This is a genomic window from Aeromonas sp. s6 (genome assembly GCF_040907815.1).
Classification (GTDB): domain Bacteria; phylum Pseudomonadota; class Gammaproteobacteria; order Enterobacterales; family Aeromonadaceae; genus Aeromonas; species Aeromonas caviae.
Genome location: NZ_JBFOCN010000083.1, coordinates 1 through 56,571, shown reverse-complemented (window position 1 = coordinate 56,571; position 56,571 = coordinate 1). Strand labels below are relative to the sequence as shown.

Annotated in this window: 50 protein-coding genes and 3 pseudogenes (1 of these 53 only partly in view); 31 read left to right on the top strand and 22 right to left on the bottom strand. The window is 63.3% G+C overall.

Going from position 1 to position 56,571, the window contains the following annotated elements:
• The 3 genes from AB5Y50_RS12765 to recN all read right to left on the bottom strand — a co-directional run.
• On the bottom strand, window positions 1–486 hold the start of the coding sequence (locus AB5Y50_RS12765; protein ID WP_223930614.1) for an efflux RND transporter periplasmic adaptor subunit. The gene continues 678 nt to the left of window position 1, outside the view; 486 of the gene's 1,164 nt are visible here — the first part of the coding sequence; it begins with the start codon at window positions 484–486; the stop codon falls past the left edge of the window.
• A gap of 194 nt (window positions 487–680) precedes the next feature.
• Window positions 681–1,121 carry a universal stress protein gene (locus AB5Y50_RS12760; RefSeq protein WP_041213254.1) on the bottom strand — a complete coding sequence of 147 codons (441 nt, stop codon included), beginning with the start codon at window positions 1,119–1,121 and terminating at the stop codon, window positions 681–683.
• A 471-nt stretch (window positions 1,122–1,592) separates the two neighbouring features.
• Window positions 1,593–3,257 carry a DNA repair protein RecN gene (recN, locus tag AB5Y50_RS12755; RefSeq protein ID WP_113978194.1) on the bottom strand — a complete coding sequence of 555 codons (1,665 nt, stop codon included), beginning with the start codon at window positions 3,255–3,257 and terminating at the stop codon, window positions 1,593–1,595.
• A gap of 306 nt (window positions 3,258–3,563) precedes the next feature.
• On the opposite strand from recN, the gene AB5Y50_RS12750 reads away from it, so the two are divergent.
• Window positions 3,564–4,721, top strand: a complete 1,158-nt coding sequence (locus tag AB5Y50_RS12750; RefSeq protein ID WP_223930615.1) for a diguanylate cyclase — start codon at window positions 3,564–3,566, stop codon at window positions 4,719–4,721.
• A gap of 24 nt (window positions 4,722–4,745) precedes the next feature.
• On the opposite strand, the gene nadK is transcribed toward AB5Y50_RS12750, so the two are convergent.
• Window positions 4,746–5,630, bottom strand: coding sequence for an NAD(+) kinase (nadK, locus tag AB5Y50_RS12745; protein ID WP_010673644.1), 885 nt, complete (start codon window positions 5,628–5,630; stop codon window positions 4,746–4,748).
• Between the two features lie 263 nt (window positions 5,631–5,893).
• On the opposite strand from nadK, the gene grpE reads away from it, so the two are divergent.
• The 8 genes from grpE (at window position 5,894) to AB5Y50_RS12705 (ending at window position 16,814) form a co-directional block, all read left to right on the top strand.
• Window positions 5,894–6,469, top strand: coding sequence for a nucleotide exchange factor GrpE (grpE, locus tag AB5Y50_RS12740; RefSeq protein WP_113978197.1), 576 nt, complete (start codon window positions 5,894–5,896; stop codon window positions 6,467–6,469).
• A 283-nt stretch (window positions 6,470–6,752) separates the two neighbouring features.
• A complete protein-coding gene (gene dnaK, locus AB5Y50_RS12735; protein WP_010673646.1) occupies window positions 6,753–8,681 on the top strand; it encodes a molecular chaperone DnaK in 1,929 nt (642 codons plus the stop codon).
• Window positions 8,682–8,950: 269 nt separating this feature from the next.
• On the top strand, window positions 8,951–10,087 hold the full coding sequence (gene dnaJ / locus AB5Y50_RS12730) for a molecular chaperone DnaJ (protein WP_113978198.1): 1,137 nt from the start codon (window positions 8,951–8,953) through the stop codon (window positions 10,085–10,087).
• Between the two features lie 264 nt (window positions 10,088–10,351).
• On the top strand, window positions 10,352–11,842 hold the full coding sequence (locus AB5Y50_RS12725) for a carbohydrate porin (RefSeq protein ID WP_113978200.1): 1,491 nt from the start codon (window positions 10,352–10,354) through the stop codon (window positions 11,840–11,842).
• Window positions 11,843–11,953: 111 nt separating this feature from the next.
• Window positions 11,954–12,913, top strand: coding sequence for an aminoimidazole riboside kinase (locus AB5Y50_RS12720; RefSeq protein WP_080767827.1), 960 nt, complete (start codon window positions 11,954–11,956; stop codon window positions 12,911–12,913).
• Window positions 12,914–12,996: 83 nt separating this feature from the next.
• Window positions 12,997–14,361 (top strand): sucrose-specific PTS transporter subunit IIBC, encoded by a 1,365-nt coding sequence (locus AB5Y50_RS12715; RefSeq protein ID WP_053288278.1) that lies wholly within the window; start codon window positions 12,997–12,999, stop codon window positions 14,359–14,361.
• Window positions 14,361–15,776: a sucrose-6-phosphate hydrolase gene (locus AB5Y50_RS12710; RefSeq protein ID WP_113978202.1), complete on the top strand. Its 1,416-nt coding sequence runs from the start codon at window positions 14,361–14,363 to the stop codon at window positions 15,774–15,776. The genes AB5Y50_RS12715 and AB5Y50_RS12710 overlap by 1 nt, the downstream gene beginning before the upstream one ends.
• 27 nt (window positions 15,777–15,803) lie before the next feature.
• Window positions 15,804–16,814 carry a substrate-binding domain-containing protein gene (locus AB5Y50_RS12705; protein WP_041213247.1) on the top strand — a complete coding sequence of 337 codons (1,011 nt, stop codon included), beginning with the start codon at window positions 15,804–15,806 and terminating at the stop codon, window positions 16,812–16,814.
• Between the two features lie 78 nt (window positions 16,815–16,892).
• Here AB5Y50_RS12705 and AB5Y50_RS12700 read toward each other — a convergent pair whose 3' ends face one another.
• The 5 genes from AB5Y50_RS12700 to AB5Y50_RS12680 form a co-directional block, all read right to left on the bottom strand.
• On the bottom strand, window positions 16,893–17,621 hold the full coding sequence (locus tag AB5Y50_RS12700; RefSeq protein ID WP_052814657.1) for an MgtC/SapB family protein: 729 nt from the start codon (window positions 17,619–17,621) through the stop codon (window positions 16,893–16,895).
• Between the two features lie 181 nt (window positions 17,622–17,802).
• Window positions 17,803–18,177 (bottom strand): hypothetical protein, encoded by a 375-nt coding sequence (locus AB5Y50_RS12695; protein ID WP_041214805.1) that lies wholly within the window; start codon window positions 18,175–18,177, stop codon window positions 17,803–17,805.
• A 371-nt stretch (window positions 18,178–18,548) separates the two neighbouring features.
• Window positions 18,549–18,854 carry a hypothetical protein gene (locus tag AB5Y50_RS12690; protein WP_232098065.1) on the bottom strand — a complete coding sequence of 102 codons (306 nt, stop codon included), beginning with the start codon at window positions 18,852–18,854 and terminating at the stop codon, window positions 18,549–18,551.
• Between the two features lie 81 nt (window positions 18,855–18,935).
• A complete protein-coding gene (locus AB5Y50_RS12685; RefSeq protein WP_234716516.1) occupies window positions 18,936–19,820 on the bottom strand; it encodes an NAD(P)/FAD-dependent oxidoreductase in 885 nt (294 codons plus the stop codon).
• 52 nt (window positions 19,821–19,872) lie between these two features.
• Window positions 19,873–20,058, bottom strand: a complete 186-nt coding sequence (locus tag AB5Y50_RS12680; protein WP_041213243.1) for a DUF2892 domain-containing protein — start codon at window positions 20,056–20,058, stop codon at window positions 19,873–19,875.
• Between the two features lie 85 nt (window positions 20,059–20,143).
• Between AB5Y50_RS12680 and AB5Y50_RS12675 the strand changes: the two genes are divergently transcribed.
• From AB5Y50_RS12675 to AB5Y50_RS12655, 5 genes are read left to right on the top strand one after another with little or no spacing between them, the layout of a single operon-like run.
• A complete protein-coding gene (locus AB5Y50_RS12675; RefSeq protein ID WP_039039225.1) occupies window positions 20,144–20,458 on the top strand; it encodes a helix-turn-helix transcriptional regulator in 315 nt (104 codons plus the stop codon).
• Window positions 20,455–20,868, top strand: a complete 414-nt coding sequence (locus AB5Y50_RS12670) for a YeeE/YedE family protein (RefSeq protein ID WP_042881673.1) — start codon at window positions 20,455–20,457, stop codon at window positions 20,866–20,868. The genes AB5Y50_RS12675 and AB5Y50_RS12670 overlap by 4 nt, the downstream gene beginning before the upstream one ends.
• A 13-nt stretch (window positions 20,869–20,881) precedes the next feature.
• Entirely contained in the window at window positions 20,882–21,328 is a 447-nt protein-coding gene (locus tag AB5Y50_RS12665) for a YeeE/YedE family protein (protein ID WP_041214809.1), read from the top strand.
• 39 nt (window positions 21,329–21,367) lie between these two features.
• On the top strand, window positions 21,368–22,387 hold the full coding sequence (locus tag AB5Y50_RS12660) for an efflux RND transporter periplasmic adaptor subunit (protein WP_053288280.1): 1,020 nt from the start codon (window positions 21,368–21,370) through the stop codon (window positions 22,385–22,387).
• Complete coding sequence (locus AB5Y50_RS12655; protein ID WP_053288281.1) at window positions 22,380–25,538, top strand: efflux RND transporter permease subunit; 3,159 nt, start codon at window positions 22,380–22,382, stop codon at window positions 25,536–25,538. The genes AB5Y50_RS12660 and AB5Y50_RS12655 overlap by 8 nt, the downstream gene beginning before the upstream one ends.
• A gap of 33 nt (window positions 25,539–25,571) precedes the next feature.
• Here AB5Y50_RS12655 and AB5Y50_RS12650 read toward each other — a convergent pair whose 3' ends face one another.
• Window positions 25,572–27,959: a diguanylate cyclase gene (locus AB5Y50_RS12650; RefSeq protein WP_368162952.1), complete on the bottom strand. Its 2,388-nt coding sequence runs from the start codon at window positions 27,957–27,959 to the stop codon at window positions 25,572–25,574.
• 468 nt (window positions 27,960–28,427) lie between these two features.
• On the opposite strand from AB5Y50_RS12650, the gene AB5Y50_RS12645 reads away from it, so the two are divergent.
• Window positions 28,428–29,441, top strand: coding sequence for a lipoate--protein ligase (locus AB5Y50_RS12645; RefSeq protein ID WP_010673661.1), 1,014 nt, complete (start codon window positions 28,428–28,430; stop codon window positions 29,439–29,441).
• 176 nt (window positions 29,442–29,617) lie between these two features.
• On the top strand, window positions 29,618–31,312 hold the full coding sequence (locus AB5Y50_RS12640) for a pyridoxal-dependent decarboxylase (protein WP_053288283.1): 1,695 nt from the start codon (window positions 29,618–29,620) through the stop codon (window positions 31,310–31,312).
• A gap of 77 nt (window positions 31,313–31,389) precedes the next feature.
• Here the strand turns inward: AB5Y50_RS12640 and AB5Y50_RS12635 are convergent, their stop codons facing one another.
• From AB5Y50_RS12635 to AB5Y50_RS12605, 7 genes are all read right to left on the bottom strand, one after another.
• Window positions 31,390–31,761: a copper-binding protein gene (locus AB5Y50_RS12635; protein WP_043759198.1), complete on the bottom strand. Its 372-nt coding sequence runs from the start codon at window positions 31,759–31,761 to the stop codon at window positions 31,390–31,392.
• Window positions 31,762–31,792: 31 nt separating this feature from the next.
• Entirely contained in the window at window positions 31,793–34,942 is a 3,150-nt protein-coding gene (locus AB5Y50_RS12630) for an efflux RND transporter permease subunit (protein ID WP_052815048.1), read from the bottom strand.
• A 73-nt stretch (window positions 34,943–35,015) separates the two neighbouring features.
• Entirely contained in the window at window positions 35,016–36,533 is a 1,518-nt protein-coding gene (locus AB5Y50_RS12625; RefSeq protein WP_052815049.1) for an efflux RND transporter periplasmic adaptor subunit, read from the bottom strand.
• 289 nt (window positions 36,534–36,822) lie between these two features.
• Window positions 36,823–37,317 carry a hypothetical protein gene (locus tag AB5Y50_RS12620; RefSeq protein ID WP_323579974.1) on the bottom strand — a complete coding sequence of 165 codons (495 nt, stop codon included), beginning with the start codon at window positions 37,315–37,317 and terminating at the stop codon, window positions 36,823–36,825.
• A gap of 183 nt (window positions 37,318–37,500) precedes the next feature.
• On the bottom strand, window positions 37,501–38,307 hold the full coding sequence (xthA, locus tag AB5Y50_RS12615) for an exodeoxyribonuclease III (RefSeq protein WP_010673667.1): 807 nt from the start codon (window positions 38,305–38,307) through the stop codon (window positions 37,501–37,503).
• Window positions 38,308–38,559: 252 nt separating this feature from the next.
• Window positions 38,560–39,522 (bottom strand): ion channel, encoded by a 963-nt coding sequence (locus AB5Y50_RS12610; RefSeq protein WP_323579973.1) that lies wholly within the window; start codon window positions 39,520–39,522, stop codon window positions 38,560–38,562.
• Window positions 39,523–39,582: 60 nt separating this feature from the next.
• Window positions 39,583–41,229: a response regulator gene (locus AB5Y50_RS12605; protein ID WP_180911109.1), complete on the bottom strand. Its 1,647-nt coding sequence runs from the start codon at window positions 41,227–41,229 to the stop codon at window positions 39,583–39,585.
• A gap of 270 nt (window positions 41,230–41,499) precedes the next feature.
• On the opposite strand from AB5Y50_RS12605, the gene AB5Y50_RS12600 reads away from it, so the two are divergent.
• Window positions 41,500–41,925 carry an Hsp20/alpha crystallin family protein gene (locus AB5Y50_RS12600; RefSeq protein ID WP_039039212.1) on the top strand — a complete coding sequence of 142 codons (426 nt, stop codon included), beginning with the start codon at window positions 41,500–41,502 and terminating at the stop codon, window positions 41,923–41,925.
• Between the two features lie 41 nt (window positions 41,926–41,966).
• Here the strand turns inward: AB5Y50_RS12600 and AB5Y50_RS12595 are convergent, their stop codons facing one another.
• Window positions 41,967–43,010 (bottom strand): FAD:protein FMN transferase, encoded by a 1,044-nt coding sequence (locus tag AB5Y50_RS12595; protein WP_244072907.1) that lies wholly within the window; start codon window positions 43,008–43,010, stop codon window positions 41,967–41,969.
• A 299-nt stretch (window positions 43,011–43,309) separates the two neighbouring features.
• Between AB5Y50_RS12595 and azu the strand changes: the two genes are divergently transcribed.
• Complete coding sequence (gene azu, locus AB5Y50_RS12590; protein WP_043155526.1) at window positions 43,310–43,750, top strand: azurin; 441 nt, start codon at window positions 43,310–43,312, stop codon at window positions 43,748–43,750.
• A 181-nt stretch (window positions 43,751–43,931) separates the two neighbouring features.
• Window positions 43,932–44,162 carry a hypothetical protein gene (locus AB5Y50_RS12585; protein WP_368162931.1) on the top strand — a complete coding sequence of 77 codons (231 nt, stop codon included), beginning with the start codon at window positions 43,932–43,934 and terminating at the stop codon, window positions 44,160–44,162.
• Here AB5Y50_RS12585 and AB5Y50_RS12580 read toward each other — a convergent pair.
• A complete protein-coding gene (locus tag AB5Y50_RS12580) occupies window positions 44,131–44,700 on the bottom strand; it encodes a HutD family protein (RefSeq protein ID WP_203764659.1) in 570 nt (189 codons plus the stop codon). The genes AB5Y50_RS12585 and AB5Y50_RS12580 overlap by 32 nt on opposite strands.
• Before the next feature lie 129 nt (window positions 44,701–44,829).
• Window positions 44,830–45,252 (bottom strand): MarR family winged helix-turn-helix transcriptional regulator, encoded by a 423-nt coding sequence (locus tag AB5Y50_RS12575; RefSeq protein ID WP_081844084.1) that lies wholly within the window; start codon window positions 45,250–45,252, stop codon window positions 44,830–44,832.
• An 81-nt stretch (window positions 45,253–45,333) separates the two neighbouring features.
• Here AB5Y50_RS12575 and AB5Y50_RS12570 point away from each other — a divergent pair, with 81 nt between their 5' ends.
• The 3 genes from AB5Y50_RS12570 to AB5Y50_RS12560 all read left to right on the top strand — a co-directional run bounded on the left by AB5Y50_RS12570 (window position 45,334) and on the right by AB5Y50_RS12560 (window position 47,161).
• A complete protein-coding gene (locus AB5Y50_RS12570; protein ID WP_042014216.1) occupies window positions 45,334–45,633 on the top strand; it encodes a DUF3861 domain-containing protein in 300 nt (99 codons plus the stop codon).
• 131 nt (window positions 45,634–45,764) lie between these two features.
• On the top strand, window positions 45,765–46,736 hold the full coding sequence (locus tag AB5Y50_RS12565; protein WP_244072906.1) for a nucleoside hydrolase: 972 nt from the start codon (window positions 45,765–45,767) through the stop codon (window positions 46,734–46,736).
• Between the two features lie 95 nt (window positions 46,737–46,831).
• Window positions 46,832–47,161 (top strand): DUF3634 family protein, encoded by a 330-nt coding sequence (locus AB5Y50_RS12560; RefSeq protein ID WP_010673678.1) that lies wholly within the window; start codon window positions 46,832–46,834, stop codon window positions 47,159–47,161.
• Window positions 47,162–47,251: 90 nt separating this feature from the next.
• Here the strand turns inward: AB5Y50_RS12560 and AB5Y50_RS12555 are convergent, their stop codons facing one another.
• The gene (locus tag AB5Y50_RS12555; RefSeq protein ID WP_039039206.1) at window positions 47,252–48,160 is read right to left on the bottom strand and encodes a LysR family transcriptional regulator; all 909 of its coding nucleotides are present in this window, start codon (window positions 48,158–48,160) and stop codon (window positions 47,252–47,254) included.
• 119 nt (window positions 48,161–48,279) lie between these two features.
• Here AB5Y50_RS12555 and AB5Y50_RS12550 point away from each other — a divergent pair, with 119 nt between their 5' ends.
• From AB5Y50_RS12550 to AB5Y50_RS12510, 9 genes and pseudogenes are all read left to right on the top strand, one after another.
• Entirely contained in the window at window positions 48,280–48,723 is a 444-nt protein-coding gene (locus tag AB5Y50_RS12550) for a carboxymuconolactone decarboxylase family protein (RefSeq protein WP_210556245.1), read from the top strand.
• Window positions 48,724–49,223: 500 nt separating this feature from the next.
• Window positions 49,224–50,312, top strand: coding sequence for a cytochrome o ubiquinol oxidase subunit II (gene cyoA, locus AB5Y50_RS12545; protein WP_080767819.1), 1,089 nt, complete (start codon window positions 49,224–49,226; stop codon window positions 50,310–50,312).
• A gap of 3 nt (window positions 50,313–50,315) precedes the next feature.
• Window positions 50,316–52,292, top strand: a complete 1,977-nt coding sequence (cyoB, locus tag AB5Y50_RS12540; RefSeq protein WP_041211612.1) for a cytochrome o ubiquinol oxidase subunit I — start codon at window positions 50,316–50,318, stop codon at window positions 52,290–52,292.
• Window positions 52,261–52,908 (top strand): annotated as a pseudogene (locus tag AB5Y50_RS12535) (cytochrome o ubiquinol oxidase subunit III); the annotation flags it as partial. The gene cyoB and the pseudogene AB5Y50_RS12535, both read left to right, overlap by 32 nt.
• Window positions 52,909–53,238: a cytochrome o ubiquinol oxidase subunit IV gene (locus AB5Y50_RS12530; protein ID WP_010673684.1), complete on the top strand. Its 330-nt coding sequence runs from the start codon at window positions 52,909–52,911 to the stop codon at window positions 53,236–53,238. It abuts the pseudogene before it with no gap.
• 8 nt (window positions 53,239–53,246) lie between these two features.
• Entirely contained in the window at window positions 53,247–54,140 is an 894-nt protein-coding gene (cyoE, locus tag AB5Y50_RS12525) for a heme o synthase (protein WP_010673685.1), read from the top strand.
• Window positions 54,141–54,153: 13 nt separating this feature from the next.
• Window positions 54,154–54,255 (top strand): annotated as a pseudogene (locus AB5Y50_RS12520) (protoheme IX farnesyltransferase); the annotation flags it as partial.
• Between the two features lie 165 nt (window positions 54,256–54,420).
• Entirely contained in the window at window positions 54,421–55,782 is a 1,362-nt protein-coding gene (locus AB5Y50_RS12515) for an MFS transporter (protein ID WP_275058658.1), read from the top strand.
• 83 nt (window positions 55,783–55,865) lie between these two features.
• Complete coding sequence (locus AB5Y50_RS12510) at window positions 55,866–56,234, top strand: DUF1428 domain-containing protein (protein ID WP_010673687.1); 369 nt, start codon at window positions 55,866–55,868, stop codon at window positions 56,232–56,234.
• Window positions 56,235–56,338: 104 nt separating this feature from the next.
• On the opposite strand, the pseudogene AB5Y50_RS12505 reads toward AB5Y50_RS12510, so the two are convergent.
• Window positions 56,339–56,571 (bottom strand): annotated as a pseudogene (locus AB5Y50_RS12505) (IS4 family transposase); the annotation flags it as partial.

Here is a 56,571-nt window from a genome sequence, read left to right as displayed (position 1 = left end):
CTGGGCGCTTTGCAGCTCGGCCCGGGTGACGGCAAGCTGGGCTTCGGCGCTCTCCAGATCCGCACGAGAGCTCGCTTCCTGCCGAAACATCTGCTGCTGGCGGCGCCAGGCAAGCTCGTTCTGTTTGAGCTGTGCCTGCTTGATCTTGAGCTGGGCGCGGCGGCTGGCCAGCTCCGCCTCGGCGGTCTTGAGGTTGTTCTGGGCGATCAGGGGATCGATCTCCGCCAGCAGCTCTCCTTGTTTGACCTGTTGACCCGCTTCCACCGCGAGATAGGTGACCTGACCCGAGACCTGAGCCCCCACATCCACCTGCTCGATGGCCTGCAGTACGCCACTGGCGAGCACCGTCTGCTCCACATCCTGTCGGGTAACCGTTGCGGTCAGTACCGGGTCCGGTGTGTTGCCCGGCCAGGCCAGCCAGGTGACGAGAGGGATCAGCACAAGGGCGAGCAGGGCGAGCTTGCCGGGTTTTCGAAGAGCTTTCATTTATCACCTGAACGAAACGAGCGAAGGCGTGCAAGGGCCATATCGTGCAGCAAATGGCCCTCAAAAAGAAGCGAGCAATGTGTAAGAAATCGTGTGGTTCTGGCGGTGACGCAGTGGAGGAGGTCAAGCTGGGGGAGGATGACGGCGGGGCGTCAGAAACAAGAAGACCCGCTCAGGGAGCGGGTCTTGTGGTGTCAACCGACGGCTTTGAGCAAGGCGGCGTGAGGCTCGTGGCAGATCTGGATATCGAGGGGCAGTTTGTAGAGGAGCAGGCGGGCCAGCGAGCCCTCCATCCAGTGATGACGGCTGCCGACCAGCAAGAGGTCGGCGGGGTGGGCGGTCAGCCAGCGCTGGAGATCCGGTACCACGTCATCCACCACCAGGCACTGGTAATCCACCGGATGAGACAGCTGGGTGATGAGTTCACTGATGATCGCCTTGGCATCCAGGGTGCCCTGGGGGCTGCGCTCCTCTTGTGACAGGGACAGACTATTGCGACGGGTCTTGCTGCTGTGGGTCAGGTGCAACAAGGTCAGGTTGGCGCCCAACCCTTGTGCCAGACGGCTCGCCTTGGCCAGTGTCTCCTGCTCGTAATCCTTGCCTTCCAGCAACAGCACAATATTGGTCGGGCTCATAAGCAGTTCTCCTTGGCAGGTGCGGGTCAGACGGCGGAAGCGCGCTCCCATCCTCCCTTCCCGCGAAATGTCAGCTCAAACGAACCCGGTGTGTTTGCATCAAGCGTCACATTCTGTCGATGGCAACTGAAGGTACCGAGTCCGTTTACATCATCATAACAGACTGAGTTGAATGGAAAATGAAGGAGTGGGGCCGTTCGATATATGAATGAGTGCAACGAAGATGAGTGGCGTCCTGACCATGGCGATGGAAACCCGACTGGGTGATGACCAGGCTGGCAGGTTCAGACTGAGCATCAAGACACGTGCCGCGGATTAGCCAGGGCAGCCCCTCGTTCTTGCTTGCGGCTCACGGCATAGGTCAACCAGGCCGGCGCCGTCGGCAAGAGGTTTCAACTGGCCAGCGCGATGATGGCACGGTCAATCTGAAGGGGCCGACATGGACGGGAGGGCATCCCTCCCGCCCCGTGGTCAGCTTGCGAGCAACTCACGGGCGTTGGCCAGGGTGTTGTCGGTGATCTGATCGCCCCCCAGCAGGCGGGCCAGTTCGTTGAGCCGGGCACCCGGGGTGAGCGCCTGCATCTGGGTTTCCGTTGTCTTGCCGTCGGTGTGTTTGCTCACCACCATGTGCTGGTGACCCTTGCCTGCCACCTGGGGCAGGTGGGTGACCACCATCACCTGGGTGGATTCGCCGAGCTGGCGCAACAGGCGGCCCACCACGGCGGCGGTCGGGCCGCTGATCCCCACATCCACTTCGTCGAAGATAAGGGTCGGGGTGGAGATCTTGCGTGCACTGATCACCACGATGGCGAGGCTGATACGCGACAGCTCGCCGCCGGAAGCCACCTTGCCAAGGGGTTGGATGGGCTGACCCGGGTTGGTGGTGACCATGAACTCCACCCGATCGATGCCAAGGGGCGAGAGGCTGCTCTGGGCATCGGGTCGCACCTCGATGGCGAAGCGGCCATCTGGCATCGCCAGTTCGTGCATGCTGGCGCTTACCTTTGCGCCCAGCTCCTCGGCATAGCGCTGGCGGCTCTGGCTCAGGGCCTCGGCGGCCTGCACGAAGGCCTGGCGGGCCGAGGCCAGCTCGTCTTCCATCCCCTCCAGGCGTTCCTCGTCGGAGTGCAGGCGGGCCAGATCGGCGGCCAGCTCCTGATGGTAGTGGGCCAGCTCCGCCGGTTTGACATGGTGCTTGCGTGCCAGGTTGATGGCCTTGGAGAGGCGGCTCTCCAGCTCGTTGAAGCGCTCTGGATCCAGTTCCAGCCGGTCGAGATAGCTGCGCAGCTCGCTGTGGCTCTCCTGTACGCCGATCAGGGCTTCGTTGAGCATGCCGAGCACGTTGCCAAGCCGGCTGTCCATGCCGACCAGGGTCTCGGCCCTGTCCACCGCCGTCTGCAGCAGACCGGCGATGGTGGTCTCTTCATTGTCATAAAGCAGATCGAGGCAATACCCGCACTCCTGCATCAGCTCGGTGCCATTGGCGAGCCGCTGATGCTCCTCTTCAATCTCTTCAAACTCTCCCGGCTGAAGGGCAAATTCGTCCAGCTCCTGCACCTGGTATTCGATGAGTTGACGGCGGGCTTCCCGCTGCTGCTGCTCGGCCTTGAGCCGGTTGAGCTCGTTTTGCAACTGGCGCCACTGCTGGTAGTGGCGGCGTACATCGTCGAGGAGCAGATGATGACCGGCGTAGCCGTCCAGCAGGGCGAGCTGGTAATCGGGTTTGAGCAGCATCTGGTGAGCGTGCTGACCGTGGACGTTGACCAGCAGTTGACCCAGGTTCCTGAGCTGGGCGAGGGGGACGGGAACCCCGTTGATATAGCTGCGAGAGCGCCCCTCGGCGGACAGTACCCGCCGGACGATGCACTCACCGTCATTTTCAAGCTCGTTGGTGGCGAGCCAGGCCCGGGCGGCAGGATTACCCTCCAGCAGGAAGCGGGCACTCACCTCGGTCTTGTCGCTGCCCGGGCGCACCATGCTGGCTTCGGCGCGCTCCCCCAAGCACAGCCCCAGAGCATCGATGGCGATGGATTTGCCCGCCCCGGTCTCCCCGGTGATGCAGGTCATCCCCGGTTGCAGATCGAGCTCGAGAAACTTGACGATGGCGAAGTTGTTGACGGTCAGCTGGGTCAGCATGGTCTCATCCTGTATGGGTCAACATTACTGTGTATGCATCCAGTATATACTGGTCTTATATACAGTAAAGTGGGCAGGGAGGATTTTTGCGAAACAGGGGGAGGGCAAGGATGTCAAGGCCGCGGCATGGGTGTGACGCCGATCAGATGGCCTGCAAAATCAACCTGCGTACCTGGCATGGGCTGAGGCGATACGAGAAGCCACCTTGAGGGGCTCTCTTGTGGTGAGTGGCTGGCTGAGACACACTCGAAACAGTCCTGGTTGAGCCTGGGCTGTGTACAGACCTCTTCGCAAGGATGCGTCACGATGATCCATACCCCGACCCTGCTGCTGATCTCCCTGGCAATCAACCTGATGTCGGGGCTGATCATGCTGTTCATCCACTCCCTGAAGCCGGGTCGAGGCAACTTTCTGTACTGGCCCCTCTCCGCTTTTCTCTTCTCCCTCTCCATCCTGCTGCTCAGTCTGGGGGTATTGGGAGGGTATCCGGCGCTGGGCATCCGGGTCGGCGGCCTGGTCTCGCTCATGAGCATCCTGCTGTTGCTCGCCGGTTTTTGTGCGCTTTACGAGCGCGCATGGCATCCCCGTGCCGTGAGGGGAGGCGTGGCGGTGTTGCTGCTGCTCTATCTGGGATTGTCCAGCCTCGCCCCCGTGCGCATTGTGCTGGCTCTGATGGAGTCGATGTTGTACCTGTGGTGCGCCTGCCTCATCGTCTCTCTCGGCCGGCAACAGAAGCGGGTGCTCCATGTGGTGGCGCTCATTTACCTGCTGCATTTCACCATCCTGCTGAGTCAGGGGGGGCTGCTCTTGCTGGGAGCCGAAGGGCGGATGGGAGACGGAGGTTGGCTCGATCTCATTTTCTTCATGCACATGGTGCTGACCATCGGCTCGGTGTTGCTGCTGCCTCTGGTGGCCTATGTGGAGACGGAGGAGGCATTGCTGGCGCTCTCGGAGCGGGATCCCCTCACCGGGGTGCTCAATCGGCGCGGTCTCTTCAGGCAGGGAGAGGGGGCTACGCCTGGCCAGACGCGCTGCGTGGTGGTCCTGGACATCGATCACTTCAAGCGGGTCAACGACCAGTTTGGTCACGGCTGCGGGGATGAGGTCATTCGCTATGTGGCCGGGGTGCTGGTGGCCGAGGTACGCAAGGATGATCTGGTGGGGCGCATCGGTGGCGAGGAGTTCGCCATCATCATGGGGGGCGTGAGCGGCCAGATGGCCCGCGACATCTGTGACCGGATCCGCCGCCAGATAGAGACGGGCTCCCGGCAGGGGGCCTGCCTGCCGTGCGAGGGGGTCACGGTGAGCATTGGGGTTGTGTGCGCCAGTGCCGAGGCTGACCTGGCACTGATGCTGACCAAAGCCGATGCTGCCATGTACCGGGTGAAGGAAGCGGGGCGAAACGGGGTGCATCTGGCATTCGAGCCGGCACTGCCTCGGCTGGTCGAAAGCAGCGAGGGGTAGACCCTCGCCACCGATGGTGCCTGGCTAGAAGAGTTTGCTGCCCCAACCGAGCTTGTTGCGCAGCACGTGGAAGTAGCTGTAATCCAGCGGATGCACCAGATGAAGCTTGTGGCTGCTCTTCTTGATGAGGATCTCGTCCCCCGGGTGGACCGCCAGGGTGACCTGGCCGTCGCAGCTCACCTGCATGGCGTCGTCCTGGTTGTCTGGCGAGACCAGCAGCCGCACTTCGCTGTCCGCATCCAGCACGATGGGGCGGCTGCTCAGGGTGTGCGGGAACATGGGCACCAGCGTGATGGCGTTGAGTTTGGGGGTGAGGATGGCGCCCCCTGCCGACAGGGAGTAGGCGGTGGAGCCGGTGGGTGTCGCCACTATGATGCCGTCCGAGCGCTGGCTGTACATGAAGCTGCCGTCGATGTAGACCTCGAATTCGATCATGTGGGCGATCTTGCCCGGGTGAAGCACCGCCTCGTTGACCGCGAGGTTGCTCGACTTGCGCTCCCCGTGGCGATAGACGGCGGCCTCCAGCAGGAAGCGATGCTCGCTCTTGAAGTGACCCGAGAGCACCTGCTCCAGGGGCAGCAGATAATCCTGGGGCGAGAGATCGGTCAGGAAGCCGAGGTTGCCCCGGTTCACCCCGATCACCGCCACATCGAACCGTGACAGCACCCGGGCGGCCCCCAGCATGTTGCCGTCACCGCCGACGACGATGGCGAGATCCGCCTGCTCGCCGAGCTGCACCAGATCCATCACGTTCTCCCCGAGCAGCCCCAGGGTATGGGCCACCCGGCTCTCCAGCAGCACACGAAAGCCGCGGCTGGTCAGGTACTGGTACAGGCCGGTCAGGGTCTGGTTGGCCCCCTCGTGATGGGGCTTGCCGATGAGGGCAACGGTTTTGAACGGAGAATCCATAGGTTATCGGGTCTGGGAGAGTCTTGGGGGGAGTATACCGCGCTTTGCCGGGGATTTGTCTGCCTCCGTGGTGGTTGGTGCAATCGGCCCCGAAAAGGGACTGCCTGGCACGCGGATGGGCGCCATTGTGCCCGATCTGCCCTTTTCCCCTTGAAAGCCGGGGCTGTGTCCCCATAATAGCGCCAACACAGGGTCTGCTGGCGCGTGTCGCTTGTCTGAACGCCAGCCACCCTCACACGCAACCCCTGAATATTGGAGATGTCATGAGCCACGAAGAACAAAAGGTTGAAGCGATGGAGCAAGTGGAAGCCCAGCCAGTCGAGCCGACCGATGTAGACAGTGAAGTGACAGCCGAGCAGGCCCGCATCGCCGAGCTGGAGGCCCAGCTGGAGGCGGCCCAGCAGGCTTCCCTGGAAGAGCGCGAGCGCGCCATTCGCGCCGTCGCCGAGATGGAGAACCTGCGTCGCCGTGCCGCTCAGGACGTGGAGAAAGCCCACAAGTTTGCACTGGAGAAGTTCGCCGCAGAGCTCTTGCCGGTGCTGGACAACCTGGAGCGCGCCATCGAGCTGGCGGACAAGGAGAACGACACCCTCAAGCCGATGATTGAAGGGGTCGAGCTGACCCTGAAATCCATGCAGAGCGGCGTGGGCAAGTTTGGCCTGGTGGCGCTGGACCCGACCAACCAGCCGTTTGACCCCAATGCCCACCAGGCCATGAGCATGGTGCCCAGTGCCGATGTGGCGCCGAACACCGTGATCGCCGTGATGCAGAAGGGCTACGAGCTCAACGGCCGCGTCATCCGTCCGGCCATGGTGATGGTCTCCAAGTCCGCTGACTGATCGCGCTGTTCTCACCAAGCCCGCCGCTTGGCGGGCTTTTTGTTGGATGTGGCGCCAGAAAACGTGTCTGGCGTCATTTGGCTGTCAGGTGGCCTGTATGCAGGTTTTTTCAGGGCCGGACTTGAAGCGCCGACTTGAGACCCCATATAGGTTGCAAGGCCACGGCGGCACAAAAAATTTGATGCCGGGAGCTTGAAAGCCACAGTGGCAGGCCCCACCTAGCCGTTAACGTATCAAGGCGAGCCCCTCGCCAGTTTATTCAAAGTATTTGGAGATTCGTCAAATGGGTAAAATCATCGGTATTGACCTGGGTACTACCAACTCCTGCGTCGCTATTCTGGATGGCGACCATGCTCGCGTGATCGAGAACGCGGAAGGCGACCGTACTACTCCGTCCATCATTGCCTATGCCGATGACGGCGAAATCCTGGTTGGTCAGCCGGCCAAGCGCCAAGCCATCACCAACCCGAAGAACACGCTGTTCGCCATCAAGCGTCTGATCGGCCGTCGTTTCGAAGATGACGAAGTACAACGTGACCTGAAAATCATGCCTTACGCCATCGCCAAGGCCGACAACGGTGACGCCTGGGTTGAAGTGAAAGGCAAGAAAATGGCACCGCCGCAGATCTCTGCCGAAGTGCTGAAAAAGATGAAGAAGACCGCCGAGGACTACCTGGGCGAGCCGGTGACCGAAGCCGTCATCACCGTACCGGCCTACTTCAACGACGCCCAGCGTCAGGCCACCAAGGATGCCGGTCGCATCGCCGGTCTGGATGTAAAACGCATCATCAACGAACCGACTGCCGCGGCTTTCGCCTACGGCGTCAACAAGGTCAAGGGTGAGCGCAAGGTTGCCGTATACGACCTGGGTGGCGGTACCTTCGATATCTCCATCATCGAGATCGACGAAGTCGAAGGGGAAACCACCTTCGAAGTGCTGGCAACCAACGGTAACACCCACCTGGGTGGTGAAGACTTCGACAACCGCGTCATCAACTACCTGGTTGACGAGTTCAAGCGCGAGCAGGGCATTGACCTGCGCAACGACCAGCTGGCCCTGCAGCGTCTGAAAGATGCCGCCGAAAAAGCCAAGATCGAGCTCTCTTCTGCCCAGCAGACCGACGTCAACCTGCCGTACATCACTGCAGATGCCACCGGTCCGAAGCACATGAACATCAAGGTGACCCGCGCCAAGCTGGAATCCCTGGTGGAAGACATGGTGAAAGACTCCCTGGAGCCGGTTCGTGTCGCCCTGAAAGACTCCGGTCTGGCGGTTGGCGAGATCGACGACGTCATCCTGGTGGGCGGTCAGACCCGTATGCCGCTGGTTCAGAAGACCGTGGCCGACTTCTTCGGCAAAGAGCCGCGCAAAGACGTCAACCCGGACGAAGCCGTGGCCATGGGGGCGGCCATCCAGGGTGCCGTACTGTCCGGTGACAAGACCGACGTACTGCTGCTGGACGTGACTCCGCTCTCCCTAGGGATCGAGACCATGGGCAGCGTGATGACCGCGCTCATCGAGAAGAACACCACCATTCCGACCAAGAAGTCCCAGGTGTTCTCCACCGCCGAAGACAACCAGTCTGCCGTGACCATTCACGTGCTGCAGGGTGAGCGCAAGCGCGCCAGCGACAACAAGTCCCTGGGCCAGTTCAACCTGGAAGGCATCCGTCCGGCACCGCGCGGTCTGCCGCAGATCGAAGTGACCTTCGACATCGACGCCAACGGCATCCTGCACGTCTCCGCGAAAGACAAGGAGACCAACAAGGAGCAGAAGATCACCATCCAGGCCTCTTCCGGTCTGTCTGATGACGAGATCGAACGCATGGTACGCGAAGCCGAAGCCAACGCGGCCGAGGACAAGAAGTTCGAAGAGCTGGTGCAGGCCCGCAACCAGGCTGACGGTCTGGTCCACTCCGTGCGCAAGCAGGTCACCGAAGCCGGTGAAGCTCTGCCTGCCGACGAGAAGACCAAGATCGAGACTGCCCTGAGCGAGCTGGAATCCGCCATCAAGGGTGACGACAAGGCTGCCATCGAAGCCAAGCAGCAAGCGCTGCTGGAAGCGTCCCAGAAGCTGATGGAAATTGCTCAGCAGCAGGCTCAGGCGCAAGGCGCCGCCGGTGCTGACGCCGGTCAGTCCTCCTCTTCTGCCAAGGCTGACGACGACGTGGTCGACGCCGAGTTCGAAGAAGTGAAAGACGACAAGAAGTAAGCCCGACCCGGATGGGCGAAGTCCGCTTCGCCCATCGGCTCAGAATCTGTTCACGGTCTATCGCGAGAGGCCGTCAGCAAGGTAAAGAGCAGCGCAAGAACCGGAGTCTATGTGAATACATGAGCACTCTTGGTTACAAACAAGCGAGCTGCACATGAGCCTTGATCACGGCTTCGTAGTAAGAGTGTGAGCAGATTCGTCAATGAATTTACGGGCGTTGGGTAACCAACGCCCGTCTGCGTAACTGCTGATATAGCAACAGGATGAGTATGTCGAAGCGCGATTTCTACGAAGTGCTCGGGGTATCGAAAGGTGCCGACGAGCGCGAGATCAAGAAGGCGTACAAGCGTCTGGCCATGAAGTATCACCCGGATCGCAACCAGGGTGATGCCGGGGCTGAAGAGAAGTTCAAAGAGGTCAAGGAAGCCTACGAGGTCCTGACCGACGAGAACCTGCGTGCCCGTTATGACCAGTACGGTCATGCCGGGGTGGATCCGAGCCAGGGTGGCGGCCACGGCGGCTTTGGCGGTGGTGCCGATTTCGGCGACATCTTCGGCGACGTGTTTGGCGACATCTTCGGTGGTCGCGGGGGCGGTCGTCGCGGCCCGGCCCGTGGCGCCGATCTGCGCTACAACATGGAGCTGACGCTGGAAGAAGCGGTGCGCGGGGTTTCCAAGGAGATCAAGATCCCGACCCAGGTCCACTGCGAAGTGTGCAACGGCTCCGGTGCCCATACCGGTAGCCAGGCCCAGACCTGCCCCACCTGCCACGGCTCCGGCCAGGTGCAGATGCGTCAGGGCTTCTTCGCGGTGCAGCAGCCTTGCCCCCACTGTCACGGTCGCGGCAAGATCATCAAGGATCCGTGCCGCAAGTGCCATGGGGAAGGGCGCTACCAGAAGACCAAGACCCTGTCGGTCAAGATCCCGGCCGGGGTCGATACCGGGGATCGCATCCGTCTCTCCGGCGAAGGGGAGGCGGGGGAAACCGGCGCATCGGCGGGGGATCTCTACGTACAGGTTCACGTGCGCGAGCACGAGATCTTCGTCCGTGACGGCAACGACCTCTACTGCGAAGTGCCCATCAGCTTCACCACGGCGGCGCTCGGCGGCGAGATCGAGGTGCCGACCCTGGATGGCCGGGTCAAGCTCAAGGTCACGGCAGAAACCCAGACCGGCAAGCTGTTCCGCCTGCGGGGCAAGGGCGTCAAGTCCGTGCGCTCCGGCCAGGTGGGGGATCTGATGTGCAAGGTGGTGATCGAGACTCCGGTCAAGCTGACCGAGACCCAGAAAGATCTGCTGCGCCAGCTGGACGACTCCTTCAGCGGCGCTGCTGCCAAGACCCACAAGCCGAAATCCGAGGGCTTCTTCGAAGGGGTGAAACGCTTCTTCGACGACCTGACCAAATAAACGCGACCCGCGTTACCCAAGCCGGCACGGATGTGCCGGCTTTTTTTTGCCCGCCATCTGGCCTGGATCCCCCCTTATTGAGTGGATCCCGATGAGGGATCCTCCTCACAACTTCCGCCAATTCCCCCTGTACAAATGTTATCCCGCTCACACTCCTGCTGAAACGGTTTAGCTGGCATATTGAGTCAGCTAAAGCGGTTTAGCTATCCTCTGCTCGTCAACAACAACAGAGCCCGGACGGGCGACAGAAGACAGGTGAGGACGATGACGATGTTCAAGAGCAAGTTGGCGCTGGCCGTGGCGCTGGGATTGGGAATGAGCAGCCCGCTGTGGGCGGCGGATGGTGGTATCGAGGCTCGTCTGGCGGCGCTGGAGGCGCGGGTGCAGGCAGCCGAGGAGCGCGCCACCGCTGCCGAAGCGCGGGCCGATGAGGCCCAGAGCAAGGCAAACGAAGCCCGCGAGACGGCCGTGGTGGCCAAGGCCCAGAGCGAGAAGGTGGACAAGCAGACCGCCGGGGCCCAGGGCTTCGAGTTCCACGGCTATGCCCGCTCGGGCCTGCTGGTGAACGGCAACGGCAATGGTGGCCGCGGCGGCCCCTACATCACCCCGGCCGGCTCGGTGGGCGGCGCCGTGGGTCGCCTTGGCAACGAGGATGACACCTACATGGAGGCCAACCTGCTGAAGACCCAGACCTTCGACGATGGCAGCTGGGCCCGCTACAAGCTGATGCTGGCGGACGGGGTGGAGACCAGCAACGACTGGACCGCCAGCGATTCCAGCCTCAATACCCGCCAGGTGTTTGCCGAAATCGGCGATCTGGCGAGCTTCAGCGGTCCTTTCCAGCACTCGGTGCTCTGGGCGGGCAAGCGCTTTGACCGGGACAACTTCGACATCCACTGGCTCGACTCGGACGTGGTCTTCCTGGCCGGTACCGGCGGCGGCGTCTACGACGTGCAGCTGGCCGACAGCTGGAAGGCGAACTTCTCCCTCTACGGGCGCGACTACGGCGACATCAGCGCGAGCGGTCTCTCCGACATCGAGAGCTACATCCTCACCATGAACAACCGCGTTGGCAACTGGCAGTGGATGCTGAACGGCCTCTCCGCCAAGGACAACGAGGCGCGCATCAATGACGGCGGCGCGGGCAGCGAAGCGGCGAACAAGGGGGCCCACACCCTGCTGGCCTACCACGCCGACAGCTTCTTCGGCATCAACCCCGGTTTCTCCAAGGCGGCGGTGCTGTATGGCCATGGTCTGGGTGCCGAGCTCAAGGGGCTGGGCTCCGACAGCGAGCTGCTGCCGGATGCCGATGCGGTGCGGGTCGCCGTGTTTGGCGCCACCGATCTTGCCCCGCGCTGGCGTGTCGCCCCGGCCCTGCTGGCCGAGCACAGCCAGGATCGTTACGTGAAGGGGGACGAGTACCGCTGGGTGACCCTCAATGGCCGCCTGGCCCAGGTACTGAGCCAGAACGTGGAGCTGGTCTACGAGGCGACCTGGCAGTACATGGATCTCGATCCCAAGGGCTACAAGGGCCGCCAGGCGGTGAGCGGCGACTTCACCAAGCTCACCTTCGCCCCCACCTTCAAGGCGCAGACCGCCGGCTTCTTCGAGCGGCCTGAGCTTCGCGTGTTCGCCACCTGGATGGACTGGTCCTCCGAGCTCGACAACTACGCCAGCTCCGATGCCATGGGCCAGAGCAACTTCACCGCCGGGGGCGAGTGGAACTTCGGCGTGCAGATGGAAACCTGGTTCTAGTTCGTTATCCCGATCACAAAAATGGCAGGCGGCCCCGGGATCTGTTGGTTAGCTAAAACGGTTTAGCTGATAATGCGGACCCAGAACCCGGGGCTGACCCCGGCAAATCCTGTGCAGCAGTGGAGTAGCAACAAGGTGACGAATCGTGTGTGGGTAATGGGGGATGCGGTAGTGGACTTGATCCCGGAAGGGGAGCAGCACTACCTCAAGTGTCCGGGTGGCGCACCGGCCAACGTGGCGGTGGGCGTTGCCCGGCTCGGCGGGGAGTCGGCCTTCATTGGCCGGGTTGGCGCGGATCCCTTCGGCCGCTTCATGGGGGAGACCCTGGCCAGGGAGGGGGTCGACATTCGCCACCTGATCCAGGATCCGGCCCATCGCACCAGCACGGTGCTGGTGGATCTCGATGAGGCGGGGGAGCGCAGTTTCACCTTCATGGTGCGCCCGAGCGCCGATCAGTTCCTGAGCCCCGCCGATCTGCCGGTCTTCCAGGCCGGGCAGTGGCTGCTGACCTGCTCCATTGCGCTCGCCAACGAGCCGGTGCGCAGCAGTTGCCTGCAAGCCATGGCGACCATCCGGGCCGTCGGGGGGCGGGTCTGCTTCGACCCCAACCTGAGGCCAGAGGTGTGGGGCAACCCTGCCGAGATGCTGCCCGTGGTGCGCGAGGCCATGGCCCTTGCAGACGTGGTCAAGCTCTCGGTGGAGGAGCTGCAACTGCTGAGCGGTCTGGACGATCTGGCGGCGGGGCTTGCCACTCTTTCAGGCCCGGCACTGGTGCTGGTGACCCGGGGGGCGGGGGGCGTGGTGGCCCGTCTGGGTGGCGAGTTGCTGGAGTGGGTGGGGCCCAAAGTGACGCCACTCGATACCACGGGGGCGGGGGACGCCTTCGTCGCCGGGCTGCTGGCGGCCTTGGCCGAACGGACCTCGCTGCCGACGCTGGCCGAGCTGCCCGCCATTCTGGCTCAGGCCCACGGCTGTGGGGCGCTCGCCACCACCGCCAAGGGGGCCATGACGGCACTGCCCACCCGCACCCGGCTGGATGAATTTTTGCGATCAGGCGCAGACGGCTGTTGATCTGCGGCTAGAAGCCCGGCTCGACAGCCCCTACTCTCATGTGACAAGGGCCCGCCAGCGTGGCGGGTCATAAGAGGAAGAATATGAATATCAGTGCGATAGCCCAGGATCTGGTGCCCCTGCTCGGGGGCAGGGAGAACATCGTCAGCGCCGCCCACTGCGCCACCCGGCTGCGGCTGGTGCTGGCGGACGACAGCAAGGTGAACAAGGCCGCCATCGACAAGCTGGAAGGGGTCAAGGGGTGCTTCAGCAACGCTGGCCAGATCCAGGTCATTTTCGGCACCGGCCTGGTCAACAAGGTCTATGCGGAGTTCGTCACCCTGACCGGGACCGGCACCGCCAGCAAGGCGGAGCTGACCGACATGGCGACGGCCAAGCTCAACGTGGCCCAGCGTCTGGCGCGGACCCTCTCCAACATCTTCGTGCCCATCATTCCGGCCATCGTCGCCTCCGGCCTGCTGATGGGGCTGCTCGGCATGGTGCGCACCTACGGCTGGGTCAACGCCGACAGCGCCCTGTTCGTCATGCTCGACATGTTCAGCTCGGCAGCCTTCATCATACTGCCGATCCTCATCGGCTTTACGGCGGCGCGGGAGTTTGGCGGCAATCCGTACCTCGGGGCGACCCTTGGCGGCATCCTCACCCACCCGGCCCTGACCAACGCCTGGGGCGTGGCCGGGGGCTTCAAGACCATGGACTTCTTCGGCCTGGATGTCGCCATGATCGGCTACCAGGGCACCGTCTTCCCGGTGCTCTTGGCGGTCTGGTTCATGTCCCACCTGGAGAAGCAGCTGCGCAAGCGCATCCCTGACGCCCTGGATCTCATCCTCACCCCGTTTTTGACCGTCATCATCACCGGCTTCGTGGCGCTGCTCTTCATCGGCCCCGCCGGGCGGGTGCTGGGGGATGGCATCTCGTTCGGTCTGAGCGCCCTCTATGAGCAGGCAGGCTGGCTGGCGGGTCTGGTGTTTGGCGGCACCTATTCGCTCATCGTCATCACCGGCATCCACCACAGCTTCCACGCCATCGAGGCGGGGCTGCTGGCCAACCCTGCCATCGGCGTCAACTTCCTGCTGCCCATCTGGGCCATGGCCAACGTGGCCCAGGGCGGGGCTTGCCTCGCGGTCTACTTCAAGACCCGGGACATGAAGATCAAGGCCATCACGGTGCCGGCGGCCATGTCCTGCCTGCTCGGCATCACCGAGGCGGCGATCTTCGGGGTCAACCTGCGCTACATCAAGCCCTTCCTGGCCGGCCTGTTCGGCGGGGCCTGCGGCGGCGCCTACGTGGTGGCGGCCAAGGTCGGCATGACGGCGGTGGGCCTGACCGGCATCCCGGGCATGGCCATCGTCCAGCCCATGAGCCTCATCCACTACGTCATCGGTCTGGTGATCGCCTTTGGCGCCGCTTTCGCCGCCTCCTACCTGCTCAAGTACAAGGTGGAGTGATGAAGGAAAGCCATCTCCTGAACCAGGTTGTCCGGTCCCTGCTGGCCGGACAGCTCAAGGCGGCGGCCGATCCCCATCGGCCCCGCTGGCATCTGGCAGCCCCGGTGGGGCTGCTCAACGATCCCAACGGCTTCATCGAGCACGACGGGCGCTACCATCTTTTCTACCAGTGGAACCCGCTCGGTTGCGAGCACCGCAACAAGGGCTGGGGGCATGTCACCTCCACCGATCTGCTGCACTGGCAGCACGAGCCGGTGGCGCTGCTGCCTACCGAGGCCTATGAGAGCCACGGTTGCTATTCGGGCTCGGCGGTGAGCGATGAGCAGGGGCGTCTGACCCTTATCTACACCGGCAACGTCAAATACCCGGACGGCAGCCGCACCGCCTACCAGTGTCTGGCCCGCGCCGACGGTGCGGGGGGCTTCGAGAAGCTGGGCCCTGTGCTGGATCTACCCGAAGGCTACAGCGGCCATGTGCGCGACCCCAAGGTGTGGCACGACGCTCGGCAGTGGTTGATGGTGCTGGGGGCTCGTACCCTGGACGATCGGGGTGAGGTGCTGCTCTATCGCGGTGACACCCTGGATGCCTGGACGCTGGTGGGCCCCATCGCCGGCAGCGGGCGCGGCGGTCTCGGGGAGTTTGGCTACATGTGGGAGTGTCCGGACCTCTTCCCCCTGGGAGATCTCCATGTGCTGATCAGCTGCCCGCAGGGGGTTGCCCCGCAGGGAGAGGATTATCGCAACCTCTACCAGTGCGGCTGGCTGGCGGGTGATTTCGACGGCGAGAGGTTCGATCACGGGGTTTTCCACGAGTTGGACAGGGGCTTCGAGTTCTATGCGCCGCAGACCACTCAGGACCGTCAGGGGCGGCGCCTGCTGTTCGGCTGGCTGGGCTTGCCGGAGGAGAACGAGATGAGCCAGCCCACTCTCGAGCACGGCTGGCTGCACCAGATGAGCTGCCCGCGGGAGCTGTTCTGGCAGGATGAGTGGCTCTGCCAGCGGCCGGTGGCAGAGCTGGGCGCCCTGAAAGGGGAGCAGACCCGCTTCGAGGGGGCGCCGGACGAGCTGCCGCGCCTTGCCATCGACTCGGCCTGGCTCGATCTGGCGCTGTGCGGTGAAGGGCGCCTCGGGTTCGGGGCCGTGGTCGAGCTGGTGTGGCAGCCGGGGCGTCTTGTCCTGCGGCGCCAGAACTGGCAGAGCGGGGAGTGGGAGGAGCGAAGCGCCCCCTGGCTTGGGGGCAAGATCACCGTCTTGTGTGACCGCTCCAGCCTGGAGTGCTTCGTCGATGGCGGGCGCCAGAGCTTGTCGACCCGTTACTTCCCCGGCGAAAACCCAGTACTTTCCGCACGTTGCGGTGGTGATGGCAGCAAAATTTGCCTCGATCACTGGCCGCTGGCGACCTGCCTAGTACAATAGCCCGGTGTCAGTGTGCCGGGAGGTCAGGTGGAGAAGAAGAAACGGATCACGATTGCCCAGATAGCCACGCTTGCGGGGGTCTCCAAGGCCACCGCCAGCCTGGTGCTCAACGGCAAGAGTGCGGAATACCGCATCGCCGACGATACCCGCAAGCGGATCCAGGCGGTGGCGGACGAGTGCCACTATCAGCCGAGCATCCATGCCCGCTCCCTGCGGGAGGTGCGCAGCTACACCTGGGGGCTGGTGATCCCTGACCTCACCAACTTCGGCTTCGCCAGCATCGCCCGGGCCCTTGAGGCCCGCTGTCGGGAGGCGGGGATCCAGCTGCTCATCGCCTGCTCCGAGGATGACCCCACCCTGGAGCAGCGGGTGGTGGACAACCTCATCAGCCGTCAGGTGGATGGCCTCATCGTCGCCTCCAGCGGCCACAGTGACGACATCTATGCCCGCATCCACGACCGCTTGCCGGTGGTGCAGCTCGACCGCCACATCGGTGAGTCGCGCCTGCCCATGGTGATCTCGGACGCCTGCAAGGCTACCGCCGAGCTGGTGCAGGATATGGCCGAGGATTGCGGGGAGGAGATCTATTACTTCGGCGGTCTGCTGGATCTCTCTCCCAGCCGGCACCGGCTGGCGGGTTACGAGCTCGGATTGCACCGGGCCGGGCTGGAGGCCACTTCAGACCGGGTCCGCCACCGTGACTACCAGCCGAGCTCGGGCTATCAGCTGATGTCTGAGCTGGTGGACGAACTCGGGGCGCCGCCGAAGGGGCTTTTTACCGCCTCTTTCACCCTGCTGGAGGGGGTGCTGCGCTACCTCAACGAGGCGGAACTGATGGAGACCGGCATGCGCCTGTGTACGTTCGACGATCACGATCTGCTCGACTGCATCCCCATGCGCATCGATTCCGTGGCCCAGGATTGCCCGGCCCTGGCCCGTGCCGCCTTCGAGATGATGCAGCAACTCATCGCGGGCAATCCCCCAGCCCAGACCGCCCAGGTCATCAACCCCAGGGTGCGCTGGCGCAGCCGCCGTTAGGCACACGGCTTCCCTTTCCTGTGAAAAAGCCCCGCCGGATCCGGCGGGGCTTTTTGTGCTGCGTCTGGTATGAGGGCGTCAATCGGTAATGCTGGCCCGCCAGAAGATCTGCTTGATGTGAGGGTGCTCCCCGAGCGTGTTCATCAGGGCATCGAGCTTGGTGCCATCGATGGCGGTGGCGAGCAGCGCCGCCGAGATCTCGAGATCCTGATCGCCGAAGGGGGTGATGTCGAGCTCGCTCAGGGGGTAGTGGGCCTGCTCCAGCATCTGCTCGAGCCAGGGCAGTACCTCCTTCTGGTGAGCGCGGCCGATGAGAGCGGTCACGTGATAGGTCACTTCGGTGTCCATGTTGTTCACCGGGTCACGGTTTATCTGGTTGACCAGGGGACGCAGCAGGGTGTTGGCGGCCAGCACGAAGAGGGCGCCGAGGATGGCCTCCAGGGCGAACCCGGCGCCGCAGGCGGCCCCGACCGCGGCCACGCCCCACAGGGTGGCCGCTGTGTTGATGCCCCGGATGTTGCCGGATTCCCGCATGATGACGCCAGCGCCGAGAAAACCGATGCCGGAGACGATGTAGGCCACCACGTGGACGACCCCGTAACTGCCACCATGCAGGTCATAGATGCGCTGGGCCAGGTTGACGAACAGGGCCGCCCCCACGGCGACCAGCACGTTGGTGCGAAGGCCGGCGGTGCGCTGGCGGTACTGGCGCTCCAGGCCGACCAGGCTGCCCAGCACGAAGGCGAGCAGCAGGCTGGCCAGGGTGTCGAGCAGGGCGAGAAAATCGAGTTGTTGCCACATTCTCATGAAGGGTCTCCTCCTGGGATGCCGACCAGCCTGCTCCCCCGGGTTGTGTGAGAGACGGGGGGCAAGGTCGACATCGTGGTGAATGCAAGGGCGCGACCCGCCTCCTGACGGGGCGGGATGGCGCAGAACAGGGAAGAGGCCCTTCACGGTTGCCCGGGAAGGACCTCGCCTCGTTCGAGGGTCAATGCCTGGTGGCGTCGTCCCCGGCGCGGGGGCGCAGTTCCCAGCGTACCGGGTGAACAGCCCCGACCTGGTGGATGAACTGCACCAAGTAGCGGCGCTGGGGCGGCGTGCAGTAGAGGCTCAGCACCAGCACGCGGCCTTCACCGCGCCCGGGCTGCATGGACTGCAGAGGACTGAGTCCGGCCGGTTGCAGGGTGTGGCTCACTGCCGCCAGCACCTGCTCCATGTCGGCTCTGTCTTCGCAGCGGATGTGCAGCCGATAGAGGTGCTGACGCCGTCTGCCACGTTGCCAGAGTGGTCGCAGGCCCCGTCCCAGTCTGCTCAGCAGGGAAGGGGATTTGTCAGCGACAGGGTTGTTTGAAATCAAGCGCATAGCAGCCTCCTTTTGGGAAGCAGAAACTATGCAGGCAAGGTGTCGGGGGATGAGTCCGCGTCACCTGACGTCAAGTGTGAAAAGCGGGGAAAAGAGGGATCCACTTCTCGCAGGGTGGCGAGTCGCGGCAGAGAAAAACCTGCGGCTAGCTCGCGACCAGGGTGCCGACGACGGGGGTCGGCGTGCGTCTGTCACTTGATGAGTTGCCCACCGATGGTCTCCGCTAGTGATAAAGAGGCGACATGGTAGCCGATACGGCGGTCTGGGTAAACCCCGAGCCCTTGATAGCAACATATTGAAACATAATAAAAAAGAGATGAAAGCGCCGGTGAAGGGAGCCCTCTTCCCTTCACCGGCGGGCCCTTGGGGGGTTACCGGGTCTTGTCGATGCCCAGGTATTTGAGCATCAGTTTTTCATAGACGGGTTCGGTGTCGCCCACCTGCATCTTGTGCAGGAAATACTTCTCGAACGCTATCTTGGCCAGGTGGACCCACTTCCCTTTCTTGAACCAGGCGACGTTGCGCGGCGGGATCTGCGGCATGGCCACGAAGGCGGCCCCTGTGTCCCCCATGTCCGCCAGACAGATGGCATTCCACACCGCCCGGGTGACCGGGGGCTGGCCGTCCAGCTCCGCCTTGATGTTGTGGCTTAAGGTGCGCACCATGGCCTCGATCATGTAGCCGGTCTTGGGCACCCCGGTCGGGACCGGCGTCTTGTGCTGGGGCGGGATGGCGATGCAGACCCCGGCGGCGTAAATCTACGGGAAGACAGGGTTGCGCTGGTGTTCGTCGACGATGACGAACCCGCGGGGATTGACCAGCCCCTCGAGGCTCCGCAGGGGGCTGATGCCGGCGAAGGCGGGCAGCATCATGGCATGCTTGTAGGGGAGGTTGTGGGTGCGCTTGACGTTGCCATCTTCATCCAGCTCCTCCACCGTCATCACCCCATCCCTGGCCGCCACGGTGCGGGCATTGCAGATCCATTGCATGTCGCGCATGCGCAGCTCGCTCTCCAGCATGCCCTTGGAATCCCCCACGCCGTTGAGGCCGAGGTGACCGATGTAGGGTTCGCTGGTGACGAAGGTCATGGGCACGTCCTTTCTCACCTTCTTGTCGCGCAGGTGGCGATCGAGGATGAAGGCGTATTCGTAGGCCTGGCCGAAGCAGGAGGCGCCGGGCATGGCACCGACGATCACCGGACCCGGTTCGTCGAGCAGCCCGTTGACACTGTGCTGGCACTCCTCTGCGTGGGAGAGGGTGCAGACGCTGGCGGTGCCGCCCGCCGTCGGGCCCGCTCCCTGCACCTCTTCAAAGGCGAGTGCGGGGCCGGTGCAGAGCACCAGAAAGTCGTAGTGCAGGTGCTGGCCATCGGAGAGGCGGATCTGCTGTTCGAGGGGTTGCAACCCGGTCAGGGCGGCGTGGATGAAGCGGATCCCCTTCTTCTTCACATGAGGCTCTATGGGGAGGGAGATATCCTTGCGCTCTCGCCACCGGACCGCAATCCACGGGTTCGAAGGGTTGAATTCAAAGTCGGGTTTGTCGTTCACCAGGATGACGTCGTGCTGCTTGCCGAGTTCGGCCTTGAGCTCGTAGGCGGCCGACATGCCCCCCAACCCTGCCCCGATGATGATGATGGTTGCCATAATGAGCCTCCGCTCTATTACACGGCTCCTGTGAGCCAATATGTCCTCCTGCCTATTTGAGCCCCATTCGCCTGAGCACGGCGGCGGCGGGACAGACCCCGGTGAACGCGCTCTGGATCAGGTTGACCCCGACAAAGACGCTCAACCAGACAAAGCCCGGGTGGACCCAGGCCGTTAGCAGCAGCGACAGCAGCAACATGCCACCCGCGACCACTCTGACTCCGTTATCGACGGTCATTTCTCGTCCCCTTTTGTTTAGTGATTGCTAATTTAGAGTTGTTTTATACAATAGAACAAATATCAGCAATTGCTAATTTAATCTTATGAGCCACTTCGACGAGATGAACCGACATGCGACAGCCGCCGCCGGCCTGCTCAAGGCGCTGGCTCATCCCGAACGCCTGATGGTGCTCTGCCAGCTGGTGGAAGGGGAGAAGGGAGTCGGGGAGCTGCTGGCCCACAGCCAGCTCGGGCAGTCGGCCTTCTCCCAGCAACTGTCGGTATTGAAGCGCCAGGGCCTTATCCGCTCGCGCAAAGTCTCCCAGCAGATCTACTACTCCCTGGTGAGCGAGGCGGCGGCCGATGTGCTGGCGGCGCTGCAAACCCATTTTTGTCACTCAGATGAGGAAATTCGATGATGGAAAGCCAATGGCTGCTCTCGTTGGGGGGCGGCATGCTGGCGGGGCTCTCGGCCCTGATCCTGATGTTGTTCAACGGCCGGGTGGCCGGGATCAGCGGCATTCTGGCCGGTGCAATGCAGTACAAGACCCCCTGGCGGGTGCTGTTTCTGCTGGGATTGGGACTGGGGGCCTGGCTGGCGCTGACCCTGGGTTGGGCCACCATGCCCGCCTTTGATGCCTTGCCCGGCTGGCCCGTGGTGCTGCTGGCCGGCCTGCTGGTGGGCATCGGCACCCGTCTTGGCAATGGCTGCACCAGCGGTCACGGCATCTGCGGCATGGGGAGGCTGTCGACGCGCTCCGTGGTGGCGACGCTCACCTTTATGGGGATGGGCGTGGCGACCGTGTTCTTTACTCACCACATGTTTTGACGGGTTGATTGCCATGAAATTGCTGACAAGTCTGTTTGCGGGCCTGCTGTTCGGGCTGGGAATGGCCCTCTCCGGGATGATGGATCCGGCGCGGGTCACCGGGTTTCTCGATCTGGCCGGTGCCTGGGATCCCAGCCTGGCCTTCGTGATGGGGGGGGCCCTGGCTGTCTTCATGCCGGGCTACTTCCTGCTGGTGAAACCCCGTCGTCTGAGCCTGCTGGGGGAGCCCATGGCCCGGGTTCCCGCTCCCGTGCTGGATCGCCGCCTGATTGGCGGGGCCGCACTGTTCGGGATCGGTTGGGGCCTGGTCGGCATCTGTCCAGGGCCTGCCTTGAGTCTCATTTCCAGCGGACAGCCCATGATATTGTTGTTCATCGGGGCCATGGCGGCCGGGATCCTGCTGGTGGACAAGGTCTGGAACAGGGTGCTGGAGAAGGCTCGCCAGCACCGTATTGCCTGAGTTTTCAAGGTGCCCATGAGCCAGGGAAGGAGAATCATGATGAACACAATCCGGTTGCTGGTGACCACCCTGCTGGTCATGACATCCACCCTGGTGGCGGCCGAGGAGGCCAAGGGGTCGCTGACGCTGACCCCGCAGCGCGTCACCGACTGGCTCACCCTGAGCGGTACCGTGAGCGCCATTCATCAGGGGACGGTCGCGGCCCAGACCAGTGGCCGGGTCTCCCGCATGCTGGTGGATGTGAATGACGAGGTACAGGCCGGGCAGCCCCTGCTCGAGATAAGCGGCAAGGAGCAGTCTGCCGCCGTGACCGGCGCCGAGGCGCGGGTGGCCAGGGCCCAGGCCCAGCAGGTGGAGGCCGAGCGCCAGCTCACCCGTTATCAGGCCCTCATCGCCAAGGGGGTGATCACCCGGGCCCAGCTCGACAACGCCCAGGCAACGGATCGGGCCGCCCGTGCCGAGGTCAATGCCGCCGAGGCCGCCCTCATCCAGGCCCGGGAAGCCTACGGCTATACCCGTATCCTCGCCCCCTACGCCGGGGTGGTGACCAGGCGGCTGGTGGAGCTGGGGGAGACGGTGGCCCCCGGTACGCCGCTGCTATCCGGTTTCTCCCTGGGCGAGCTGAGGGTGGAGCTGGAGCTGCCCCAGTCCGCGCTGGCTCTCGCCGGCCAGCCGTCGGATGTGCAGGTGCTGCTGCCCGGTGGCAAGGCCGTGACTCCCGTCAAGCTGACCCGCTTCAACTACGCCGACAGCCAGAGCCACAGTTTCCGGCTGCGCCTCGATCTGCCGTCGAACACGGCAGGGGTGCTGCCTGGCATGTGGCTCAAGGTGCAGCTCAAACAGGGTGAGCGTCAGGTGTTGCAAGTGCCGGAGCCCGCCCTGCTGCGGCAAGGGGAGTTCAACGGCGTCTACCTCAAAGAGGGGGAGGGCTGGGCCCTGACCCCGGTGCGGGTCGGCCACTGCGAGGCTGGGCTGTGCGAGGTCCTGGCGGGTCTCAAGGGCGGTGACACCCTGGCCCCCGATGCCTGGACCCGTCAACAGGAGGTGCCCCATGAGTAGCGATCTGAACGACAACCATGGCCACCTGGGGCCGGCGGGTCGGCTGGCGGCCCTGTTTCAGGGCTCGGCCATCACCCCGCTGCTGGCGCTGGTGGGGCTCTTGCTCGGCCTCTTTGCCGTGCTGGTGACCCCCAAGGAGGAGGAGCCCCAGATCGATGTCACCTTCGCCGACGTCTACATTCCCTTCCCGGGCGCCAGCCCGGCAGAGGTGGAATCCCTCGTCACCACCCCTGCCGAGCAGGTGGTCTCCCAGATAAAGGGGATAGATACCCTCTACTCCTTCTCCCAACCCGATGGTGCCCTGCTGGTGGTGGTGTTCAAGGTAGGCGTGAGCCGGGAGCAGGCCATCGTGGATCTCAACAACCAGCTCGACTCCAACCGCGACTGGTTGCCACAGGGGATCGGAGTCGGTCAGCCACTGGTAAAACCCCGGGGGATCGATGATGTTCCCATCGTCAGTCTGACCCTCTGGAGCAAGCAACTGGGGGCCCCCGATCTGACCCGGGTCGCCCACGAGCTGGAGACCGAACTCAAGCGCATTCCCGGTACCCGGGACATCTACAGCCTGGGGGGCCAGCGCGCCGTGCTGCGGGTGATGCCGGACCCGGCGGCCCTCAGCGCCCATGGCATCAGCTGGGGCGAGCTGAGCCAGCGACTTGCGGCCGCCAACCGGGTGGGCAGCGAGCAGGCCGTGGTGCAGGATAACCGGGAAATCAAGGTGCAGGTGGGGCAGTTCCTGCAAAGCGAGCAGGAGGCCCGCGAGCTGGTGGTGGGGTTGCACGACGGCAAGCCCGTCTATCTCGGTGAGGTGGCCCGGGTGGGGCTTGGGGAAGAGACCCCGGTCCAGCGCAGCTGGATGGGGCAGGGGCAAGCCAGCTACCCGGCGGTGACCCTGGCCATCGGCAAGCAGCCGGGGCAGAACGCGGTGGAGGTGGCCAAGCGGGTGGAGGCACGGGTCGAGAGCCTCAGGAACCGGCTCATCCCGGCTGGCGTCGAGGTGACGGTGACCCGTGACTACGGCGTCACCGCCGAGACCAAATCCAACACCCTCATCGGCAAGCTCATCTTTGCCACCACGGCGGTGGTATTGCTGGTGCTGGTGAGCATGGGGTGGCGCGAGGCGCTGGTGGTGGGGGTCGCCATCGTCATCACCCTGGCGCTGACCCTGTTTGCCAGTTGGGCGTGGGGCTTTACCCTCAACCGTGTGTCCCTCTTTGCGCTTATTTTCTCCATCGGCATCCTGGTGGATGACGCCATCGTCGTGGTGGAGAACATCCACCGCCATCGTGGCCTGGGCAAGGGTTCCCTCAAGGATCTCATTCCGGGCGCGGTGGACGAGGTGGGGGGGCCGACCATTCTGGCGACCCTGACCGTCATCGCGGCCCTGCTGCCCATGGCCTTCGTCAGCGGCCTGATGGGCCCCTACATGAGCCCCATCCCCATCAATGCCAGCATGGGGATGCTCATCTCCCTGCTGGTGGCCTTTATCTTCTCCCCTTGGCTGGCGAGCCATTTGCTCAAGGGGGAGGCGCACGGTGCCCACGGCGAGGCCAAGGCCGGGCTCTTTCACCGGCTGATGACCCCCTTTCTGATGGGGGCGGGTGCCAGGAGAGCGAGACATAAGCTTTGGCTGGTCATTCTGCTGCTGGTGGCGGGGGCGGCTGCCATGCCGGTGGTGCAGTGGGTGGTGCTCAAGATGCTCCCCTTTGACAACAAGTCGGAATTCCAGCTGGTGCTCGACATGCCGGAGGGGGCGACCCTGGAGCAGACCGAGCGCACCCTGCTGGCGGTGGGTCGGGAGCTCGCCAGGGTGCCCGAGGTGAAGGATTACCAGATCTACGCCGGCACCGCCGCCCCCATCAACTTCAACGGGTTGGTGCGCCACTACTTCATCCGCAGCGGCGCCAACGTGGGGGACATCCAGGTCAATCTGGTGGACAAGCATGAACGGGATCGCAGCAGTCACGAGATTGCCCGGTCGGTGCGTGCGCCCTTGCAGGCCATCGCCAGTGCGGCAGGGGGCAACCTCAAGGTAGTGGAGGTGCCCCCGGGACCGCCTGTCTGGTCACCCATCGTCGCGGAAGTGTATGGCCCGACGCAGGCCGCCCGTGAAGCCGCTGCCCGCGCCATACAGGCCCGCTTCGTGGCCACGGCGGATCTGGTGGACGTGGACATCTATCTGACCGACCCTCAGCCCAAGTGGCGGCTGGTGGTGGATCGCGCCCAGGCGGCCCTGCTCGGGGTCGATCTCGGGGATCTGGTGGCGACCCTCAACGGGGGCGTGGGTTATCAGGATGCCAGCTGGCTGCAGGGGCAAGGCGCCAAGTATCCGGTGCCGATCCGCATCGAGCTGGCCCCCGGTGACAAACGGGATCTGGCGGGTGTGCTGGCCCTCAAGGTGCGCAGCCAGAGCGGCCAGCTGGTGCGGGTCTCCGAGCTGGTGAGCCGTCGTGACGAGGTGGCCCCCAGCTACCTCATGCACAAGAACATGCAGCCCATGGTGATGGTGGTGGCTGACATGGGCGGCCATACCGACAGCCCGCTCTACGGCATGTTTGCCGCCGGTGCCGACATCTCGCTGCCACAGTATTACGTACATCAGCCCGACAAGCTGGGGGAGGTGGCGCTGTTGTGGGACGGGGAGTGGAAGATAACCTACGAGACCTTCCGCGACATGGGGCTGGCCTATGGGGTGGGGATGATCCTCATCTACCTGCTGGTGGTGGCCCAGTTCCGCTCCTATCTGGTGCCGCTCATCATCATGGCCCCCATTCCGCTCACCCTCATCGGGGTGATGCCGGGCCACGCCCTGCTGGGGGCCCAGTTTACCGCCACCTCGATGATCGGGATGATCGCACTGGCCGGGATCATCGTGCGCAACAGCATCCTGCTGGTGGACTTTATTGAGCAGCAGCGGGCGAGTGGCGTGGTGTTCGAACAGGCAGTGATCGAGGCGGCGCAGGTGCGGGCCAAACCCATCATGCTGACGGCGCTGGCGGCCATGATAGGGGCGCTTTTCATCCTAGATGACCCCATCTTCAATGGCCTCGCCATCAGCCTTATCTTCGGGATCCTGGTTTCCACCCTGCTCACCCTGATGGTGATCCCGCTGCTCTACTACAGCCTGCTTGTTCGCCGAAGTCAGAGGTAAACACAGGGGGCACGTGCCCCCTGTTTTCTGGCATCACACCGCCTCGCGGGCATCGCAGGTTTTCATCAGGGGGAAATAACGGCGATCCGCCTGGCTCATGTGACCCACGACCAGCTCCTGGATGATGAAATTGAGCAGGGCGTCGTTGCCAAGGGTGCCCGCCTGTGCGGCCGCCATCAGCTGACCGGCTTTTTTCAGCAGATGCTGGTGCTCCTGGCGATGGGCCGCCAGCTCCTCATAGCCATATTGCGCGAGGACCTGCTCTTCGAGGAGGAAGTGCTGGCGCGCCATCTCGAATATCTGCGCCATGTCTGCCAGCAAGGCATCCGGATGGATGCCGGGATCCTGCATGTGCTCGAGCAAGCGGTTGGCCAGCAGGTAGAGCTGGCGGTGGTCCGCATCGATGCGGGGGTGGCCGCATGCGTGGGCGGGCTGCCATTGCAGGGTGCCGGGGAGGGGCTCCTGCCCGGAGGAAAACAGGCAGACCCTGCCCCGGCCATGGTGCTTGGCCTGATACATGGCCTGATCGGCGTGGTGCATCAGGGTCTTGGGGTCGGTGCCGTGATCCGGATAGAGGGCGACCCCTATGCTGCCGGAGATGCGCAGCGCCTGCTGTTCAAGCTGGAAGGGGTGATGCAGGCAGTGGTGCAGCTTGTCGGCGACCGCGAGGGCCGAGGCATCCGTATCGGGCAGCATGATCACGAATTCGTCCCCCCCAAGGCGTGCCACCAGATCTTCTTCCCTGACGCACTCCCCCATGCGCTCGGCCACCAGCTTGAGCAGCAGGTCGCCGGTTTCGTGGCCGAAGGTGTCATTGATGGGTTTGAAGTGGTCGAGATCGATGAAGACCAGGGCCAGGGGCTGCTGGGGAGCCTGCTCCAGGGTCTCCTTGAGCCGCTGTTGCAGCAGGCCGCGGTTGGCCAGGCCGGTGAGGGGGTCATAGAAGGCGAGGCGGCGCATCATCTCCTCCCGGGCCGAACGTTCGGTGACATCCCGGGTCACCCCCAAAATGGCGTCCGGTCTTGTGCTGGTGCTGCCGTGCAAGGTGGTGACCGTCTCGATGGTCACCAGATGACCCTGCTTGTGGCGCAGCTGGGAGTGGATAACGCACCGGGTCTGCCCATGATCCCCCCGTTGCCAGGCCTCGAGGGAGGCGGTGATGCCGTCGCGAAGCTGTTTCCAGGACTCATCGGGGAGCAGCTGGCGCAGGGAGAGGGCAAAGAGTTCGGCGGGTTCATAGCCGCTCAGGGACGCGATGGCGGGGCTGATGTAACGAAAACGCAGGCTGTCGGTGTCCATGGTCCAGATCACGTCGCCGCTGTTCTCCGCCACGAAGCGGTAGTGTTGCTCGCGCTGGGCCAGTTCCCGGGTGAGCCGCTGTCGGTCACTGGCCTCTTCCCGCAGACGCAGATAGAGGTGCAGGAAGACGCCGAGCAGGGCCAGCAGGGAGAAGGAGATCAGCATGGCGATGGCCACGCTCCTGTCGAGCAGTTGGCGCTGCTGGCGAAGGCTAGCCTGGGTACTGTTGTAGAGGAAGGGGGTGAGGTTGGGCACCGCCTTGATCATCCCGGCCTCCTGGTAGGTGCGGGCGATCTGCTGCCAGCGATCCTGCTGCATGTAGCCGGGCTCGATGATGTCGGGCTGCATCAGGGCCCGGGTTTCACGGGCCTCGAAGGCGAGCGCCTCGCGCCCGGCCCCGCTGGGGTAGTGCTCCAGGATCAGGTTGATCATCTCTTCGGGATGATCCATGGCATAGCGCCACCCCTTGAGGCTGGCCTGCAAGAAGCGCTGGACCCGCTCCTGCTGGTTGATGACCTCACTCTCCGAGGTGAAGAGGTTGTCTCCGTAGAAGTCGTACCCGATGTCGCGGGGGCTGAACACCCGGTAGGGAATGCCCTGTTGCTGCAGGGTGAAGGGCTCGGTTGTGCTGTAGGCGCTGATGGCGTCCGCCTGGCCCCTCAGCAGTGCCTGTACCCCCCGCTCGTAGGGCAGGGTCTCCCACTGCCGGCTGCGAGTGTAGCGATGCAGGTAGGTGAGCAGCTCGTTGGAGCCGGGTTCGAGCATCAGCCGCTTGTTGGCCAGATCGCCCGGAGTCTGGATATCCGGCCGCTCTAGGGTGATGAGCATCAGGGGGGAGTGCTGCAACATGGCGGCGAGCACCACCACAGGGCGACCTGCTGCCCGGGCCAGCAGCAGATCGCTGCCGCGGATGCCGAACTGGGCGCGACCCGTGGTGACTTCATTGATGACGTCGGTGCCCGGCCCCGCCTCCCGCAGGGTGACCTGCAGACCGGCCTCCCGGTAGAACCCCTTGGCGATGGCGGCGTAGTAACCGGCAAACTGGAACTGGTGCTGCCAGGGAAGTTGCAGGATGACGCGCTCATCCGCCCTGAGGGGAGCCGTGGTCAGGGTGGCAATCATCACCCAGAAGGGCAGAAGCCAGCGTACAGGCTGGCGAGATGCATCGGACTCCGTCATACCGCTGTTCTCTCGGGAGGTGCTCTTCTGGCTAGAGTCAAACAATTTCCTGTTATTCGCAAGGGGAGCAGGCCCCAATAAGATGGGGCGCGGGAGGTATTAAAAGTCATTTTTGTGTCATTCATCACGTCAATGGGCGTCACGGCTCATTTTGAAACCTTGTTGACTCGTCACCGGCCCGGTGACAAGGGCATTAGGTGTCATTCCAGGAGGGATGGCTGCCGCCTCTCTTCTCGCCTGTTAATGACAGATTGCGTGTTTTCGGCAATTCCCTCTTATCTTCTCCTGTTGTATCAGAAGTTGATGCTCTTGTCCGTATCGGGTGTCGACCTGTGGCGGTCGGGGGACGCCTTCCTTCGTTCAGGGTGGTATGGTAGTCATCCGTTTCCTGTTTCCCGAGAAGGTCCTGTCATGTCTTCCTTGCGCCTGCTGCTCTCCGACTCCCACGATCCCCTGTTCAACCTGGCGGTGGAGGAGTGCATCTTCCGTCAGATGGATCCGAACCAGCGGGTGCTGTTCCTGTGGCGCAACGCCAATACCGTAGTGATCGGCCGGGCCCAGAACCCCTGGAAGGAGTGCAATACCCGCCGCATGGAAGAGGACGGGGTGACCCTGGCCCGGCGCAGCAGCGGGGGTGGCGCCGTGTTCCACGACCTTGGCAACAGCTGTTTCACCTTCATGGCGGGCAAGCCCGGCTATGACAAGAGCGTCTCCACCACCATCGTCATCGATGCCCTCGCCAGGCTCGGTGTGAGTGCTTTTGCCTCCGGGCGCAACGACTTGCTGGTGGCTACCCCGGACGGGGATCGCAAGGTGTCGGGTTCGGCCTACCGGGAGACCCATGATCGCGGCTTTCACCACGGTACCCTGCTGCTGGACGCTGACCTCGGCCGCCTCGCCCACTACCTCAATCCCGACCCCAAGAAGCTGGCGGCCAAGGGTATCAGCTCGGTGAGAAGCCGGGTGGCGAACCTTGGCGAGCTGTTGCCTGGCCTGGGTCATGAGCAGGTGGTGCAGGCCCTGTGCGACGCCTTCTTTGCCCATCACGGTGAGGTGGTGCAGCCCGAGCACATCTCCCCTGAGCAGATGCCCGATCTGCCGGGCTTTGCCGAGACCTTCGCCCGCCAGCGCAGCTGGGAGTGGAACTTCGGCCATGCGCCTGCGTTCAGCCATCAACTGGACGAGCGCTTCCCCTGGGGCGGGGTCGAGCTTCATTTCGACGTGGAGAAGGGGGTGATAGGACGGGCACAGATCTTCAGCGACACCCTGGACCCTGCGCCCCTGGATGACCTGGCCGCACGCCTGCCCGGGGTGGCCTATCGTCCCGAGGCCATCGACGAGTTGCTGCGTCAGTGGCGGGCGACGTTTTCGGCCAACCCCGAGCTGGAAGGGTTTTCGGCATGGCTGCTGACCGCCCTGCGCTGACCTTGCCCATGGCCAGGATCACAAGATGAACAGGGGAAAAGAGGGGAGAGAGGGCGCGGCGCCCGTCAGGGCGCCAACATGACAAAAAGTAGGGCAGACCATTAGTTATTGTCTCTGTTGATAGAGGTGTCACTGGAGTATAAAAACCGCACCTCAGCAGTATAAATGGTATAAAAATGAATCACTTGGTCTATCTGAAAGATGAGGGCGTCAACGCCGTCTCCCCCGAATTCGCCCGCCGTTTTGCCACCGTCAAAGCCCACTTTTTCTCACGCAACCCCGACCTCTGGCCGGTCTTTCGCGAGCCCGGCTTTGCCACCCTCAACGAGTTTCGCGCCCGTGGACTGGCGCCGGATGCGCGGCTCAATGCCTGGCCCGATGGCCGCGCCCGTCTGGCGGATCTCTGCGAAACCATGCCGGTGCCGGCCACCATGCGCACGCCGGGGGAGCCCATGGCGGAGCTGCTGTTTGCCGGCGCCCTGTCAAAGGATTGGGAGAACCCCTCCAGCGTCGAGAACGTCATCACCATGTCGGCGGATCCCGCCATCTATGGCGCCCAGATGGGTATTCTGGCCAATCCCAACCTGGTCTACTCCGAATACGCCGGGGTGGCCGAGGAGCTGGAGAAGAAGGTGGTGCGCCAGATAGCGCTGCTGGCGGGTTACGACCCGGCCCGCGCCACCGGCATCTTCACCCAGGGGGGGACGTTTTGTAACCTCTACGGCTACCTGCTCGGCATCCGCAAGAGCCTGCCACAGGCCAAGCACAAGGGGCTAGGCCACTATCAGGATTACCGCATCATCAACTCCCAGGGCGGCCACTACTCCAACATCACCAACCTCTCCCTGCTCGGGGTGGACATCGAGAACAAGACCATCCGCATCCAGGTGGGCGAGAACAACGACATCGATCTCGACCACCTCGAGCGTACCCTGACCGCCTGCTTCGCCCTTCATCACGTGGTGCCCACCATCATGCTCACCATGGGCACCACCGACACCTTCGGGGTGGATAGGGTCAAACCCGTGGTCGAGCTGCGGGATCGCCTCTGCGAGCGGTTCGAGGTGGCGGTCAGGCCCCACATCCACGTCGACGCCGCCATCGGCTGGTCGATGATCTTCTTCCTGGACTACGACTTTGCCGCCAACCCGCTGGCCATCAACGCCGCCACCCTAGCGGGGATCGAGCGCAACGTGAGCCGCTTCGCCGAGCTCAGATATGCCGACTCCTTCACCGTCGACTTCCAGAAGTGGGGCTATGTGCCCTACACCTCCAGCCTGGTGATGATCAAGGAGCAGAGCGATCTCAAGGCGATGGAGAACGACCCGGAGAACTTCTCCTACTTTGAGCGGGACATTCAGGGTCAGACCCACCTGCAGTCCACCATCGAGTGCTCCCGCGGGGCGAGCGGCCTGTTCGGTGCCTATGCGGCCCTCAACTACCTGGGGGTGGAGGGCTATCGCACCGTGCTGGCCCACTGCCTGCAAAACGCCAACTACTTCCGCTTCCGGTTAAGCCAGCTCGGCAACGTCAAGCTGGTGGCCCAGGAGAACCAGGGGCCCAGTGTCGGCTTCAAGATCTACAACCCCGAGTGGGTACAGGACCCCGAGGCGGAGTTCGCCTTCGAGCTGGCCCGCAGCCCGGATGCGGCCTACAAGGCGCGGCTGGCCCGCAACACCGAGTATCACCGCAGCCTGTTCAAGGGACGCGGCAAGGTGGGGCTCTACACCAACTGGGTGGAGGCGGTGGCGCACTCGGAATACGACGCGCGCGGCCGTTACTCCTACATCGCCGGGGAAAAGGCGGTATTCATGAACCCGGCTTGCAGCCGCGAGCAGATCGACGCCTTTATCGACCACATTCGCGGCTGAGGATCGGCCCGGCGCTGACAAGCAGACAACAAAACGGCGGGTTCAACCCGCCGTTTTTTTACTGCCCTTGTGAGTGGTTACTGCTTCTGCAGCTTCGTCACCGTGAGCTTTCCAGCCGGACTTTCGGCGTGGAAGCTCACCGCATCCCCGACCTTGAACCCTTCCATCAGGGCGGGATCGGCCACCTGGAAGACCATGGTCATGGGGGGCATCTTGAGGTTCGCGATGGCCTCGTGCTTGATGCCTACCTTGCCGTTTTGCGTGTCGATACGGCTGATGACCCCCTTGGTCATCACCTTCTCCTCCATGCCATCCATGCCCTCCATCTGGCCCATCTCCCCCATCTGGCTCATGTCGTGCCCTTCGTGGTTCATCATCTCCTCGGCCTGCAGGCCGGTGTGGGTGGCGAGGCCCAATAGCAGGGTCAGCGTCAGCGTCTTGTAGTTCATGATGGTTTCCTTGTTTGTGTTGTCCGGTTGATCAGGGTGCAGTCGGGGTATCCGTCTGCGACGTCGTGTGTTCAAGGGTTTTCAGGGTGCGGCTGCGCCACAGGTAGTAGGCGGCGGGCAGCACCAGCAGGGTCAGCACCAGCGCCGTCACCATGCCGCCGATCATGGGGGCGGCGATTCGCTGCATCACCTCCGAGCCGGTGCCATGGCTCCACATGATGGGCAGAAGGCCGGCGATGATGGTGACCACCGTCATCATCTTGGGGCGCAGGCGCAGGGCGGCGCCGTGAATGACCGCCTGGTGCAGGCCGGCCTTGTCCGGTTTGCCGCTGGCCACCAGATCGTCCCAGGCGTGGTTGAGGTAGACCAGCATCAGCACCCCCGTCTCCACGGCCACCCCGGCCAGGGCGATGAAGCCGACGCCGACGCCCACCGAGAGGTTGAAGTCGAGCAGCCAGACGGCCCAGATCCCCCCGACCACCGCCAGCGGCAGGGTGGTGAGGATGAGCAGCACCTCCTGGAAGCGGTGAAACGCGAGATAGAGCAGCAGCACGATAATGGCGAGGGTCAGGGGCACCACGTAGGTGAGGCGCTCCATGGCCCGCTCCATGTATTCGTACTGACCTGACCAGGTGAGGGCGTAACCCGGTGGCAGCACCAGCTGCTTGTCCACCTCGGCCTTGGCCTCTGCCACAAAGGAGCCGATGTCGCGGCCACGGATGTCCACGTAGACCCAGCCGTTGAGGCGTGCGTTTTCGCTGCGCAGCATGGGCGCCTCGTCGCTGATGTAGACCCGGGCCACGTCCGCCAGGGCGATCCGCTCACCCTTGGGGGTGACCAGGGGCAGCAGTTCGAGGCTGGCCACCGAATCGCGATAGCTCTGGGGATAGCGCAGGTTGATGGGGTAACGTTCGCGCCCCTCAATGGTCTGCCCCACGTCCATGCCGCCCACCGCGGTGGCGAGCACCGCCTGCACGTCGGCGATGTTGAGGCCGTAGCGGGCCGCCTTGAGCCGATCGATATCCACCTTGACGTAGCGACCGCCCGCCACCCGCTCGGCGTAGACGGAGGCAGCGCCTTCCACCTTGCCGACAATTTGCTCGAGTTGCTGGCCAATCTGCTGGACCACCTTGAGGTCGGGGCCGGCGATCTTGATCCCCACCGGGGTCTTGATGCCGGTGGCCAGCATGTCGATACGGGTCTTGATGGGGGGCACCCAGGCGTTGGTGAGGCCGGGGAAGCGGATGAGGGAGTCGAGCTCTTCTTTCAGCTTCTCCGGGGTCATGCCGGGACGCCACTGATCGCGGGGCTTGAGCTGGATGCTGGTCTCCATCATCACCAGATCCGCCGGGTCGGTGGCCGAGTCGGCGCGCCCCGCCTTGCCGAACACGTTCTGTACCTCGGGCACGGTGCGGATGAGTTTGTCGGTCTGCTGCAAAATCTCCCGCGCCTTGCCCACCGAGATGTTGGTCGCCGTGGTGGGCATGTACATGATGTCCCCCTCATCGAGCGGCGGTATGAACTCGGAGCCCAGGTGCTGGAGCGGCCAGAAACCCGCGACCGTGACCACCAGGGCGGCGGCGAGGGTGGTCTTGGGGCGGGCCAGCACGGCATTGAGCAGGGGCACATAGGCCTGGCTCAAGCCACGGTTGAGGGGGTTGGCCTGCTCGGGCAATACCTTGCCGCGGATAAAATAGCCCATGATGACCGGCACCAGCGTGATGGCGAGCGCGGCGGCGGCGGCCATGGCGTAGGTCTTGGTGTAGGCCAGCGGGTGGAACATCCGTCCCTCCTGCGCCTCCAGGGCAAACACCGGCAGGAAGCTCATGGTGATGATGAGCAGGGAGAAGAAAATCGCCGGCCCCACCTCGATGCTCGCCTCCGTGATGATCCGCCAGCGGTTCTTGTCGGTGAGCGCCTCCCGCTCCATGTGCTTGTGGACGTTCTCTATCATCACGATGGCGCCGTCCACCATGGCGCCGATGGCGATGGCGATGCCCCCCAGCGACATGATGTTGGCGTTGATCCCCTGCAGGTGCATCACGATAAAGGCGGTCAAAATCGCGATAGGGAGGGTGATGACCACCACCAGCGACGAGCGCAGGTGGAACAGGAAGGCGAGACACACCAGCACCACCACGGCGAACTCCTCCACCAGCTTGGCGGAGAGGTTGTCGATGGCGCGCTGGATAAGGTCGGATCGATCGTACACGGTGACGATCTCCACCCCGTCGGGCAGGCTGGATTTGAGCTCGGCCAGCCGTGCCTTGACCCCGTCGATGGTGTGCTGGGCATTCTCGCCAAAACGCATGACGATGATGCCGCCCACCACTTCCCCTTCGCCGTTGAGCTCGGCGATACCGCGCCGGCTCTGGGGACCGGTCACCACGTCGGCCACGTCACCCAGCAGCAGGGGGGCGCCCCGCACATTGGTGCCGAGCGGGATCTGCTTCAGATCCTCGACGCTCTTGAGGTAGCCATTCGAACGAACCATGTACTCCGCTTCCGCCATCTCGATGACGGAGGCGCCGGTCTCCTGGTTGCCCTGCTTGATGGCGGTCTCGATGAGGGAGAGCGGAATGCCGTAGGCCCGCAGCTTGTCCGGATCGACCCGCACCTGGTACTGGCGCACCATGCCGCCCACAGTGGCGACTTCGGATACGCCGTTCACCGTCTGCAGCTCGTATTTCAGAAACCAGTTCTGCAGTGACGTGAGCTCGCTGAGATCGTGCTTGCCGCTCTTGTCCACCAGGGCGTACTGGTAGACCCAGCCCACCCCGGTGGCGTCCGGCCCGAGCTGGGGCTGGGCCCCGGCGGGCAGATTGGGGGCCACCTGGCTCAGATACTCCAGCACCCGGGCGCGGGCCCAGTAGAGGTCGGTGTCGTCGTCAAACAGCACATAGACGAAGGAGTCGCCGAAGAAGGAGTAGCCGCGCACCGTGGTGGCCCCCGGCACCGCCAGCATGGCGGTGGTGAGGGGGTAGGTCACCTGATCCTCCACCACCTGGGGCGCCTGGCCCGGGTAGGAGGTCTTGATGATCACCTGGACGTCGGAGAGATCCGGCAGGGCGTCCACCGGGGTCTGCTTGACCGACCAGAGGCCCCAGGCGGTGAGCATGACGGTCAGCAGCAGCACCAGGAAGCGGTTGCCGACGGACCAGCGAATGATGGCAGGGATCATGACTGGGCTCCTCTCATTCGGTGGGCTGGCAGCCGATTGGGTTTGTGCTCAATGCAGCGAAGCATGGCCGGGATCATGATTTATCCCCCATCTGGTGCTGGCTGTGATCCATGCCTTCCATGCCTGGCATCTCGCCCTTGGCCTCTTTCATCGGCTCGTCTGCTGCCGGTTTGTCTTCCACATGGATCTGGATGATGCGGTACTCGTCCCCCTCCTGCTCCACCTGCAGATGCAGGGTCTGATCCGGTTTCAGCTGGCTGATGTCCACGCCGTCGGCCACGGTGAAGTCCATCTCCATGGCGGGCCACTGCCACTCGGGAATGGGCTGGTGAGAGATGCCGAGGGTACGCCCGGCGAGATCGATGTTCTGCACCTGGCCCTGGGTCCACACCTGCATGGGACGCACCGCCGTCATGCGCTGGAAGTCCGAATCGATGGCCGATTCTGAGTCGAGCAGGAACTGGGCCGAGCTGACGATGCTGTCACCGGCTTCGACCCCCTCCTGGATGGCGACCTTGTCACCAAACTGGGGGCCCAGGGTGACGGCCACCGACTTGAAGTTGCCATCTCCCAGCGCCAGCACCAGCCGGTCCTGGCTGCCGGTGCGGATCACCGCTTCGCTCGGCACCACCAGGCGGGGTTCCCCCTTGCCGGTGCCGATGCTCACCTTGGCGAACATGTTGGGTTTCAGGAACTCGTCCGGGTTGTCGAAGCGCAGGCGGACCCGCAGGGTGCGGGTACTGGCATCGAGCGTCGGGTAGAGGTAGTCCACCCGACCCTGCCAGCGGCGGCCCGGGGCATAGTCCAGGGTCATGGTGACCGGATCGCCGACCTTGATCTGGGCGGCCTGGCGCTCGAACACCTCGGCGCTCACCCACACCTGCTTGAGGGTACTGATGTTGAAGAGGGGGGCGGCGGGCTCCACATACTGGCCTTCACGCACCTTGAGCTCGGAGACATAGCCGCTGCTCGGGGCATAGATGCGCACCGTCTCCTGCACCTTGCGGGTGCGCTTGAGGGCCGCTATCTGATCCGCCGGTACCTGCAGGGACTTGAGCTTGCCTTCGGCGGCGCGCAGCAGCAGCGGGTTGGTGGTATTGAGCGCCAGCAGGTACTCGTGCTGGGCGTTCACCAGATCCGGGGCGTAGAGATCGTAGATGAAGCTGCCCCTGGCCACCTGCTGCCCCTCGTTCTTGATGGCGAGGTTGCGGATCCAGCCCGCCATCCGGGAGTTGATGGCTTCGAGGCGCTCCTCGTCATATCCCACATAGCCCACCGTCTCGATCTGCTGGTGGACGGGCAGTTTTTCCACCTTGGCCAGCCGCACCCCCAGGTTCTGCTGGATCTCGGGGCTGATGGTAACGGTGCCCGGCGAGCCGCCCTGTTTCTCTTCATAGACGGGGATGAAGTCCATCCCCATGTTGTCCTTGGCGGGGGCATCGCGCTTGTCGCGGGGATCCATGGGATTGACCCAGTAGAGGGGGGCCTTCTCCTTGGCGGTAGTAGCGCCGCCCATCTTGGTGGCGGCCCAGTAACCGCCGCCAGCCCCGAGGACGAGCATCAGAGTCGACAGGATCAGGGTCTTGTTCATCGCAGGCCTCCGGCACGAGTCGAACGGGAGGCGCGGGCGCCGGCAACGGCGAAAATCTTGGCTGATGACATGGTTACATCTTCTCTTCTATCAGGCCGCCTGACCGGGTTCCTGCATGAGCGTCGTGTCCAGGGGCGGGGCAGAGGCGTTATTCACGCACCTGCGTCACGCAACACTCGAATCACAGCGAACGGGTTGGGCGGCAAACGGAGCACTGCCGACGAGTCGGCCGGTGCACGGCACTTGTTGCAATGGCGAACCATTGCCCAGGCTGGGGTAGAAGAGGTTTCTAATGGCGCAGCACAGAGAGCATCAGATGCCGTCTGGGCCAGGAGGGGGGATGGGTACCGCGCAGGCGCAGGAAGGGATCCCTCAGCCAGTTGTCGAGCAGGGAGCCGACATGCCACGAAGAGGGGAGCAGCAGCAGGGGGATCAGCAGCAGTGACAACAGCATGCCGAGCAGGGGCGGGGCATTGGCCGCACCGGAGAAGCTGGCCTGCATCTGGCATTCCTCCCCAGACGGGGCACTCTGGCTCATGGTGCCCGAATGGCAGGAGAGGGGAATTGTGTCGGCCTGGCCATGGTTCATGGCGGCGTGCTGCACAGGCGGGCTCTCGTGCAGCGCATGAGACAAGGGGGAGGATGCCGGAAGGGCATCCTGGGTCTCACCCGGGAGGGCGGTGGCCGCGCCATGCCAGCTGATGCACAGGGTCAGATTGCAGACGAGCACCAGCGCCAGCAATAGCCGGGCGATGAACGTGGTGGGCAATCTCGATGAGAGCATGGGTGGCTTCCCTGTGACGGATGGGCCGAATCTAAACCTTGCCGAAAGGAGAAGGTCAAGGCCTGGCAAGCGCCGTCTGCCTGGGAATTGACATGGATTAAGAAAGGGCGGGGCAGTGAACAGAAAAAGCCCCCGCATGGGCGGGGGCAGGGTCTTTTGGCGAGGGCTAGCCTAGCGTGGGGATCAGGCGAAGCAGGTCCAGATGGGGGCGTGATCCGAGGGCTTGTCGATGCCGCGCAGCTCGTAGTCGATGCCGGTCTCGGTCACTTTGTCCTTGAGGGCGTCGGAGGCCATGATGAGGTCGATGCGCAGGCCCCGGTTCTCGTCAAAGCCCCTGGAGCGGTAGTCGAACCAGGAGAAGCGCTCGCACTCGGTGGGGTTGGCGGCGCGGAAGGTGTCGGTCAACCCGAAGCCTTTCAGGCGCTCCATCCATTCACGCTCGATGGGCAGGAAGGAGCACTTGCCATCCCGCAGCCAGCGCTTGCGGTTCGCCTCGCCGATGCCGATGTCGAGATCCGTGGGGGAGATGTTCATATCCCCGATCAGCGCTATCTGGTCGTCCGGGGTGTGGTGGGTCTCGAGGTAGTGCTGCAGGTCTTCATAGAACTTCTGCTTGGCCGGGAACTTGGTCTCGTGATCCTGGCTCTCCCCCTGGGGGAAGTAGCCGTTCATCACCTTGATGACGGAGCCGTCTTCCCGCTTGAAGCTGGCCATGATCATGCGGCGCTGGGCATCTTCCGGATCGGTGGGGAAACCCTTTTGCACCTCGATGGGAGCCTGCTTGCTCATGATGGCGACCCCGTAATGCCCCTTCTGGCCGTGGAAGACCACGTGGTAGCCCATGGCCTCCACATCCGCGACCGGGAAGGCTTCGTCGTGCACCTTGATCTCCTGCAGGCCGATCACGTCCGGCTGGTGCTTGTCGATAAGGGCTTGCAACTGATGAAGACGGGCGCGCAGGCCATTGATATTGAAAGAGATGATCTTCATGTTCGGGGTGCTCATGTCGTTTTTGTTCGTCGCTTATTGGACTAGGAATCCGCGATGGATGCAAGTTCGGGGGCTGTGACTGGCGCAGCGGCTCGGTAATCTGTTCACGATCTGTCGCGAGAGTCTGTCAGCAAGGTGACGCGCAGCAGAGGAGCCTGAGTGCATATGTATACATGGAAGCGCCTGGCGACACATAAGCGAGCAGCACATGAGCCTTGGAAGCGGCTTCCCAGCAAGATCGTGGACAGGTTTCTAGCGGGTCATCTTCTTGACAAACACCACCACGAACAGTGCCAGCGTGAAGCTGCCGGTAAAGGCTTCGAAGGCGGCGAAGATCCGCGACAACCCCACCGGGGTGAAGTCCCCATACCCCAGCGTGGTGAAGGTCACCACGCTGTAGTAGAGGCACTCCATCAGGAAGATGGCGTTCTGCTCCAGAGGAGCGTCCGGGCGATAGATGAGGTGGGTGCCCGCGAAGTTGAGGCCGCAGAAGAAGTAAAAAATGCTGCAGATGACGATGAGCAGCAGGGAGAAGAGCACCACCCGCATGGGGGCCTCGCCGTAACCGCAGAAGAGATCCACTATCCAGGAGGCGAAGCGGCGGTAGGACCAGAACGGCATCTGCAGGCGGCGCATGGTGAGCTCCTGCTGGATGTAGCGACCGGACATGGTGAAGATGCCCTGGGCCTCCGAGGCCTTGCGCAGATCCCGGTAGGTTTCCTCCGCCTCCTTGAACCAGACGCGGGCCTGCGCCGGGTCCCACTCGCGGCGCCCCTTTCTGTCCTGCATCAGCCGCTTGCCAGTCTCCAGGTTGTCGAGGCGGGTGTTCTTCCAGCGGATGCCGAGCAGGTTGACGTCGTCGAGGGTAGCGCAGTGGAGGTTCGCTTCGCTCAGATCGGCCTTCATCAGGCTGCCGCCCTTGATGCGAATGCCGTAGAGATGGGCCCCCCGCAGGTTGGCGCGATAGAGGTTGCACTGCTCCAGCAAGAATCCCTCCGGACCCTGCCTGTTCACCAGGTTGAGATCCGCCAGCTCGGCGCGGGCCAGTTGCAGGCCGTGGCACAGGCCCCCCTGGCGCACATAGCGCTCCAGCGCCTGGGCGGTATCAGGGGTGTTGTGGGCCGCAGCGGGGTCGTGCCAGCGGCAGAGATCATGATCCCCTGCCTCTTCGGTGCAGTGGCGGCCATCGGCCACCAGGTATCGGCACATTGCCATGGTGTTGCCCCTTCCTTCCCTGAGTCAGTATCAGCATAGGTGAGGGGAGGAGGGGGGATATCAGCTGTGCTGATGATATTCCTGGCGCAGCTTGCGAAAACGTTCCTGCTGGGCGGGGTTGAGGGGGATGCCCTCCAGCACCTCCAGGGTCTCCTTGCACTCGGTGCCAAACTCCGGGCTCTTGCGGTTCTTCTGCATGAGTTGCAGCAGCACCTGGATCTTGTTGAGGGCGGCGCCGGTATTGGCGGGCGCCCGGCGCAGGGCCTCGCGAAAGTGGCCGAGGGCCTGCTCCAGCTCCCCGGCCTGATAGGCCTTGATGCCCAGATCGTTGAGCTGCTGATAGCGCTGGCGCCGCTCCTGCACCGTCTTGTCATCCCGGGTCACCTGGATGCAGGTGGTGAGCAGCCGATCCTCATCCTCCGCCAGCAGGGATTGCAGGCTCTCGGCGTACTCGAACTCCCCGAGCTGATAGAGGGCGAGTATGGTCTCGCCAAGGAGGGCCGGAGGCATGGTGGCGGGCTCGTCCAGCCAGTTCTGGTTGGCGCGATAGAGCATCTTCTTGCCCTTTAGCAGCTCCCCCAGGGCGATGCGCACCCGGGCCTGGCAGATCTGCTCGAACACCGGGTAGTTGAACTCCGACATCATCAGGGAGTCGCGGATGCGCGACAGGGCGGAGTTCACCTGCTTTTGCAGGTTGGCGATGTGGTAGCCGTCGTTGCTGTTGAGGGCATAGAGGGTAAGGGTCTGGATATAGGCCCCGAGATAATGCGGCGTGCGGTGGATCGAGTTGCGCGACAAATCGATGAGGGCGAGCAGCACGTCCTTGGCCTGGGCGTAGTCGTGCCGTTGCAGGCACACTTCCGCCAGACGGCGGGAGAGCTGCACCGATTGGGGAGAGATGTCCACCGCCCGGCGCAGCTCCTGCTGGGCCTGCTCGTCATTGCCCAGCGCCAGCAGGGACTCCGCGAGCCAGAGGTAAGCCTCCACCATCAGGGGGGTGTGTTTCAGGGTGGCTTGCAGGTGGCTTACCGCCTCCTCGTGCAGACCCAGGGTATGGCACGCCTTGCCCAGGGTGAGGCGAGCCCAGCTGTTCTCCTGCCCCGCCAGCAGCTGGCGCATCAGGCTGCGGGCCTCCTTGGCCTGGCCCAGCTTGAGCTGGGTGTCGGCCTGCAGGCAGCGGCAGAAGTTGGCAAAGCGTGGCACCGCGTCCGCCTGTTTGGCACAGGCCTCCACCAGGGCGGGCAGATCGTCCCGGGTGAGGGCGCTGAAGACGCTCTCCAGTGCCTGGCGACGGGCGAGGGCGCGTTTGAGGCGAAACGAGAACTGCTCCTGGGAGAAGGGCTTCATCAGGTATTCGTCGGGCTCGGCTTCCAGCGCGCTCAGCACCATGGCGCGGGAGCCGTCGCTGCTGACCATGATCACCACGCTTTGGGGCGGAATGAGTTGCTGATCCCGCAGGCTTTCCAGCAACTGGCGGCCGTTCTCGCCCGCCCCCAGCTCATAGTCGAGCAGATAGATGTCGAAGCTCTCTTTCTGGCAGCGGCGGCGCGCCTCGTCGGCGGAGTTGGTGTAGGTGATGCGGTTGATGCCGATGTTGATCAGCATCGCCTTCATCATCATCTGGAAGGAACGCTGTTCGTTGACCAGCAGGATGCGCTTGGGCTTGGGCTGGGGTTTTTTCTCGGGTACGGAGTCCGGTGTCTGCATCTGTCTGGCATCAAGGCGCTACGGGCTGGTGGGAGAAGTGTGCCACCAAAGTCCGCAGGCAGGCAATTGCACATGGGGAGGCCTCCCGGTTTTTCCCGCAGACCTTGGGTGAAAAAAAGGGTGTCTTGCCTTTGATCCCGGTCAAGGGAAGGCGAGTTGGCACTGGCAGGCGCTGTCCCGGTTTTTAGACTTGAAGAGCGTCAGCATGCGGGAGGCAACAGAGGGCAGGGTGCCCGTCTGCTCCCTTGCCCGCTCACAAGGAGGGATCAGATGAGTTTGCTACCGAGTCGCACCAGCCTGTTTGATGACCTGTTCCACGACATGGCCTCCGGCTTCTACATCCGCCCCCTGCACGGGGACCCGTTGCCCAGCCAGATCAAGCTGGATCTGCGGGAGAGCGGGGATGACTACCTGCTGCAGGCGGAATTGCCCGGGGTGGCGAAGGAGGACATCCACGTGGACGTGCACGGCAAGCTGGTGACCCTGAAGGCGGAGATCCGCCAGTTTGACAGCCAGAACAAGGATGAACGGGCCCTGCGCAGCGAGCGCTATTATGGCAGCGTGTCGCGCAGCGTCGAGCTGCCGGTGGAGGTGTCGCCAGAGCAGGTGAGCGCCCGCTTTGACAACGGCATCCTCACCCTGCGCCTGCCCAAGCAGGCGGCCAGCCCCGCGCCCCACCGCATCCCCATCGAATAGGCGGTCAGTGAACGAGGCCCCGCACTGCGGGGCCTCGTCATTCAGGGCTGCTTGCGCACCAGATAGGGGGCAAACTCGGGGGTGTGGCTGGCGGCAAAGCCCGTGGCGGTCTTCTCGATGAGATAGACCGCCAGCTTGTGCTCCCTGGCAAAGGCCATCGCCCGCTCGGGGCCCATCACCATGAGGGCGGTGTCGAGGGCATCGGCCTCCAGGGCCGTGGGGGTGATGACGGTGGCGGAGACCAGCTTGTGGGTCACGGGCTCGCCGGTGGCGGGATCGATGATGTGGGAGTAGCGCTTGCCGTCGAGCTCGTAATAGTTGCGATAGCTGCCAGCGGTGCTCACCGCCATGCCGTTCGGGGTCACCACATCCTCGATGGCGCCCGGTCTGTCCGAGGGCTCGACGATGGCCACCCGCCAGGGATTGCCCTTGTCGTTGTGCCCCTTGCTGCGCACCGCCCCCGCCACCTCGATGAGGTAGTTGTGGACCCCTTTTTGCTCCAGCAGCCCGGCTATCTCGTCGGAGGCCGCACCCTCGCCCAGGGTGGAGAGATCCAGATAGAGATCTGGGATGGCCTTGCCGAGCAGGAAGTGATCCCCCTCGGGGGTCAGGGTGAGCTTGTCGATGCCGACCCGCTCCCGCGCCTTGGCGATCTGCTCTGCGCCGGGCCGCCTGACCGGGCGCTTGTCCGGCCCGAATCCCCACAGATTGACCAGGGGGCCCACGGTGACATCGAGAACCCCCCGGGTGAGGTGCCCGGCGTCAATCCCCTGTTGCACAATCTTCGCCATGGTGGCCGGTATGACCTGGGGGGGCTGCCCCGTTCCCTGATTGAAGCGGGAGATGATGGAGCCCGGATCATAGGTGGAGATCTCCTTGTTCAGGCGTGCCAGCAGCGCCTCCACCTCCTGTTGCAGTGCCCCCTGTCCGCCGGGGAAGGGGTCGCTCAGGGTCACCGCATAATAGGTGCCCATGGTATTGCCCTGGATGCGGGTCTGGGTCGGGGCCGGCTGGCAGGCGCCAAGCAGCAGGATCAGGGAGAGCAGCAGGGTGCGCGCCAGCGCAGGCGCAAAGGGGAACTTCATCTCTCATTCTCGCGGGAGTCATCGACGGGGGAGCAGCTTAGCCAACGGCTGCGGTGTTGGCGAGTGGCCGTGGGCGGGAAGGCCGCAAATAATTAAGCGGGACGGGGATGTGAGCAACCCGCTTTGGGCCCGGGGTCGGGAGAAAAGAAGTGACCGGGCCCTCAGGCTGGCCCAAAAGCGGTCGTCCTTCGGTGACATTTGAATATAATGAAGATCGATCCTGACAGCATCTTTGCGGGTCGCGCCCACGGGGGCGAGATGCCTGTGCTGTCATCCTTCGTCAATCAAAGGAGAAAATGATGAAAAAGGTGTTAACCCTGCTGCTTCTTGGCTCCCTCGCCACCCCGGTCCTGGCCGACGAGTGCGCACTGGTGATCGAAGGCAATGACGCCATGCAGTTCAACCAGACGGCGATGAGCGTGCCGGCCACCTGCAAGGAGGTGACGGTGACCCTCAATCACACGGGCAAACTGCCGGTGGCCAACATGGGCCATAACTGGGTGCTGGCCAACACCGCCGACTATCAGGCCATCGCCACCGCCGGCATGAGCGCCGGGGTCGATCACGACTACCTGCCCAAGGATGACCCCAGGATCCTGGCCCACACCAAGCTGGTGGGGGGCGGCGAGAGCACCAGCGTTACCTTCAAGACCGACGGCCTGGCGGGCAAGGATCTCACCTTCTTCTGCTCCTTCCCGGGCCACTTCGCCCTGATGAAGGGCAGCTTCAAGGTGGGGTAGTGCCAAGGGTCGTGTCGCCGCCAGTACAAGCAAAAGCCGGGAGGGTCCCGGCTTTTTTGTCTTCGCTTGCGCTGCGTCGCGGTGCTTTCATGATCTGGCCTGGGGTGGCAAGGAGATGACCGGCGTAGAATAGGCCGCAAATGGGCCAGTGGCCCGCCTACGCCCCTTCGGAAAAGAGAGCATGAACGCAGTGAAATGGATGCTTGGCTGTTGCCTTATGCTGTTGTGCGCCATGGCGCTGGCCGCCGAGCCCCCGGTGAAGAAGAGCCGGAGCGGCATCTGCCACCCCAAGGGCGGCACCTACTACAGCCGCACCAAGCACTATACCCCCTATGACACCATGCAGGCCTGCCTCGACAGCGGGGGCCGTGCCCCCGGCGTTAAACGGCGGCCTGCTTGGGCTGCAGGGTAAAGAAGGCGAGGGTGGTCTTCTTGCCGCACTCGAAGCGGATGCTCTCCTCCCCCTGCACCACCAGGGTCTCGCCCGGTGCGACCTGTTGCCCCTGCACGGTGAGCTGGCCCTCCAGCAGGTGGCAGAGGTAGCACTTGTCCGCCTCCAGGGTGAGGCTGAGGGGGAAGGGCAGGTTCAGCACCCGCACGTTGGCGCTGATGCGCGCCGGGTGGTAGATGAGCCCGAGATCCGTCACCTCTTTTTTCAGCAGATCGCAGCGGGTCTCGTCATCCCCGCTGAAGTGGGCCGCCTCGAAGGTGGCGTAGGGGTGGCCGTTGAGCACGAAACCGGCACCGCTGACGGGCAGCAGGATGCGCTGGTAGCCGGGAAAGCGGGAGAAACTCCCCGCTTCCTTGATGGGGGCCGAGCTCAGCCGATAGTCAAAGTCGAGCTTGTCCAGGGTCGAACCAGGGGGGGAGATCAGGATCTGGGCCGTGGTGCCCTGCCTGTTCTTCCAGGGCATTTTCAACTGGTCGGACTCTTTAATCAGGGTGATCACGATGGCGCCTCGGCGGGAAGGGGAGAGTGGGGCCAGTGATACCATCTCCGGGAGTGGCTCACAAGGCGCCGCCAGCGCAGGCCGCGCTGGTTGACCACAAATCAGGCAGCGGCCCCCCTGACGCTGACCCTAATCGGTCGACTCAAGCCCTTTTTCTATCTTGTCCAGCAGTTGCTGCAACTGCGCTATCTCCGCCGGCGTCAGCAAAGAACACAGCCGTTCGTCGAGCCGTGCAGCCTCCTGCTCCCCCTGGCTGACCCGCTCGCAGGCCAGCGGGGTCAAGGCCAGACAGATGCTGCGTCTGTCAGTGGGATGGGGCCGCTTCTCGATGAGCCCCTGTTTCTCCATTTCCTGCAGCAGGCGCGTCACCTGCGCCTTGTCGCGGCCCGACCGCTGCGCGATGAGCTGCGGCGTGGCGGGATCCAGTGCATGGATCAGTTGCAGCACCTTGTAATGGAGGGGGCTAAGGGCGACCTGCTGTGCCCGGAAATGCTGCGTCATGGCGATTTTGTACTGATCGAGGATCCGGAAGAGGCGGTTTGACAACTTCATGGTTGATAAAGTCAACTTAAAGGGGTTTAATTGATTTTATCAACCATATGGGCAAAAGCCCAGCCCGAGAGGAGATGAAAGATGCCACACACCTATCGTGTACAGGTCCAGGCGCTGGACCGCGAGGTGCCCCCGTTGCAGTTCGACTGCCAGAATCACGACGACATCTTTGCCATCCTAGCGCTCAGCAAGGGGAAGCTGGCCATGTCGGAGCAGGAACATCAGGCGTTTATCGTCGGGTTGAAGCTGTTTGGCGAAGTCATGATGCAGCATCGCAAAGAGGAGCTGTTCAAGGGGTTTCTCCCCCATTTCAAGCAATTCATGGGGCAACTGAAACGCACCGCCAGGGGAGAGGAGGCCGTGGTCGCCCCTTCCGAGTGACCCTGCCCTGACCCCAAGGGCGAGTGCTCCCGCCAGCATGCCTGATGCAAAGGAAACCCCGAGGTTGTGATCCCGGTGCTGTCAAAGCGGCGACGGCCCGCTACACTGGCTGCTCGTTTCACGGAGGACCCATGACCCACAAGATCATTCTGGATACCGATCCCGGCATCGACGATGCCATGGCCATTCTGTTTGCCGAGGCGCACCCTGCCATCGAATTGCTCGCCATCACCACGGTGTTTGGCAATGCCACCATCGAAAACGGCACCCGCAACGCCCTCTGGCTCAAGCAAAAATATGGCATGAAGGCAGATGTAGCCCAGGGCGCCGCCGCGCCGCTGCTGCGCGAGCCCGTGGGCCCGACGACGGTGGTGCACGGCCCGAGCGGGTTTGGCGACGTCCAGGCGGGGGAGGTGACCCTCATCCCGGATCCCCGCCCGGCCTGGCAATACATCGTCGAGACGGTGAAGGCCCATCCCGGCGAGATCACGCTAGTGACCATCGGGCCCCTCACCAACCTGGCGCTGGCGCTCGAGGCGGCCCCCGAGGTAGCCGCCCTGGTGAAAGAAGTGGTCGTGATGGGCGGCGCCTTTGGCGTCAACGGCCATCGCGGCAACGTGACCCCCTATGCCGAGGCCAATATCCACGACGATCCCGATGCGGCAGACCGGGTCTTCACCGCCCCCTGGCCCCTGGTGATCATCGGGCTCGACGTCACCCAGCAGAGCATCTTCACCGCCGACTATCTGGATGCCCTGCGGGACGATGCGGGGGAGCCGGGCCGCTTCCTGTGGGATGTCAGCCGCTTCTACCTGCGCTTCTATTCCGAGCGCATCGGCATGGCGGGGTGCCATGTGCACGATCCCTCCGCCATCGCCTATGTGATCGATCCTGCGCTGTTCACCCTGCGCAAGGGGCCGGTTCGGGTCATCACCGAGGGGCCCGCGATCGGCCATACCCTGCAAAAGTTTGACGACACCCGCCATCCCCATGACGAGTGGGCCGACTGCCCGGCCCAGCAGGTCGGGGTCGCGGTGCGGGATCAGGCCTTGCTCGCCCTCTATCGGGATACCCTGGTGGCCTGGGGCAAGGGGCGCCGATAAGGCCCGGCAGTGAGTGAAAGCGTGATGGCGGCCGGGTCATGGTGAGGCGCCCCCGGTTATACTGGCGAACATCGGGTTGACGGGAGGAAGACGCAATGGCCTGGTTGTCTCTGTTGGTGGCGATAGCCCTGATCGGGTGGTTGATGACGCTGGGGCGCGGCGCCCTGTTCGAGGTCCGGCTCGCGCCGGGCAAGGTGGTGGTGAAGCGGGGCTCGGTGCCGCCGCGCTTTGTGACCCAGGCGACCCAGATCCTGCACCATGAGCCGGTGCGCGGGCGCATCCTGGGCCTGCGGGACGGCAACGGGGTGAGGCTGGTCTTCTCCCGCTCCATCCCCGAGCCCGTGGCCCAGCGCCTGCGCAACATCTTCCCCTACGGGGATTACCGGGGGCTCCCCCCAAGCCCTGACGGGCGAAAATCACGCTGAGCGGTCGCCGTGGCGACCCTCATTTCCAGACGCCGGGCCCTGTGCCCGGCGTCTGCGTTTTCAGGGTTTCGCCAGGAGGCCCTGTTGCGGTCAGCGCGGCCCTTGCAAGGGCCTGATCGCCTCGACCAGAAAGTCGATGAAGGCGCGAGTCTGGGGTTTGAGGAAGCGGCCGCCACGAAACACCGCGTGGATCTCGTCCTGGCGATCTTCGTAGGGGGAGGCGAGCCACTCTGGCAGCAGCGGCAGCAGGGTGCCCTCGTCGATGCTTTGCTGCACCATCCAGCTCGACAGCAGCAGCACGCCGCACCCCGCGAGGGCGGCGCAGAGCAGGGGCGTGCCCCCGACCGAGGCAAGGTTGCCCTGCACCGCCACCTTCTCGCGCTCCGTGCCCTGCTGGAAGTACCAGTGCTGGCGCTGACGCCCATGGCCGCGAATGAGGCAGTTGTGGTGGGCCAGCTCGGCGGGATGGGCGGGTTCGCCATGGCGGGCCAGATAGGCGGGGGAGGCGACCAGCAGCGAGCGGTTGGTGAGCAGATGGCGAGTGTGCAGGCTGCTGTCGGCGGGTTTGCCGATGCGCACCGCCACGTCCACGTTCTCGGCATCGAGATCCACCATGCGGTTGTCCAGCGCAACCTCCAGGCGCACCCCGGGGTAGCGGGCGAGGAAGTCGGGCAGGCGGGGAGAGAGCCAGGACGCGCCGAAGCTCTCGAACACCGAGACCCGCAGCGGCCCCTCTGGCGCCACCGAGAGGGGTTGCAGGGATTGCACCAGCTGATCCGCCTCCTCCAGCAGGGGCAGGGAGCGGGCGAGAAAATAGGCGCCCTGCTCGGTCAGCACCAGTTGGCGGGTGCTGCGCTTGAAGAGCGGGATCCCGAGCTGCTGCTCCAGGGCGTCGATGGCACGGGTCACGGAGGAGGGGGCCTGGTTGAGGGCGCGGGCGGCACGGGAGAAACTGCCCGATTCCACCACCTGGGCCAGGATGCGGATGCGATCCAGCATGGATTCACCTTTGCGATAAACGCAAAACTGTTGCAGGTTATGACGATATTCTAATCAACAATGAAAAAGTGAACAATCGGCTCACCGCCCCATCCGGGGTCCATCACAGGAGTCTCGCCATGTCACACCGTATCCAGCTCGCCAACCAGGTGCCCGCCGCCGTCTCGGCCATGATGGGCCTTGAGTCCTACCTCGGGGGCACCGACATTCCCCTGTCGCTCAAGGAGCTCATCAAGTTGCGCGCCTCCATGATCAACGGCTGCGCCTACTGCATCGAGATGCACGCCGACGTGGCGATGAAGCACGGGGAGAGCGCCCAGCGTCTGCTGGCGCTGGCCGCCTGGCAGGAGTCGCCGCTGTTCGACGCCCGGGAGCGGGCGGTGCTGGCCCTGACCGACGAGGTGACCCTGATCGCCGACAAGGGGCTCACGGCGCAGACCTATGGGGCGGCGCTGGCCCAACTGGGGGAAACCCTGCTGGCCCAGTGTCTGGTGCAGGTGGTTACCATCAACGCCTGGAACCGGATCGCCGTGGCGACCCGGATGGAACATGATCACTCCTGACTCCGAGGGAGGGAGAGAAAACGATTGTCAACGGGCCCGCACAAGGGCCCGTTTTGTTACGAAGTGTGCCTTCTGACGCCAGGGGTTGCGACCGTTGTCGGGGGATGGGAAGTTAATCATACATTCGTTTGATTAATTATTTTTTTAATTTTCCCCGAAAAATACCCATCCAGATCAAGGTGTGGAAAAATGACCTGTGAGTCGAAAAGGGGCTGTATGGCTCTTTTTTGATCGCAATGGCGGGTTAAAAACAGACCAGATGGATCTTTTTGGTTAATTGGTGGTCACTTTTGGTGGCGCGAGAGATTAACGGAAGATGAATTGCCGCGGTGTAACTTGAATAAATTGGTCATTGTCAAGGGATTAACATCTGATACTGCTTTCCATCACCTTTTGAACATTTTTGGGATTAATTTTTCATGTTGTTCACATGCCGGTCTGATGCAATAAAATGCTGCATTTTTTTATACCAATAAGCCTTCAAAAGATGAGGACATTGCATGAGACTCTTTGATGTGAAGAGGGGCTTGGGCGCTTTGCTGCTGCTCGCGACCGCCAGCTTGCTGAGTGGCTGCGACATGGCACTGATGAGCCCCAAGGGGCAGGTCGGTATGGAGCAGAAGTCACTGATACTCACAGCACTCGGCTTGATGCTGATCGTGGTGGTGCCCGTGATTGTCATGGCGGTGGCGTTCGCCTACAAATACCGAGCGTCCAACACCAGTGCCACCTATGCGCCGGACTGGGCCCACTCCAACAAGATTGAGGCAGTCGTCTGGACTGTACCCGTCATCATCATCGTCATCCTGGCGGTGATCACCTGGAAAACTTCCCACTCCCTCGACCCCTACAAGCCGCTGGAATCGGACGTCAAACCGGTTCAGGTGGATGTCATTTCCCTGGACTGGAAGTGGTTGTTCGTCTATCCGGAGCTGGGCATTGCATCGGTCAACGAACTGGCCTTCCCGGTCAACACCCCGGTCAACTTCCGGGTGACCTCCGACACCGTGATGAACTCCTTCTTCATCCCGCAACTGGGCGGCCAGATCTACGCCATGGCCGGCATGCAGACCAAGCTGCACCTGATTGCCAACGAGGCGGGCGAGTACAAGGGCATCTCCGGCGGTTACAGCGGTGCCGGTTTCTCCGGCATGAAGTTCAAGGCCATCGCGACCCAGGACCAAGCCGGTTTCGACGCCTGGGTAGCCAAGGTGAAGGCCTCTTCCAAGGCCCTGAGCACCATGGATGAGTTCAATGCCCTGGCCAAGAAGAGCGAAAACCACCCGGTGGAGTACTTCGCCAGCGCCGATCCCAAGCTGTTCGTCAACATCATCAACAAGTTCATGGGCGGCATGTCCCATGGTGGTCACGCCACCCCGGCTGCGGGCTCTGCGGATCACGAGGGCATGAACCACGAGGCCATGAACCATGACGCCGCCCCGAAAGCGGGTGCCATGGACCACGAAGGGATGAACCATGAGGCCTCGCAAGAGGACGCCATGGAGAACCAGGCCATGAACCATGACGCCCATGCCGGACACATGGCCATGTCGGCCGACAAGAGTGTGAAAGCAGGATCCGAGGAATAATCGATGTTTGGAAAATTGACACTCGAGGCTATTCCGTACCATGAACCCATCATCATGGTCACGATAGCCGGTATCATTCTGGGGGGCCTGGCCATCGCCGGTCTCATCACTTACTACGGCAAGTGGCAATATCTGTGGAAAGAGTGGCTGACCTCGGTCGACCACAAACGCCTCGGTATCATGTATCTCATTCTGGGCATGGTCATGCTGCTGCGTGGCTTTGCCGACGCCGTGCTGATGCGTGGCCAGCAGGTCATCGCCTCCGGGGGTGGCGAAGGCTACCTGAACGCCCATCACTACGACCAGATTTTCACCGCCCACGGCGTCATCATGATCTTCTTCGTGGCCATGCCGCTGGTGATCGGTCTGATGAACATCGTGGTGCCGCTGCAAATCGGTGCCCGTGACGTGGCCTTCCCCTTCCTGAACAACCTGAGCTTCTGGTTCACCGCCGCGGCCGTGGTGCTGATCAACGTCTCCCTCGGGGTCGGTGAATTCGCCCAGACCGGCTGGCTGGCCTATCCGCCCTTGTCGGGGCTGGAGTTCAGTCCCGGGGTCGGGGTCGATTACTGGATATGGAGTCTGCAGATTTCGGGTCTGGGGACCCTGCTGACCGGCGTGAACTTCTTCGCCACCATCATCCGCATGCGTGCCCCTGGCATGACCATGATGCGCCTGCCGGTCTTCACCTGGACCGCCCTGTGTGCCAACATTCTGATCATCGCCTCCTTCCCGATCCTGACCGTCACCATCGCCCTGCTCACCGCAGACCGCTACCTGGGTACCCATTTCTTTACCAATGACATGGGTGGCAACATGATGATGTACATCAACCTGATCTGGGCCTGGGGTCACCCCGAGGTGTACATCCTGGTGCTGCCGGTGTTCGGGATCTTCTCCGAAGTGGTGGCGACCTTCTGCAAGAAGAAGCTGTTCGGTTACACCTCCCTGGTGTGGGCAACCGTGGCGATCACCGTGCTGTCGTTCATCGTCTGGCTGCACCACTTCTTCACCATGGGGTCCGGCGCCAACGTGAATGCCTTCTTCGGCATCACCACCATGATCATCTCCATCCCGACCGGGGTGAAGATCTTCAACTGGCTGTTCACCATGTACCGCGGTCGCATCGAGTTCACCTCGCCCATGCTGTGGACCGTCGGCTTCATCATCACCTTCACCGTGGGTGGCATGACCGGGGTACTGCTCTCCGTGCCGGCCGCCAACTTCGTGCTGCACAACAGCCTGTTCCTCATCGCCCACTTCCACAACGTCATCATCGGCGGCGTGGTGTTCGGCTGCTTCGCCGGTATCACCTACTGGTTCCCGAAAGCGTTCGGCTTCAAGCTGGATGACGTCTGGGGCAAGCGTGCCTTCTGGTGCTGGATCACCGGCTTCTTCGTGGCCTTCATGCCGCTCTACGTGCTGGGCTTCATGGGCATGACCCGTCGTGTCAGCCAGAACATCGATCCCGAGTTCCACGGCTGGCTGGTGGTCGCCGCCTGCGGCGCCGGTCTGATTGCCCTGGGCGTGCTGTGCCAGGTCATCCAGATCGTGGTCAGCATCCGCGACCGCGAGAAGAACCGCGACCTGACCGGCGATCCCTGGGGTGGCCGTACCCTGGAGTGGGCGACGTCCTCTCCGCCGCCGTTCTACAACTTCGCCATCGAGCCGAAGGTCACCGGTCTGGACGCCTTCTGGGAAGCCAAGGCTGACGGCAGCGCTTACAAGAAGCCTGCCCAGTATGCCCCCATCCACATGCCGAAGAACTCCGGTGCCGGTGTCATCATCGCCGCCTTCAGCGTGGTGTTCGGCTTTGCCATGATCTGGCACATCTGGTGGATGGCCATCGCCGGCTTCATCGGCATGATCGCCACCTGGATCATCCACAGCTTCAACGACGATGTGGACTACTACGTACAGGTTGACGAGATCGAGCGCATCGAAGGTCAGCATTTCGACAACATCAACAAGGTGGCTTAATTCCATGGCGACTGACGTACTACATCACTCTCACGGTGCCCATGAGGATGGGCACCACGATGCCGGTGCCACCAAGGTATTCGGTTTCTGGATCTACCTGATGAGTGACTGCATCCTGTTCGCGACCCTGTTCGCGACCTATGCGGTCCTGGTCAACGGCACTGCCGGCGGCCCCACCGGCAAGGACATCTTCGAACTGCCGTTCGTGTTCGCCGAAACCATGCTGCTGCTGCTGAGCTCCATCACCTTCGGGTTCGGCATGCTGGCCATGAACAAGAACAAGGTCGCGGCGGTCAACACCTGGCTGTTCGTCACCTTCCTGCTGGGTGCCGGCTTCATCGCGATGGAAATCTACGAGTTCCATCACCTGATCGTGCACGAGGCGGGCCCGGATCGCAGCGGCTTCCTCTCTGCCTTCTTCACCCTGGTGGGGACCCACGGTATCCACGTGACCAGCGGCCTTGTCTGGATCATCGTGATGATGGTGTCGATCACCAAGAAGGGGCTGACCGAGCGCAACCGCACTCGCCTGATGTGCCTGAGCCTGTTCTGGCACTTCCTCGACGTGGTATGGATCTGCGTCTTCACCGTGGTCTATCTGATGGGGGTCATGTAAATGAGTCATTCCGTTGACAATCACGGCGCCAGCCACGGCAGCGTCAAGTCCTACATGATCGGCTTCGTGCTGTCACTCATCCTGACCGCCGTGCCGTTCTGGATGGTGATGGACGGCTCCGCCTCCCACGCCGTGGTGCTCGGCACCGTGGTGGCCATGGCGGTGGTGCAGATCTTCGTACACCTGGTCTACTTCCTGCACATGAACACCTCCTCCGAGGAGCGCTGGAACCTGGTGGCACTGGTCTTTACCGTGCTCATCATCGCCATCGTGGTCGTGGGTTCCCTGTGGATCATGTACAACCTCAACATCAACATGATGGTTCACTGAGCGGGTTGATGATGATGAAGCAATACCTGCAAGTGACCAAGCCGGGCATCATCTTCGGCAACCTCATCTCGGTTATCGGGGGATTCCTGCTGGCCTCGAAGGGGAGCCTGGATGTGCCCCTGTTCATCCTGACCATGGTGGGGGTGTCACTGGTGGTGGCCTCCGGTTGCGTGTTCAACAACTACATCGACCGGGACATCGACTGCATCATGGAGCGCACCAAGAACCGCGCCCTGGTGCGGGGGCTCATCGCCCCCGGTGTCTCCCTCTGGTATGCGACGGCGCTGGGCGTTGCGGGCATTGCACTGCTCTACTTTGCGGCCAATCCGTTGGCCGCCTTGCTGGCTGTGCTGGGCTTCCTGGTTTATGTGGGGGTCTACAGCCTCTACATGAAGCGCCACTCGGTCTATGGCACCCTGGTCGGCAGCCTCTCCGGCGCCGCGCCGCCGGTCATCGGCTACTGCGCGGTGAGCGGGCAGTTCGACTCGGGGGCCCTGATCCTGCTTGCGATCTTCAGCCTGTGGCAGATGCCGCACTCCTATGCGATCGCCATCTTCCGCTTCAAGGACTACCAGGCCGCCAACATCCCGGTGCTGCCGGTGGTGAAGGGGATCCCGGTGGCCAAGCTCCACATCACCCTCTACATCCTGGCGTTCATGGTGCCGACCCTGATGCTGTTCCTCGGCGGCTACGCCGGGTACAAGTATCTGGTGGTGGCCACCGCGGTGAGCGTCTGGTGGCTGGGGATGGCGCTGTCTGGCTACAAGGCGGCGGTGGACGACTCCCTCTGGGCGCGCAAGCTGTTCATGTTCTCCATCGTCACCATTACTTGCCTGAGCGTGATGATGTCGGTGGACTTCCAGCCGGACGCAGCGCCGGTGCTGGTGAGCATGCTGCCCTGACGCTGGAGCTGACATGTTCTCCATCGTCGTCATCATCTTCACTTGCCTGAGCGTGATGATGTCGGTGGACTTCCAGCCGGACGCAGCGCCTGTATTGGTGAGCATGCTGCCCTGATAGTGTGAACTGCACCCCTGAAATGCATGAAATCCAGAGCCGGGAATCTTCCCGGCTCTGCTATTATGGGCGCCGCCCTGCGAGGGGCATCGCCGATTTTTCGGGGGCGGCCGGGCGCCTGTCACCCCTTTCTTTTCCTCTTCTTTTTGACTCATCGAGGCCCTCATGAATGATTTCACCATGACGAGGGGCGAGCGACGCGCGACCTGGGCGCTCGGCTCCGTCTTCTCGCTGCGCATGCTCGGCATGTTTATGGTGCTGCCGGTGCTGACCACCTACGGCATGTCCCTGGCGGGCGCCTCCGAGGCGCTCATCGGGCTTGCCATCGGCATCTACGGCATGACCCAGGCCCTGTTCCAGATCCCCTTCGGCCTGCTCTCCGACAAGGTGGGGCGCAAGCCCCTCATCGTCGGCGGCCTGCTGATGTTTGCCCTTGGCAGCGTCATCGCCGCCCTGAGCGACGCCATCTGGGGGGTCATCGTCGGGCGCGCCCTGCAAGGGTGCGGCGCCATCTCCGCCGCCGTCATGGCGCTCCTGTCGGATCTCACCCGGGAGCAGAATCGCACCAAGGCCATGGCCTTCATCGGGGTGAGCTTTGGCATCACCTTCGCCATCGCCATGGTGACCGGCCCCCTCATCACCCATGCCCTGGGCTTGTCCGGCCTCTTCTGGCTCATCGCCCTGCTGGCCCTGGCCGCCATCGCCATGGTGCTCTGGGTGGTGCCGACCCCGGCGGCCCACCTGCAAAATCGCGAGTCCGCCATGGTGCGAGGCAGCTTTCGTACCGTGCTCACCAACCCTCGCCTGCTCAAACTCAACCTCGGCATCCTCTGCGTCCACACCCTGCTGATGTCGAGCTTCGTGGCCCTGCCGCCCCTGCTGGAGCGTGCGGGCCTGCCCCGTGACAGCCAGTGGCAGGCCTATCTGGTCACCATGCTGATCGCCTTCGTGAGCGTGGTGCCCTTCATCATCTATGCCGAGAAGCACCGCCAGATGAAGCGGGTCTTCATCGGGTGCGTGGTGGTGATGCTGGCCGCCGAGCTGGTGCTCTGGCAGAGCGGCCAACAGCTGTGGGGTCTGCTCGCCGGGTTGCAGCTCTTCTTCATCGGCTTCAACGTGATGGAGGCGCTGCTGCCGTCTCTTATCAGCAAGGAGTCCCCGCCGGGCTACAAGGGCACAGCCATGGGGGTCTACTCCACCAGTCAGTTCCTCGGGGTCGCCATCGGCGGCAGTCTCGGCGGCCTGCTCTACAGCCTGGGGGGCGGCCCCCTGGTGTTTGGCGGTTGCGCCGCCCTGGCCCTCGCCTGGCTCGGGGTGAGCCTCACCATGGCCGAGCCCCCCTATGTGAGCAGCCTGCGCATCGTGCTGCCGGAAGGGGTCGAGGCCACCCCGGCCCTGGAGCAGCGGATCCGCGCCTGCGAGGGGGTAAGCGACGTGCTGCTGGTGCGCGAGGAGCACTCCCTCTACGTGAAGGTGGACAGCAAGCGCCTGACCCGCAGCGATCTGGAGCGGTTGGTCTCTTTGTGATGGCTGGCTGCGCGGGGCGGCGCAGAGCGCGGGCTGATGGGCGGCTGCTATGCTGAGATCCTCACTCACAGGAGGAACCTCTGATGTCATACGTGGACGGATTCGTGCTCGCCGTGCCGACGGCCAACAAGCAGGCCCTGATCGATCATGCGGGGCAGTTTGACCCCATCTTCCTCGAATACGGCGCCACCCGGGTGCTGGAGTGCTGGGGGGACGACGTGCCCCACGGCAAGCAGACCGACTTCTACCGGGCGGTGGCGGCCAGGGAGGATGAAACCGTGGTCTTCTCCTGGGTGGAGTGGCCGAGCAAGGCGGTGCGGGACGACGCCATGGGCAAGATGATGCAGGACCCCAGGATGGACCCCGCCAATCCCCTGCACCAGACCATGCCGTTTGACGGCGCCCGCATGATCTTCGGGGGCTTCACCACCGTGCTGGAGCTCAAGGGCTGAGACCTGCCATCGGGGCTTCACCCTGGTGGCCGGAGCGCAAGGGCCGATAGCAACACCCAGGCCCGTCAGATGATGAAAAAGCCCGCCAGCCGGCGCAATGCTGTTCACTTAAGCGGAGCCGCATTGCGATTTACCGGAAAACGGGTCTTTGATATCTTCACTGCCCTGGGTCTCGATGGCCTGGGGCGTTTTTCTATGAACATGACGCCTATGCAGCCCCGCAACTCCGCCAACCTCCGTGTCGTATGGGCTGGCGATAACGCGCCCGCCATCACTGCCATCTGGTTCGCGATGAAATGACAGGCAAACTTAAAGCTCACCTCATTGGGCGCTCGCT

Bases quoted from the DNA above. Each gene is read 5' to 3' on its own strand.
- cyoA (WP_080767819.1), top strand. From the start codon at position 49,224: ATGAGACTCTTTGATGTGAAGAGGGGCTTGGGCGCTTTGCTGCTGCTC.
- azu (WP_043155526.1), top strand. From the start codon at position 43,310: ATGAAAAAGGTGTTAACCCTGCTGCTTCTTGGCTCCCTCGCCACCCCG.
- AB5Y50_RS12595 (WP_244072907.1), bottom strand. From the start codon at position 43,010: ATGAAGTTCCCCTTTGCGCCTGCGCTGGCGCGCACCCTGCTGCTCTCC.
- nadK (WP_010673644.1), bottom strand. From the start codon at position 5,630: ATGGATTCTCCGTTCAAAACCGTTGCCCTCATCGGCAAGCCCCATCAC.
- AB5Y50_RS12685 (WP_234716516.1), bottom strand. From the start codon at position 19,820: ATGGCAACCATCATCATCATCGGGGCAGGGTTGGGGGGCATGTCGGCC.
- AB5Y50_RS12555 (WP_039039206.1), bottom strand. From the start codon at position 48,160: ATGCTGGATCGCATCCGCATCCTGGCCCAGGTGGTGGAATCGGGCAGT.
- AB5Y50_RS12645 (WP_010673661.1), top strand. From the start codon at position 28,428: ATGTCTTCCTTGCGCCTGCTGCTCTCCGACTCCCACGATCCCCTGTTC.
- AB5Y50_RS12605 (WP_180911109.1), bottom strand. From the start codon at position 41,229: ATGCAGACACCGGACTCCGTACCCGAGAAAAAACCCCAGCCCAAGCCC.
- cyoB (WP_041211612.1), top strand. From the start codon at position 50,316: ATGTTTGGAAAATTGACACTCGAGGCTATTCCGTACCATGAACCCATC.
- AB5Y50_RS12725 (WP_113978200.1), top strand. From the start codon at position 10,352: ATGACGATGTTCAAGAGCAAGTTGGCGCTGGCCGTGGCGCTGGGATTG.
- AB5Y50_RS12660 (WP_053288280.1), top strand. From the start codon at position 21,368: ATGAACACAATCCGGTTGCTGGTGACCACCCTGCTGGTCATGACATCC.
- AB5Y50_RS12690 (WP_232098065.1), bottom strand. From the start codon at position 18,854: ATGATCGAGGCCATGGTGCGCACCTTAAGCCACAACATCAAGGCGGAG.
- AB5Y50_RS12550 (WP_210556245.1), top strand. From the start codon at position 48,280: ATGTCACACCGTATCCAGCTCGCCAACCAGGTGCCCGCCGCCGTCTCG.
- dnaK (WP_010673646.1), top strand. From the start codon at position 6,753: ATGGGTAAAATCATCGGTATTGACCTGGGTACTACCAACTCCTGCGTC.
- AB5Y50_RS12600 (WP_039039212.1), top strand. From the start codon at position 41,500: ATGAGTTTGCTACCGAGTCGCACCAGCCTGTTTGATGACCTGTTCCAC.
- AB5Y50_RS12610 (WP_323579973.1), bottom strand. From the start codon at position 39,522: ATGGCAATGTGCCGATACCTGGTGGCCGATGGCCGCCACTGCACCGAA.
- AB5Y50_RS12570 (WP_042014216.1), top strand. From the start codon at position 45,334: ATGCCACACACCTATCGTGTACAGGTCCAGGCGCTGGACCGCGAGGTG.
- AB5Y50_RS12650 (WP_368162952.1), bottom strand. From the start codon at position 27,959: ATGATTGCCACCCTGACCACGGCTCCCCTCAGGGCGGATGAGCGCGTC.
- xthA (WP_010673667.1), bottom strand. From the start codon at position 38,307: ATGAAGATCATCTCTTTCAATATCAATGGCCTGCGCGCCCGTCTTCAT.
- AB5Y50_RS12665 (WP_041214809.1), top strand. From the start codon at position 20,882: ATGAAATTGCTGACAAGTCTGTTTGCGGGCCTGCTGTTCGGGCTGGGA.
- AB5Y50_RS12655 (WP_053288281.1), top strand. From the start codon at position 22,380: ATGAGTAGCGATCTGAACGACAACCATGGCCACCTGGGGCCGGCGGGT.
- AB5Y50_RS12560 (WP_010673678.1), top strand. From the start codon at position 46,832: ATGGCCTGGTTGTCTCTGTTGGTGGCGATAGCCCTGATCGGGTGGTTG.
- cyoE (WP_010673685.1), top strand. From the start codon at position 53,247: ATGATGATGAAGCAATACCTGCAAGTGACCAAGCCGGGCATCATCTTC.
- AB5Y50_RS12710 (WP_113978202.1), top strand. From the start codon at position 14,361: ATGAAGGAAAGCCATCTCCTGAACCAGGTTGTCCGGTCCCTGCTGGCC.
- AB5Y50_RS12640 (WP_053288283.1), top strand. From the start codon at position 29,618: ATGAATCACTTGGTCTATCTGAAAGATGAGGGCGTCAACGCCGTCTCC.
- AB5Y50_RS12760 (WP_041213254.1), bottom strand. From the start codon at position 1,121: ATGAGCCCGACCAATATTGTGCTGTTGCTGGAAGGCAAGGATTACGAG.
- AB5Y50_RS12585 (WP_368162931.1), top strand. From the start codon at position 43,932: ATGAACGCAGTGAAATGGATGCTTGGCTGTTGCCTTATGCTGTTGTGC.
- grpE (WP_113978197.1), top strand. From the start codon at position 5,894: ATGAGCCACGAAGAACAAAAGGTTGAAGCGATGGAGCAAGTGGAAGCC.
- AB5Y50_RS12565 (WP_244072906.1), top strand. From the start codon at position 45,765: ATGACCCACAAGATCATTCTGGATACCGATCCCGGCATCGACGATGCC.
- AB5Y50_RS12575 (WP_081844084.1), bottom strand. From the start codon at position 45,252: ATGAAGTTGTCAAACCGCCTCTTCCGGATCCTCGATCAGTACAAAATC.
- AB5Y50_RS12635 (WP_043759198.1), bottom strand. From the start codon at position 31,761: ATGAACTACAAGACGCTGACGCTGACCCTGCTATTGGGCCTCGCCACC.
- AB5Y50_RS12630 (WP_052815048.1), bottom strand. From the start codon at position 34,942: ATGATCCCTGCCATCATTCGCTGGTCCGTCGGCAACCGCTTCCTGGTG.
- AB5Y50_RS12670 (WP_042881673.1), top strand. From the start codon at position 20,455: ATGATGGAAAGCCAATGGCTGCTCTCGTTGGGGGGCGGCATGCTGGCG.
- dnaJ (WP_113978198.1), top strand. From the start codon at position 8,951: ATGTCGAAGCGCGATTTCTACGAAGTGCTCGGGGTATCGAAAGGTGCC.
- AB5Y50_RS12510 (WP_010673687.1), top strand. From the start codon at position 55,866: ATGTCATACGTGGACGGATTCGTGCTCGCCGTGCCGACGGCCAACAAG.
- AB5Y50_RS12620 (WP_323579974.1), bottom strand. From the start codon at position 37,317: ATGCTCTCATCGAGATTGCCCACCACGTTCATCGCCCGGCTATTGCTG.
- AB5Y50_RS12515 (WP_275058658.1), top strand. From the start codon at position 54,421: ATGAATGATTTCACCATGACGAGGGGCGAGCGACGCGCGACCTGGGCG.
- AB5Y50_RS12715 (WP_053288278.1), top strand. From the start codon at position 12,997: ATGAATATCAGTGCGATAGCCCAGGATCTGGTGCCCCTGCTCGGGGGC.
- AB5Y50_RS12680 (WP_041213243.1), bottom strand. From the start codon at position 20,058: ATGACCGTCGATAACGGAGTCAGAGTGGTCGCGGGTGGCATGTTGCTG.
- AB5Y50_RS12675 (WP_039039225.1), top strand. From the start codon at position 20,144: ATGAGCCACTTCGACGAGATGAACCGACATGCGACAGCCGCCGCCGGC.
- AB5Y50_RS12700 (WP_052814657.1), bottom strand. From the start codon at position 17,621: ATGAGAATGTGGCAACAACTCGATTTTCTCGCCCTGCTCGACACCCTG.
- AB5Y50_RS12695 (WP_041214805.1), bottom strand. From the start codon at position 18,177: ATGCGCTTGATTTCAAACAACCCTGTCGCTGACAAATCCCCTTCCCTG.
- AB5Y50_RS12750 (WP_223930615.1), top strand. From the start codon at position 3,564: ATGATCCATACCCCGACCCTGCTGCTGATCTCCCTGGCAATCAACCTG.
- recN (WP_113978194.1), bottom strand. From the start codon at position 3,257: ATGCTGACCCAGCTGACCGTCAACAACTTCGCCATCGTCAAGTTTCTC.
- AB5Y50_RS12530 (WP_010673684.1), top strand. From the start codon at position 52,909: ATGAGTCATTCCGTTGACAATCACGGCGCCAGCCACGGCAGCGTCAAG.
- AB5Y50_RS12625 (WP_052815049.1), bottom strand. From the start codon at position 36,533: ATGAACAAGACCCTGATCCTGTCGACTCTGATGCTCGTCCTCGGGGCT.